Genomic DNA, 56096 nt, shown 5'->3' with positions numbered 1-56096 from the left:
CGACCCGGCGCTCGTGCACTACGCGTCCAAGGCGTTCCTGTCCATCGAGATCGCCCGCTGGGTGGCCGAGCAGGGGCTGAGCCTGGATGTCTGCAGCGGCGGCGAACTCGCCGTGGCGCAGCGCGCGAATTTCCCGGCCGGACGGATCACCTTCCACGGCAACAACAAATCGCTGTCCGAGCTGGAAGCCGCCGTCGAAGCGGGCGTCGGCACGGTCGTGGTCGACTCCTACTACGAGATCGCGCGGCTGGCCGACGTCGCCGCCCGGCACGACGTCGTCCAGAACGTGCTGATCCGGGTCACCGTCGGCGTCGAGGCGCACACGCACGAGTTCATCGCGACCGCGCACGAGGACCAGAAGTTCGGTTTCTCGCTGGCGTCCGGTGACGCGGCCGAGGCCGTGCGCCGCGTGCTCAACGCGCCGTCGCTCAAGCTGATCGGCCTGCACAGCCACATCGGTTCGCAGATCTTCGACGCCGACGGCTTCGAGGTCGCGGCCCGCCGCGTGGTCGGCCTGCTGGCCGAACTCGCCAAGGAACACGGCACCGATCTGCTCGACCAGCTGTCGATCGTCGACCTCGGCGGCGGTTTCGGTATCGCCTACACCGACAAGGACAATCCGCCGCCGCCCGCGCAGATGATCACGCAGATCCGCGAGATCGTCCGCAAGGAATGCGAGTACGCGGGTCTTCCGGTGCCGAAGATCGCCGGCGAGCCGGGTCGTGCGATCGCCGGTCCCGGCACGATCACGCTGTACGAGGTCGGCACCATCAAGGACGTCTCGCTCGGCGACAAGGCCGCCCGCCGCTACGTCAGCGTCGACGGCGGGATGAGCGACAACATCCGCACCGCGCTCTACGACGCGGTGTACGACTGCCGTCTCGTCTCCCGGTCCGCGGACGACGACGGGGACGGCAAGGCCGCCGCCGCGCTGTCCCGGGTCGTGGGAAAACACTGTGAGTCCGGCGACATCGTCGTCCGTGACTGCTGGCTCCCCGACACCCTTGCTCCCGGCGACCTGCTCGCCGTGGCGGCCACCGGGGCGTACTGCTACTCGATGGCCAGCGGGTACAACCGGCAGCCGCGGCCCGCGGTGGTGGCCGTGCGCAACGGCAGCGCCCGCGTGCTGCTGCGGCGGGAGACGACGGACGACATGCTGCGCCTGGAGGTCTAGCAAGTGTCTACTGTGGATCCACGTGTGATCAGGGTCGCCCTGCTGGGCTGCGGGACGGTCGGCGGCGAGGTCGTCCGGCTGCTCACCGAGCAGGCCGGGGAGCTCGCCGCCAGGGCGGGCGCCAGGGTGGAGCTGGCGGGGATCGCGGTGCGGCGCCCCGACAAGCACCCCGAGCTGCCGCCGGAACTGGTGACCTCCGACGTCACGAAGCTCGTCACCTCCGAAGACGTCGACGTGGTCGTCGAACTGGTCGGTGGCATCGAGCCGGTGCGGCAATGGCTGCTCGACGCGCTCAAGGCCGGGAAATCCGTTGTCACGGCGAACAAAGCGCTGCTGGCCGAGCATTCCGCGGAGCTGTTCGAGGCCGCCGACGCGGCGGGCGCCGACCTGTACTTCGAGGCGGCCGTGGCCGGGGCGATCCCGTTGCTGCGCCCGCTGCGCGAATCGCTGGCCGGTGACCGCATCACCCGGGTGATGGGCATCGTCAACGGCACCACCAACTACATCCTGTCCGCGATGGACTCCACCGGCGCGGGCTACGCGGAAACGCTGGAAGAGGCCAGCAGGCTCGGATACGCCGAGGCGGACCCGACGGCCGACGTCGACGGCTACGACGCGGCGTCCAAGGCCGCGATCCTCGCCTCGCTCGCGTTCCACACCCGGGTGACCGCGTCCGACGTGCACCGTGAAGGCATCGCCGACGTCACCGCGTCGGACCTCGCCGCGGCGAACGTGCTGGGCCGCACGGTGAAACTGCTCGCCATCTGCGAGCGCGTCACCGCCGACGACGGCACCGAATCCGTTTCGGCGCGCGTGCATCCGGTGATGATCCCGCGCGGCCACCAGCTCGCGGGCGTCGGCGGCGCGTACAACGCCGTCTACGTCGAGGCCGACGCCGCCGGTGAGCTCATGTTCTACGGTCAGGGCGCCGGTGGCGCGCCGACCGCGAGTGCCGTGCTCGGCGACCTCGTCGCGGTGGCTCGAAACCGGGTCGTCGGCGGCCGTGGCCCGCGCGAATCCGCGCACGCCGCGCTCCCGGTCAGGCCGATGGGCCAGACGCCGACGCGGTACCACGTCAGTCTCGACGTGGCCGATCGAGCGGGCGTCCTCGCCCAGGTGGCCCAGGCGTTCGCCGGGCACGGTGTCAGCATCGCCGCCGTGCGGCAGCGCGACGCCGACGACACGGCCAGCCTGGTCGTGGTCACCCACCTGGCGCCGGACGCGGCATTGCGGTCCACTGTGGACGACATTGCCGAACTCGATGTGGTGAACCAGGTCGTCAGTGTGATGCGTGTGGAAGGCGAAGACCAGTGATTCCCCAACCGTGGCCAGGGATCATCCAGGCTTACCCCGACCGGATCCCGGTCCCGTCCGGTGCGAAGGTGATCACGCTCGGCGAGGGCAACACACCGTTGCTGCCCGCGCCGCACCTCTCGGAACTGACCGGGTGCGAGGTCCACCTCAAGGTCGAGGGCGCGAACCCGACCGGGTCGTTCAAGGACCGCGGGATGACCGTGGCCATCACGCACGCGCTCGCCAGCGGGCTCAAGGCGGTCATCTGCGCCTCCACCGGCAACACCTCGGCGTCGGCCGCGGCCTACGCGGCGCGTGCCGGGCTCACCTGCGCGGTGCTCGTCCCGCAGGGCAAGATCGCGATGGGCAAACTCGCCCAGGCCGTGCTGCACGGCGCGCGGATCCTGCAGGTGGACGGCAACTTCGACGACTGCCTCGAACTGGCGCAGAAGACCGCGATCGACTACCCGGTGACCTTGGTCAATTCGGTCAACCCGGTGCGCATCGCCGGCCAGAAGTCGGCCGCGTTCGAAATCTGCGACGTGCTCGGCCGGGCGCCGGACATCCACTGCCTGCCGGTCGGCAACGCGGGCAACATCACCGCCTACTGGGCCGGATATTCCGAGTACGCCGGTGACGGTGTGGTGAAGAACACCCCGCGGATGTTCGGTTTCCAGGCGGCAGGCGCCGCGCCGCTGGTGCACGGCGAGCCGGTGGCCGATCCGGACACCATCGCGACCGCCATCCGCATCGGCAGCCCCGCGTCCTGGGACGGCGCGATGAAGGCGAAGAACGCTTCCGCGGGCCTGTTCGAGGCGATCACCGACGAGAAGATCCTCGAGGCGTACCGGCTGCTCGCCCGCAAGGAGGGCGTGTTCGTCGAGCCCGCTTCGGCGACCAGCGTCGCGGGCCTACTCGCCACGGTCGCCGACGGGCGCCTGCCGAAGGGCTCGACCGTTGTGTGCACCGTCACCGGACACGGTCTGAAGGACCCGGCCACGGCGCTGGAGGGCAACGTCGAGGTCGAGCCGCTCGCGGTAGACCCGACCGCCGTCGCCACCGCGCTGGACCTGCGATGACGCTGCTCAAGATCAAGGTCCCGGCGTCTTCGGCGAACCTCGGACCGGGATTCGACGCGCTCGGCCTGGCGCTGGCGCTGTACGACCGGGTGGAACTCCAGATCACCGACGCCGGGCTCAAGATTGAGGTGATCGATGTCGGCGCGGGCGGGGTGGACGACGTCCCGACCGACGAATCGCATCTGGTCGTCCGGGCCTTCCGGCGCGGCTGCGAGCACCTCGGCCTCCGGCCGCCCGGCCTGCATCTGCGCTGCTTCAACGCCATCCCGCACGCCCGCGGCCTCGGCTCGTCCGCGTCCGCCGTCGTGACCGGTGTCGCGGCGGCGTACGCGCTGGCTGAGAAGGCCCTGGACGACGACGCGCTGCAGCTGGCCGCCGGGTTCGAGGGACACGCGGACAACGCCGCGGCGAGCCTGCTGGGCGGCTTCGTGGTCGCCTGGAACGAGGGCGAGCGGTTCCGCGCCGAGCGGCTCCAGCCGCATCACGACATCCGGCCCGTGGTCGCGGTCCCGGCGCTGCGATCCTCGACCGACGCCACCCGCGGACTGCTTCCCGCCCAGGTCCCGCACGCCGACGCGGCGTTCACGGCCGGTCGCGCGGCGCTCGCGGTCCACGCGCTCACCGCGCGCCCCGACCTGTTGCTCTCCGCGACCGAAGACCGGCTTCACCAGCATTACCGGGCGCCCGCGTACCCGGCGAGCAGCGAACTGGTGCGTGCACTGAGAGCCGAAGGAGTGGCCGCGGCCATCTCCGGAGCCGGTCCGACCGTGCTCGCGCTGACCACCGGGGGAATACTCCCGGCAGGTGTCGACGTTACGTCTTTCGACGTCACCGAGCTGCCGATCGATCCGGGCGGCGTTCAGGTTGCGGCTCAGTAAAGCCTCGGTCACATGCCGGAGCCCCGCCCCGCCACGCGGGGGGTGGTTGTTGCACCCGGCCGTGGCGCGGTCTACCCTCGGGGGCGTTCGATCACCGTGCGTTTCCGCACCCGGTGCCGGTCCAGGTGACCAGTGTCATCCTTGGCCCGCATCCTTCGTTGATCCGCCAGTTCCGCACAGAGTCCGGCAACAGCACAGCCTGGCAAGCGGGGCTGGCAGGTCGACACAGGCGGGTTCCCGGTTCCGGCGGTGCCGAATTCCGCTTCCTCCGTATGGAGGACGCAAATCCCTGTGCTGGAGGCCTTCTAGCTGTGTTCAACACGGCCGAGGAGTTGCTCGCCCGTATCGGGGACCGACTACGCCGTTTCGCAATCGGACGCGAGCGGCGGTCCGCTGATCCACCTGGAGGCGTGGATCGGTCAGGAAGGACATTTGTGAGCAACACCGATCTTTTGAGCGACGTCGAAGGTGGCGCCGCCGAGTCGAACGGCGCCGTCGCTCCCAAGCGCACGGTCGGCGGATTGACCGGCAAGACCGTCGCCGAACTGCGCTCGATCGCTGGGGACCTTGGCATCGGCGAGACCACGGGCATGCGCAAGGGCGATCTGATCGCGGCCATCCGCGAGCGCCAGGGCAAGACCAAGCGCAAGACCCCCGCCGCGGCGAGCGAAACGCTTCCGCTCGAGGGGATCGATGCACCGCGCAAGGCCCCCAAGGCCGAAGCGCCCAAGACGGAGGCCCCGAAGCAGGAGGCCCCGAAGGCCGAAGCGCCGAAGGCGGAAGCCGCCCCGGCCGAGGCCCCGCGCGCCGAGAAGGTCTCGGAGAACGGCTCCGCGCCTGCCGCCGAGCGGCCGGCGCAGCAGGAGAACCAGCAGGACGGCCAGTCGCAGCAGGAAGAGGGCGGCCGCAGCCGTCGTCGCCGCGGCTCCAACCGTGCCGCGGGTTCGCCCGAGCAGGGTGGCCAGCAGCGTGACCGTGGCGAGCGCGGTGACCGTGGCGAACGCGGTGACCGAGGCGAGCGTGGTGACCGGGGTGACCGCAACGAACGCGGCGACCGCGGTGAGCAGGGCGGCAACCGTCAGGGCAACCGCGACGGCCGTGGCCAGGACAACCGCCAGCGCAACCAGCAGGGCGGCGGTCAGGACAACAGCCAGCGTCAGGGCCAGGGCCAGCAGGGTGACGACGACGAGGAAGGCGGCCGTCGCGGCCGTCGCTTCCGCGACCGTCGCCGCCGGGGTTCCGGCGGTGGCCGTGAACAGGGCGGTTCGCCCGACACCGAGATCCGCGAGGACGACGTCCTGCTGCCCGTCGCGGGCATCCTGGACGTGCTCGACAACTACGCGTTCGTGCGTACCTCGGGCTACCTCGCCGGGCCGAACGACGTGTACGTCTCGCTTTCGCTGGTCCGCAAGTACGGCCTGCGCCGCGGTGACGCCATCACCGGTGTCGTGCGCCAGCCGCGTGACGGCGAGCAGCAGCGGCAGAAGTTCAACCCGCTGGTGCGCGTCGACTCGATCAACGGCCTGGAGCCGGACGAGTCCAAGCGCCGTCCCGAGTTCACCAAGCTGACCCCGCTGTACCCGAACGAGCGGCTGCGCCTCGAGACCGAGCCGCACAAGCTCACCACCCGCGTCATTGACCTGGTGATGCCGGTCGGCAAGGGGCAGCGTGCCCTGATCGTGTCGCCGCCGAAGGCCGGCAAGACGACGATCATGCAGGACATCGCGAACGCGATCTCGACGAACAACCCCGAGTGCCACCTGATGGTCGTGCTCGTGGACGAGCGTCCGGAAGAGGTCACCGACATGCAGCGGTCGGTGAAGGGTGAGGTCATCGCCTCGACCTTCGACCGCCCGCCGTCCGACCACACCTCGGTCGCGGAGCTCGCCATCGAGCGGGCGAAGCGTCTGGTCGAGATGGGCCACGACGTCGTCGTGCTGCTCGACTCGATCACCCGCCTCGGCCGTGCGTACAACCTGGCGGCCCCCGCGTCCGGCCGGATCCTCTCCGGTGGTGTCGACTCGACGGCGCTGTTCCCGCCGAAGCGGTTCCTCGGCGCGGCGCGCAACATCGAGAACGGCGGCTCGCTGACGATCTTCGCCACGACGATGGTCGAGACCGGATCCACCGGTGACACGGTCATCTTCGAAGAGTTCAAGGGCACCGCGAACGCGGACCTCAAGCTCGACCGGAAGATCGCCGAGCGGCGTGTGTTCCCCGCGGTGGACATCAACCCGTCCGGTACCCGCAAGGAAGATCTGCTGCTTTCGCCGGACGAGCTCGCGGTCACCCACAAGCTGCACCGGGTGCTGCACGCGCTGGACTCGCAGCAGGCCATCGACCTGCTGATCTCGCGACTGCGCAAGACGAAGACCAACATCGAGTTCCTCATGCAGGTCTCGAAGACGGCCCTCGGTTCGAACGACGACGACTGAGTTTCCGGTCTGTAAGTAAGTGAAGGCCTCCTTCCCTACTCTCAAAGTAGGGAAGGAGGCCTTCACGTAGTCATGGGTTCGTTACCAGGGCGGATCGTCGTGTACGGGGTCACCGGTTCGGGCAAGTCGACGCTGGCCCGGAAGCTCGCCGAGCGGACAGGGCTGCCGTGTCATTCGGTCGACGACGATCTCGCCTGGCAGCCAGGCTGGCTGCCAGGCGCCGACGACGAGCAGCGACGCCGCGTCGCCGAGTTGGTCGCGGGAGATCGCTGGATCATCGACGGGATGTTCGCCAAATGGCGCGACATCGCGTTGCCCCGCGCCGAACTGGTCGTGGCGCTGGACTATCCGCGCTGGGTTTCACTGAGCCGTCTGGTGCGCCGGACCGTGGTGCGCTGCGTCACGCGTCGCCGGATCTGCAACGGCAACGTCGAAACGCTGCGGGGGATGTTCTCCGGCGACTCGATTGACCTCGCCGCGCGCGACCAGGCTTTGGCTGGGTCTCGTGAGTGGTGAGGACGGTTAGAACCGTCCTCACCACTCACGAGACCCGAGGGCTCAGCGGTGCGGAACCGCCGCGGGGGTCCAGCCGCGGTAGTTGTTGAAGTAGTTCACGCTCGAAGCGTGGCCGATCTTGCCGCCGATGCTGGAGGCGTAGATCCCGCCGGAACCGTCGGCGATGCCGACGTGGCCCCACTGGCTGATGTTCCAGTAGACGAAGGAGCCCTTCGGCGGCGTCCCGGTCGTGTGCTTCGGGCTCGCGCCGTTCCAGTGCGCGTTGGCCGAGGCCCAGACGCCGGTGGTCCCGTACGCGTTCTCGACGGCCTTCTCGCAGAGGCCCTGGTACGCGGTGGAGCCCATGTGGTTCTTGAACCACTGGACGGCGCCGGCGGGCGTGCCGTCGCCGGCGCCCTGGATGGCCAGCTCACTGTCGGACACTGTGGTGAACGTCCCCGCCGCCGGGTTGATGTCGGCGGCGGTGATGGTGGCGCCCGCTTCGGGGGCGGCCGGAGCTGCCCCGGCGACCGGAGCCACGGCGAGAGCCGCGATGGCCAGCGCGGCGACGGACGCCGGCTTCGCCACCTTGGCGAGGATGGTGCGCATGATCAGTACCTCCTGTTGAGGAATTACCAACAGGGAGGACGGTCTCGTGATCAAGTACAAATTTCGTACAACTCGGTGTCGATAGTTGATAACTCAACGTGCTGGAATATGCCGGGGGAGGGGTGCGTTGACGCCACTGCCAGCACATCTGGCAAAATCATCCGCTGAAGTCCGGCACCGGTTCACCCCGCACGGGGACCCGGGGCCAACGAGAGAGGACACCATGAAGAGCGGTATTCACCCCGAGTACGTTGTCACGCACGTGAACTGTGACTGCGGCAACGAATTCACCACGCGCAGCACCAAGACCTCCGGCAACCTCCACGTCGAGATCTGCTCGAACTGCCACCCGTTCTACACCGGCAAGCAGAAGCTCATGGACACCGGCGGCCGCGTCGCGCGCTTCGAGGCTCGCTACGGTAAGCGCAAGAAGGCCGAAGACGCCAAGTAGCTTGAACGACGGCGCCTACCCGCATGTCCGGGTAGGCGCCGTTTTTCATGGTTTTGTCCAGGCCGTTGAAAGGTGGAGTGGTGGATTCGAGTTCGCTGAAGGGTCTGCTCGAAGAGCACGCCCAGCTGGAAGAGCAGCTGGCCGACCCGTCCGTGCATGCCGACCAGGCGCGCGCACGCAAGCTCGGCCGCCGGTACGCGGAGCTGAGCCCGGTCGTCAAGACGATCCGCGAGCTCGACACCGCCCGCGACGACCTCGAGACGGCGAAGGAACTGGCGGCGGAAGACGCGGCCTTCGCGGCCGAGGCCGAGGAGATCTCCGCCAAGATCCCCGTGCTCGAGGCCAAGCTCACCGAACTGCTCCTGCCGCGCGACCCGTACGACGGCTCCGACGTGGTCATGGAGATCAAATCGGGTGAAGGCGGCGAGGAGTCGGCGCTGTTCGCCGGCGACCTGCTGCGCATGTACCTGCGCTACGCCGAGCGTCACGGATGGAAGGCCGAGGTGCTCGACTCGGTCGACTCGGACCTCGGCGGCTTCAAGGACGTCACCGTGTCCATCAAGAGTCGTTCGGCCGACGTCGACGGTGTCTGGGCGCGGCTGAAGTTCGAAGGCGGGGTGCACCGCGTGCAGCGCGTGCCCGCCACCGAATCGCAGGGCCGTATCCACACCTCCGCGTCCGGCGTGCTCATCTACCCCGAACCCGAGGACGTCGAGGTCGAGATCGACCCGAACGACCTGCGGATCGACGTCTACCGTTCGTCCGGCCCCGGCGGCCAGAGCGTGAACACGACCGACTCGGCGGTGCGGATCACGCACATTCCGACCGGCGTGGTGGTCTCGTGCCAGAACGAGAAGTCGCAGATCCAAAACCGTGCCCGCGCCCTGCAGGTGCTGCAGGCTCGCCTCCAGGCGATCGCCGAGGAGGAGGCCGCCGCGAAGGCCTCGGACGCGCGTCGCTCGCAGGTCCGCACCGTCGACCGCTCCGAGCGGGTCCGCACCTACAACTTCGCCGAGAACCGCATCGCCGACCACCGGGTGAACTACAAGGCGTACAACCTGGACCAGGTCCTCGACGGCGACCTCGACGGCGTGCTGGACGCGCTCATCACCGCGGACCGTGAGGAACGGCTCGCCGCCCACGCGGGATGAGTGTCACGTATCCGGAAATGCGGGCGATGGTCATCGACGCCGTCCGCGCGTTCTCGGACGTCGACTACCAGTGGTGAGAGTGGATCCGGCGAGAGAGCAGCCCGACGCGCCAGGACAGCTTCACGATGCAGTTCAACGCATTGGAAGATGTGCGAATGCTCGAAGCGCCGGAAGACGCCCTCGGCGACATCTTGCGTGACGACCGCGAGGTAGCGGCCTTCGGGCCGATGAGCGACGCCTTGGCGAACCTGTTCGGCAAGCTGGGCACAGAACTTTCGGACGAGGAGTACCTGGACGCCACCGAATGGCTCCCGGTGGTGGCCGCAGCCAAGGAGGCGCTGGCGGTTCTCCTGGACGACCGTCAGCCGGGTTCGGTGTAGAACGGATCATCGTCCAGCCCGGTATGAATTGCCCGGACGGACATGTTCACCCGCGAAAGCCGGTCGGTCACCTCGGTTGTGACCCGGCTGAGTGCTTCTTCGCCGCTTTCCCCGGCGAGAGCGGGGAAGGCTGACAGCAGCACCGCTTCGCAAGGACCCGCGTCCGTGCTGATCCGGAGCAGTGACGCCGAGAGGTCGGCCGCGGGACGGCCGCACAGGTTGACGGCCAGCCGCAGGTCACCGGTGGGGACGTAGAGATGCACCCGTGAAATGACATCGGTTTCCGCGCGCGGGGTGAAATCGTGCCTGGTGACGTACGCGGGCTCGCGTGGATCGGTGCCGCCGACGGCCGCCATCAGTGAATAGAGCGTGAACCCGTCCGCTCGGGTGTCGTAAGCGTCGTAGCTTCCGTATTGGCCGGTCTCCGGCGTGCCGTGGATCTCGAAGAATTCCGCATTCAGGCCGAAGTGAAAGAGCGCGGGTACCGCGGCCCGGTGCAGTGTTTCGGCCGGATCTTCGCCGTCGGCCGGTGGCGTGCGATAGCCGACGGAGACCAGGTACCCCGTCCAGCCGCCTTCGGGGTCCGCCCGGTAGATCTCCAGCTCGGTTGCCTCGAACTCGCCGATGAGGCGTTCGCTCAGCGCGGCGGCCGCGGCGAAATCCTCGGTTTCGATATTCGCGGATATCCGCGTGACGACGTCCGTTTCCCGGAGATCCATGACTTTTCGGTGAGCCCTTCGGCGACGACAGATGCGCCTCAGCCTACGTGTCGCCCGCGTGGCGGGCTGTCGCGGGCCGCCGGGAGTCCCTCGGCGCACAATCAATCACCGCCGTGCGGCTGATTCGCGATGGACTCGTGGAAAAGCAACTCCTTTTCCGCCCCTTGCCGAGAATTCCTTGTTATCCGGACCCGCGACGCCACTACGAATCCCTCTGCCTCGGGGCTGCTCAGTTCGAACAGCAGATCCGGTGACTTGAGTGCTTCGGGGTACGGGCTGTGGCTATCCACTGTCTTCAGAGAGAAAGGAGCCCGATAGAATCGGCTGACCTCCAATCGGTCGACGTTCTCGAAGTATACCCTTATCACCTCGTCGTCACCGCTCGTGCTCTGCAGCACCAGCTGAGAATGGCTGACGGTGTACTGCCAAAGCTGAAAGGCTTTGTCGCTGTTCCAGACTGAGTTCTTCATCGACTCATTTCAATGGGTTGCAGGTCGACTTCTTGCCGTCTCTGTGGAATATTACTCCACTTCATTCGGCAGGTTGATTTGAATCTGGTGCAGCTCCTAGGCCGTTGCGTGCCTGATTTCAGGGCCGGCCGTCGCGCCGACCTTTGCCACCTCTTGGAATTGGGGATGTCGTCCAGGTTTCTTGTCGTGCAAATGGTCGAGAAATTTCCGGTACCTTATCTTGTTGCCTGGACAATGCTTGTGATAGGCGGCGCCCGTTTGAAGCGTGAATTCGAAGAGCGTCGCTTGACTCTTGACCTGACGCTGGAAATTTTCGCAGGTCGCCCCGCTGTGTTCAGGACGTGCTGGGTCCCGTACCGATGCCACGTAGCTTAAGCTGAATATGAAAACCAGCTCCATGTCGCCGTTGTTCTGGCCCCCTCGGTCAACGCCCCACGTATCCCTGTCGTCACACCAGCAACTGGCCACAATGGAGAAACTTGCCCGAGGTCGCACCGACAATCGCCGCCGACAAGAAAACGCAGGTCAAAGGTCGACCAACTTAAGCTACGTGGCATTGGGTCCCGTACCCCCTCGCGGCGAACGACCGCGACGTGCTCACCTACTTCAACATCGGCGGTCCTGGAACGCTGCTTCCGCTCGACGTGTGGGTGCACGACTCGATCGGGCTGGTCAACCCGGTGGCAGTACACAGCACCACCGTGCCGGGGCTGCGGTACGACCGGAACACCGAGAAGGCACAGACCTGCGGATGACCCCTGGGCTCCCGCGCGCTGAAGATCAGCCGGAGACGGACGCCGTTTCCGGCTCACGTTCCTCGACCGACGGCGATTCCTCCTCGCGCCGAGGCAGGAACGAGAGCGCGGCGAACGCGGCGGCGAGCAGGGTCGGGTAGATCGTCAGCTGCTGGTGCTTGACGTTCTCGATGCCTTCCGCGAGCCCGGAGACCAGGATCTGGCCCATCGCGAAGAGCAGGAACATGAGCACCACGATGCCCACGTCACGGCGTCCGGTGCGGTTCCGGAAGGCGCGGAGCCCCGCCCAGCCGATGAGCAGCCAGATCGGCAGCAGGGCGAACAGTCCCAGCGGGGCGATCCAGCCGGTGATCCCGGACAGGACCGGGATCCGGTACTCCTTGGCGAGCGGCGGCTGCCCGGCGTGCTCGCCGAAGCTGCCGAGGTTCGGCACCCGCGCGGTCAATGTCTCCTGTGCGGACCGGTGCAGCATCTGGACCACGCGCCCCGGGTGCTCGAGGTAGTACTGGGCGACGTTGCGGCGGCTGATCTTGTCGCGGTACTGGGCGTACTCGGGGTCGTGCCAGGCCGCGTTCGCGCTCCACCAGCCGGTGCCGATGTACTTCGCGAACTCGGGCGGGAGTCCCAGCGCGGCGAGATCGCCGGTGGTGTCGTGCTTCCCGTCCACGATCCCGTTGAACACGACGTGGTACATGTTGGCCTCGCGGTACTCCGCGTTGGCCGAGTCGCCCGCCCCCTGCACCAGCGCGGTACCCGTGCCGACGACGGCGAGCACGGCCAGCGGCAGCGCCCACCGGGCCAGGCCGCGGCTGCCCGTCGGCCGGACGAACAGCAGCGCGAGCGCGAACAGCGGGATCAGCAGCAGCGTCTGCGACTTCGCGTTGATCCCGATCATCGCGCCGAGCACGGTGACCGCGGCCCCGGTGTAGCGCCACGGCCCGGTGCGGTGCATGAGCAGGAGCCCGCCGGCGAGCAGGAGCATCCCGACGAAGGCGGCGCCCTCGCTCAGCACCGAGGCGAAGTATCCGAAGAAGGCCGAGTCCGCCGCGACCAGCAGCAGCGCGGCCGTGGCGATGACGCTGTTCCGGACCGAAAGACGCAGGCCCACGACGATCGCGGCGATCCCGCCGGCGACCAGCAGACAGCCCAGCACGCCCAGGACCAGCAGGTTCAGGATCGCGGACGAGCCGAGCAGCTGCCCGATCCCGCCGGCGATCTTGTCGATCCAGCTCTGGCTGGAGATGTACTCGCTGTTGCAGGCCGGGGCGGGGCCGTACGAGAAACGGACGAAGTATTCCGATGGCCTGTCGAGCTCGCGGGCGCCGAGCCGGCACAAGATGCGCCAGCCGTCGCCGTTGTCCGCCATGCCGATCGGGCGCGGAACCAGGAATCGGACGAGTAGCACCCCGAGCGCGGCGAAAAACACGCCCAGGGTCAGTCGGATTTCCCGGATCTTCACCCGCGTCACCTTAGAAGATTCCGCAGGGTGATCAGTTCGTACCCTCTCCAACACTTGCGGAGAGGAACTTTTGGATCACGCCGAGCCATTCGTCGCGGGCTTCGACGCCGATACCGTGCCCGGCCTCGATCTCGACCAGTTCGGCGCCGGGGATCCCGGCCGCGAGTTCGCGGGAGTGGACGGGCGGGGCGAGGCCGTCCAGCGTGGTGGCGATGACGAGGGTGGGGACCGAGATCCCGGCCAGCTCGGCCCGGGTGTCGACGTTCGCGACGAGGCCCACGTGTTCGGGACTGCCCTCCGGGATGAATCCGGCGAGTCCTTCGACGGCGGCTTCGAGCTCCGAGGGCGACAGCGCGTTCAGATGCTTCTCGCCGGTGGCGGCGAAGGTGAGGAACTTCGCCAGCAGCTTCCGGTCGCCGCCCAGCAGTTCGCGCCAGATGTCGACGGCCAGCAGGAGCCGGTTGTCCGGTTTCGTGAATCCGGCGGTCAGGATGAGACCGGTGACCCGATCGGGGTGCCGGGTCGCGGCGCGGACGGCGACCCCGGTGCCGAGCGAGTAGCCGAGGATCGCGAAGCGTTCGAGGCCGGCGTCGACGGCGATGGAGACCAGTTCGTCCGCGACGATGTCGAGGTCCAGCGGTCCGGTGCTGCGCGGTGTGGCCCCGGCGCCTGGGTAGTCGGGGCCGACGACGGTGTGGGTGCGGGCGAGGTCGTCGAGGATGCTCCCGAAGTTGCCCTCGACGCTGCCGCCACCGCCGTGGGCGAGCAGCAGGCCGGGGCCGGAACCGCGGACGACGTGCGCGAAATGATTCGTCATGCCGGCGACGTTAGGTACTGACATCGATGTGAAGGTCAAACTCGGATGACGGGGGTCACATGCTGATCGGCGAGCTGTCCCGGCGGACCGGCGTGAGCCACCGGCTGCTGCGCTACTACGAGGAGCAGGGACTGCTGGTCTCGCGGCGCGACTTCAACGGCTACCGCACCTTCGACGACGACGCGGTCACCACGGTGCGGCAGATCCGCGCGCTCCTCGCGGCCGGGCTGACCACACAGGTCATCGCGAAGCTGCTGCCGTGCGCGAACGGCGAACTGCCGGAACTCGACCTGTGCCCCACGGTCGTGGCGGAGATCCGGCGCGAACTGACCGAAATGGACGACCGCATCGACACGCTCCGGCAGCGGCGCGGGACACTGGCCGGATATCTCACCGCCGACGTGTAGGAGAACTGTGGAAGCCCTGGCCAGATTCGGGTTCGAACTGGGTGTGCTCAAGCGGATCCGGCGGGCGGGCTGGTGGCAGGCGGGAGTCCGCGATCCCGAATCGGTCGCCGAGCACACCACACGGGTCGCGCAACTGGCCGGCCTGCTGGCGGCCGAGGGCGGCGCGGACCCGGCGAGGGCGGCGTACCTCGCGCTCTGGCACGACACACAGGAGACGCGGACCGGCGACCTCCCGCACACGATCAAGGGTTTCGTCGAGAAGCCGGACCCGCGGGCGATCACCGCCGCGCAGACTTCGGCGCTACCCGGCGCCGCGCGTGACTCGGTGCGCGACGCCGTCGACGAGTACGAAAGCGCGGAAAGCCTGGAGGCGCTGTACGCGCGCGACGCGGACAAGCTCGAGATGCTGCTTCAGGCCGTCGAGTACCGCGATGTCGGTGTACGGAACGTGGACGAGTGGATCGCTTCGGCTACGAAGAGCCTCCAGACCGACCTCGCGCGGCGTGTGGCCGAAGCGGCGCTGACGTTGTCCTCGCTCTCGTGGCGGGTGCGCTGAAAGGAATCGATACCCTGAGCCCGCGTGTATCGACCCCGGCACGCGTGCCTCGTGTGTCAGGCTTGACTCTGTGAAGGAACACCAGTGAACCGGCAGCCGTTGCGCCTCGCCATCATGGAAGCGACCCGCATCCTCACCGAGGCCGGTGTGGCGTCACCGCGCTCGGACGCGGAACTGATCGCCTCCCATGTCCTCGGCGTCGAACGCGGCCGCCTGCCGATGGTGCCGCTGGTGGACCCGCCGGTCATCGACGCGATCGGCCAGCTCGTGAACCAGCGGGCCAAACGGATCCCGCTGCAGTACCTCACCGGCTGGGCCGCGCTCGGCGACATCACGGTCAATGTCGGCGCCGGGGTGTTCGTCCCGCGTCCGGAGACCGAACTGCTGCTGGAATGGGGCCTCAAACTGCTGCACGGGCGCGAGTACCCCGTGGTGGTCGATCTGTGCACCGGCTCGGGTGCGCTGGCGCTGGCCGTGCAGCACGCGCGGCCGGACGCCGTCGTCTACGCCGTCGACATCGACGCCCAGGCGCTCGCCTGGGCCCGGCACAACGCCGACGTCCACGCCGACGCGGGGGACACGCCCATCCGGCTGTACTCCGGCGACGTCGCGGACAGCACGATGTTCGCCGAACTCGACGGGCTCGTCGACCTGGTCCTGTGCAACCCGCCGTACGTCCCGGAAGGCACGCCGGTGCCGGCGGAGGTCGCCGAGCACGACCCGCCGCGGGCGGTGTTCGCGGAGGAGAGCGGGCTGGCGGTGATCCGGCACGCGATCGCGGCCGCCGCGCGCCTGCTGCGGCCCACCGGCGGGATGGCGATCGAGCACGACGACACGCACGGCTCCGCCGTCCCGGCGCTCGTGCGGGCGCGGCGGGTGCTGACGGACGTGCAGGGTCACCTCGACCTCGCCGGGCGGCCGCGTTTCGTCACCGCCTTGCGTGTCTCCTGAGCTTCCCCACCGCAATTCGGCACCTAATCGCGGTGGGTAGGTGGTCCGTGAAGGCCTCCTTGAGGGACTCTGGGTCCCTCAAGGAGGCCTTCACGGACCTCGCGACCAGGCGAAACCCGTGCGCAGGGGTGATCCCCGCACGCCACGCGACCTTTCCATCGCAAGCAGTCGCCTGGTCGCAGTAGGCGTCGGGCCGGATAGTTAGCGAGACTCACGACTTCCGGCGGTGCCCAGGGCAAAGCCCACCTCCTAACGTCGATCACGGCCGCCTATCGGCGGTCCGACTGGGAGGTGTACCCCGATGCGATCGTCTCTCCGACGAGCCCCACTCAGAACACTCGCCGTCCTCGCCACCGTCGCGCTACTGCCGGGTCTGGTCGACCAGCCCGCGTCCGCCGCGGCTCCGGTGAAGGGCTGGCCCGCCCCGATCGACGGGTCGATCTGGGAGAACCAGGACCACATGACGTGGGACGACTACCGCAAACCGCCCGGGACCAACTGGGCCGACCCGGCGCTGAAGCCGACCAAGCGGATGTTCAAGGGCGCCGTGGTGCTCGCGGACTACCCGGATCAGGAATTCGCCGTCACGCAGCCCCCGCGTTCGACGGTGTTCGGCAACCCCGGCCCCGCCGCGAGCGGCATCCCCCGCGCGGAGGTCGCGAAGTTCTACCAGGACTTCCTCAACAAGCCGCAGGCGCTCAACCAGGGTCACACGATCAACGAGTACTGGATGGAGGACTCCGGCGGCAGGCTGGGTGTCGAACTGACCGCGTTCGGGCCGTATCGCCTGCCCGGCAAGTCCTTCGAATACGGCATGGAGTTCCAGCCCGACGCCTGTCCGCCGGACGCGAACTGCCAACGCGACCTGCGCGCCGACGCGGGCGCGGCCTGGCGGGCGGACGTGGGTGACATCTCCAAGCAGTTCGACTTCGTCTTCTATCTTTCCGCCGGACAGGACGAAAGTTCGACCTGGCAGGAATTCGGCGTGATGAAGTTCGGCGAACGCGAGAACGTGCCCGACGAATTCGGGCCCGGTGTCGCGGGAATGCCGAACGCCGCGTCCACCCGCTATGTCCCGTGGACGTCGTGGAAATCCGCGGCGAGCATCTGGCCGAACGCGGTCACCGGTTCCTCGACCCAGGCGGAAAGCTCGGGCCAGGGGGTCTACGCGCACGAATTCAGCCACATTCTCGGCATCGGCGACAACTACAACAACCCGTTCGGGAATCCGCCGTCCCGTACCTACACCGGACCGTGGGAGATGATGTCCCGCGGCAGCTTCAACGGCCCCGGTGGGCCGCACACGCGCTGGCAGATCCCGGCGACACAGGGCGGATCGATGGGTTCGCACCACATGCTGCGCACCAAGATGAAGCTCGACATCATCGATCCCGAAGACGTGCTGAAGCTCGACCGGAACCAGCTCGCCGAGACCGGCCCGGTTTCGGCGAGGATCACGGCGCGTTCGGTCCTTCCCGGACAGGGCGCCTACAGCGGCATCAACATCGCGCTCACCGGCGGGGACCTTTCGCCGAAATGTGATCGTTCGAAGGATCCGTTCTGCGACGGCGGTGGGTACAACAATTACACCGTCGAGGTCGTCGACCGGATGGGCAGCGATTCCTTCGCCCCCGATTCCGGCGTGATCATCGCGAAGACGAAGAACCAGGACAACGCGCCGTTCGAATGGATCGTCGACGCGAACCCGGCCGACATCGGCATGACCGACTACAAGAAGCCCGACGGCACCCCGGTCCCGATCCCGATCGGCGACTACCGCCAGCTCAACGACGCCGCGTTCAAGGCGGGCACCGGTTCCGCGAGCAAGTACGAGTACACCGACGAGGCGAACAGGCTCAAGTTCCTCGTCTCGGACGTCGAGCGCGACCGCAAGGGCGTGCTGTCCTACGTCGTCACGGTGGCTTCGCTCGACGGCGCGGGTTCGCAGGCCAGGGGCGTTTCGCTGTGGCCGTCGGCCCCGGCGTTCGCCACGCAGGGGCTCGCGAGCTGCTCGTTCCCGGTGCTCAACACTAGCGACGCGAAGGGCGCGGCGGCGCCTTACAACACCGACACCTACCGCCTGAGCGCGTCCACCGGCGCGAAGGGCTGGGAGGTGCGGCTGCCGAACGAGCTGTCGACCGTCCCGTTCGGCGGGCGGTCTTCGGCGACGGTGCACGCCAAACGGGCCGCGGGTGGTGACCACGTCGCGCACATCAAGCTGACCGCGACGTCGATCGCGGACCCGGCGAAGACGGCGACATCTGTCTGTACCGCTTTCGCCTTCTGACGGTTGCTGAAGGGGCCTTTCGCCGCATGCAACGCGGCGAAGGGCCCCTTCGGTGCATCGTATGCGGGGAAAGGGCCCTTCAGCCCCAGCGCTACGCTCACCTGTCATGAGCGCGGTGTACGACTGCAGCAAGCGTGAAACGCGGGCCGACGGGCTCGCCGCGGCGGCGAGCGCGGTGCGCTCCAGCCGTCTCGTCGTCCTCCCGACCGACACGGTCTACGGCATCGGCGCGGACGCCTTCGACGGCGGCGCCGTCCAGTCCCTCCTGCGGGCCAAGAACCGCGGTCCGGACATGCCGGTCGGTGTCCTGGTCGGCTCCTGGTCCACTGTGGACGGACTCGTGCTCGGCACGCCGCCGCAGGCTCGCGCGCTCATCGAGGCCTTCTGGCCCGGCGACCTCTCCATCATCCTTCCGCACGCGCCGAGCCTGCAGTGGGATCTGGGCCAGTCACGCGGAACGGTGATGCTGCGGATGCCGCTTCACCCGGTCGCGCTGGAACTGCTGCGAGATGTCGGCCCGATGGCGGTCTCCAGCGCGAACGTGTCGGGCCGTCCGCCCGCCACCACCGCGCAGGAGGCGGTCGATCAGCTCGGTGACAGCGTCGCGGTGTACCTCGACGGTGGCTCCTCCGGCGAGCCCGTTCCGTCCACGATGGTCGATCTCACCGGCGACGACCCGGTCATCCTGCGGGAGGGCGCGGTCAGCCGCGCCGCCGTCGCGGAAGTACTGGGCGTGCCCGCGGAGTCACTCGCCTAGCGCGGCGTGTCAACCCGTCACACCCGTGTGTCAACCCGTCACACGTGTGTGCCGGCCCGTCACGCACGTGTGCGGTTTCCACGCACGGGTGTGCGGAGACCCGACACGTATGTGCGGTCTTTCCGCACGCGCGAAGCAGGACCAAGCGACATTAGGACCGTCGGCCGCCGTATCCCCCTCACGCGGTAGCGTGTTCGAGTGACTTGGACCTCGGCGGCGTAACGCGATCATGCCTCCCACGCAAGGCCTCCCGATCCGGGAGTACCTCCTCGTCGCCCTCACCGCGGCGGCCGTGACCTTCCTGCTCACCGGCGTCGTGCGCCGGGTCGCGATCCGGATCGGCGCGATCGCCAACCCGCGCGCCCGCGACGTCCACGTCACCCCGATCCCGCGCATGGGCGGCATCGGCATCTTCCTCGGTGTCGCCGCCGCGATGGGGCTCGCGCACCAGCTGCCCGCGCTGAGCCGCGGCTTCGACTTCTCCTTCGACTCGCTGGGTGTCCTGCTCGCCGCGGGTGTGATCTCCCTGATCGGCGCGCTCGACGACCGGTTCGAGCTGGACGCCTGGACCAAACTGGCCGGTCAGGTCATGTGCGCCGGGATCCTGGTGATCTTCGGTGTGCAGTGGGTGTCGTTCTGGGTGCCGTGGGGCGGCGGTGGCGAGTCCTTCGGCCAGGTGCTGGTGCTGGACAAGAACCAGGGCGCGCTGCTGACCGTCGTGCTGGTGGTCGTCATGGTCAACGCGATGAACTTCGTCGACGGCCTCGACGGGCTCGCCGGCGGCCTCGGCTTCATCGCCGCCGCTGCGACGTGCTCCTTTTCGCTCGGCCTGCTCGATTCCTCGGGTGGCGACGTCGGCGCGTACCCGCCCGCCCTCATCGCCGCCACGCTCGCCGGCGCCTGTCTGGGCTTCCTGCCGTACAACTTCCAGCCCGCGAAGATCTTCATGGGCGATTCGGGCTCGATGATGATCGGTCTCATGCTGGCCGGCGCGACGACGTCCGCGTCGGGCCGCGTGCCGTACCCGCAGTTCAGCGGCAAGGACGCGCTGGCGCTGCTCTCGCCGCTCGTCGTGGTCGCCGCGGTGCTGTTCGTGCCGATGCTCGACCTGATCATGGCGGTCATCCGCCGCACCCGTCGCGGTGAGAGCCCGTTCGCCGCGGACAAGATGCACCTGCATCACCGTTTGCTGGAGATCGGCCATTCCCAGCGTCGCGCGGTGCTGCTCATCTACTTGTGGGCGGGCCTGCTCGCGTTCGGCGCCGTTTCGGTCACGCTCTTCGACAGTGTCGCGGTTTTCTGGATTGTCGGATTCGGCTTCCTGCTGGCGACCCTGGTGTCGATCGTGCCCAGGCTGCGGTCGCGGAACCGGACCGCCTGAACGGCACAACTCAGACTGCCTGAACGTCCACATCGGTACGGGCCTACACTGGCGGGCTGAGACAACCAGGGAGTTTTCTGTGAGCGAGACCGAGAAGACCGTCGAGGCGGAGGAGAACCCTCACGCCAAGGTGGTTCTGCAGGCGGCCAACGCGATGATGAAGGCCTCCCTGAAGCTGGTTCCGCCCGCGGTGCTGATCTGCATCGTGGTGTTCACCATCCTCAATGGACTCCCGGGCCTGCTCGGCTCGGTCATCGGCGGCGTGCTCGCCATCGTGTCCGCTCTCGCGACGCTGGGCCTGATGCGCTTCAGCGCGGGCATGGATCCGATGTTCGTGATGGTGATCGCTCTCGGTGGTTACGTGCTCAAGATCGTCGTCCTTTTCGCGGCGCTGAGCCTGCTGCGCGGGGTGACCTCGATCCACCCGATGGCCTTGGGAGTCACCATGATCGTCGCGATTCTCGTGGCCGCCGCGGTGGAGTTCGCGGCCTTCCGCAAGACCAAGATCCCGACGATCATCCCCGCTTCCCGCTGATCCCGGGACCGAGGTCCTGACCTGGGACGGGACCTAGGTCCTGGGCCGATCGGGGGCAATGTAGTACGCCTGTACGGCCCGTCGGAACCTGCTGATATGGTCCGCGTATGGGCGGCGGCCTCGGCTGCCGGCTCCTGATGACGAACCCCGAACAGCAGTGTGGCGACGGTGTTGAATCGTCCCTCATTACCCGCTGGTAGGCGTCTGTCTCCCGGGAGCACTGCATCGAGAATCCTCGTGTGCGGAACGTGAAACCGTGTTCAGCACATCGTGGGGTGGCCGCCTCCGACGGCCCGATACGTGTCGGGTACGTTAAGTCCAGATCGTGACGATTCCCCCGGCGGAGTGAACGCCGGCCGGGAGAACCGGAAGGAGCCCAGTGGGCGCGCTGGTACTAGCCGAGGGTGCGGAGTTCACGCCGCCTGGCGTCAAAGACTTCAACCTACCGCCGTTGTTCGGCTCCGGCTATTGGTTGAGCTTCACCAAGCCGATGTTGCTGGTGGTCATCTCCCTGATCATCCTCGTCACCTACTTCATGGTGTCGTCGCGCCGGCTGAAGGTCGTCCCGGGTAAGGGACAGTTCATCGCCGAGTCGATTTACAACTTCGGCCGCAACAACATCGCGCGGGAACAGATCGGCTCGGCCGACTTCAAGCCGTTCATCCCGCTCGTGCTCGGCCTCTTCAGCTTCGTGCTGGTGAACAACATCTTCGGGATCATCCCGTTCTTCCAGTTCCCGACCATGGCGCGAATCGGCTTCCCGGTCGCTCTCGCGTTCCTTGTCGTTTACCCGGTGTACCACTACGTCGGGTTCAAACGCCACGGTTTCAAGGGTTACCTGAAGAAGGAACTGGCGCCGGCCGGTATTCCCGGGTTCGTTCTGCCGCTGTACTCCACCATCGAGTTCGCGCAGAAGTTCTTCATCGCGCCGGCCACCCTGGCCATCCGGGTGTTCGCCGCGATGTTCGCCGGTCACCTCATCATCATGGTCTTCACGCTCGGCGGGAGCTTCCTGCTGACCGACGGTGAAGGCATCGTCAAGGCCGCGTCGCCGGTGGCATTCCTGTTCGCCATCGCGATGACGTTCCTGGAGGCATTCATCCAGGTCCTGCAGGCATACATTTTCGCTCTGCTGTCCGCAGGCTACATCGGCGCCGCTCTGGCGTCGGAGCACTGAGAAACACCAAAAGCCCCCGATCCGCGTGAGTCGCGCGGACCGAGTTTGAAGGGAAACGCACGTGAGCAACATCGTTCTTGCGCAGGCTGCCGAGGCCGCTACCAACATCAACCCGGGTCTCGCCGCCATCGGTTACGGCCTCGGCGCGATCGGCCCCGGCATCGGTGTGGGTCTGATCTTCGCCGCGGTCATCAACGGCACCGCCCGTCAGCCGGAGGCCCAGGGCAAGCTGCAGAGCATCGCCTTCTCGACCTTCGTGCTGACCGAGGTGCTCGCGCTGATCGGTATCGTCATCTACTTCCTCGCCTCCGTCTAAGACTGAGTTCCGCTCATCGCTTAAGGAGACGTTGTGCTGAAGACCGAATTGGTGTTGGCCTCGGAAGCGGCGCCCAACCCGATCGTGCCGCACATTCCCGAGCTCATCCTCGGTTTCGTCGCCTTCCTTCTGCTGCTGTTCGTTCTGAAGAAGTACGTCGTTCCCCGTTTCGAGGCGACCTACGAAGAGCGGACCAAGCTGATCGAGGGTGGCATCGAGCGAGCCGAGAAGGCGCAGGCCGAAGCCGAAGAAAACCTTGCGCAGTACAAGGCGCAGCTGGCGGAAGCCCGTTCCGAGGCCGCGAAGATCCGCGACGACGCCCGGCTCGAAGCCGAGCAGATCAAGGCGGAGCTGCGGGCCGAGGCGGAGTCCGAGTCCCAGCGCATCGTCGCCCAGGGCCAGGCTCAGCTGCAGGCCCAGAAGGCGCAGATCATCGCCGAGCTGCGCGCCGAACTCGGCCGTAACTCCGTCGAGCTGGCCAGCCGCATCGTCGGCGAGTCGCTCGCGGACGACGCGCGCCGTCACGGCACCGTGGACCGGTTCCTGGCCGAATTGGAGACCGCAGGTGCCAACGGTGCTGGTCTCGGAGCGGGAAAGTAGACCAGAATGACGCTGCATGCTGCGAGCCGTGAAGCGCTCGACCTCGCCGAGAATCGTCTCGGCGAGGTTCTGGCCGCCGCGGGCACTGACCCGGCGACGGTCGGCGACGAGCTGCTTTCGGTCGTCGCCCTGCTGGACCGGGAGATCGGCCTGCGCCGGGCCGTCGCCGACGGTTCGGCCTCGTCCGAAGCCCGGGTCGGCCTCGCCCGCGGGATCCTCGCGGGCAAGGTTTCCGAACCGGCCCTGCAGGTGCTCGACTCCGTGGCGGGCAGCCGCTGGTCGAGCCCGCGCGAACTGACCGACGGGCTCGAGGCCCTCGGCCGCTCGGCGCTGCTCACCAGTGCGGAGAAGTCCGGGAACATCGACGCTGTCGAAGACCAGCTGTTCCGGGTCAGCCGTATCGTCGCGGGGGAGCCGGAGCTCGAACGGGCACTGTCCGACCTGACCGCCCCCGCGGAGGCGAAGCGGACCCTCGTCCGCACCCTGTTCGCCGACAAGGTGGACGTGGTCACCAAGACCCTCGTCGAGCAGGTCGTCCTGCGCGCCAAGGGCCGTGGGGTCGGCAACGCCCTCGAGGAGCTGGTCCAGCTGGCCGCGGAACGCCGTGAACGCTCGGTCGCCCGGGTGACCAGCGCGAGCGCGCTTTCCGACGAACAGCAGGCTCGGCTGAGCGAGAAGCTCAACGCCCTTTACGGGCGGCAGCTCGCGCTGCACGTCGAGGTCGACCCGTCACTCGGCGGCGGACTGGTCGTCCGCGTCGGCGACGAGGTCATCGACGGCAGCACCGCGGGGCGGATCGACGCCCTGCGTCGCCGGTTGGCCGGCTGAACCCACAACAACGACTTTGCACACTGGCACGAACGAAGCGAGAGCGGGAACGAAATGGCGGAGCTGACGATCTCCTCGGATGAGATCCGTAGCGCGATCGAGAACTACGTCTCGAGTTACGCCCCGGACGTGAGCCGGGAAGAGGTTGGCGTCGTCGTCGACGCCGGTGACGGTATCGCCCACATCGAGGGTCTTCCCTCGGCGATGGCCAACGAGCTGCTCGAGTTCCCCGGCGGGGTCCTCGGCGTGGCGCTGAACCTGGACGCGCGCTCCATCGGTGCCGCGATCCTCGGTGACTTCGAGACCGTCGTCGAAGGCCAGGAAGTCAAGCGGACCGGTCAGGTCCTCTCGGTTCCGGTCGGCGAGGGCTACCTCGGCCGGGTCGTGAACCCGCTGGGCGCCCCGATCGACGGCCTCGGCGAGATCGAGACCACCGACCGCCGCCCGCTGGAGGTCAAGGCCGCTTCGGTGGTCGAGCGCCAGCCGGTGTCGGAGCCGCTGCAGACCGGTATCACCGCGATCGACGCGATGACCCCGATCGGCCGTGGCCAGCGTCAGCTGATCATCGGTGACCGCAAGACCGGTAAGACGGCCGTCGCGGTGGACACGATCATCAACCAGAAGGCCAACTGGGAGACCGGCGACCCGAAGAAGCAGGTTCGCTGCATCTACGTCGCGGTCGGCCAGAAGGGCTCCACGATCGCCGCGGTGAAGAAGTCCCTCGAGGACGCCGGCGCGATGGAGTACACCACCATCGTCGCGGCCCCCGCGTCGGACTCCGCCGGCTTCAAGTGGATCGCGCCGTACACCGGCTCGGCCATCGGCCAGCACTGGATGTACGAGGGCAAGCACGTCCTCATCGTGTTCGACGACCTGACCAAGCAGGCCGACGCCTACCGCGCGATCTCGCTGCTGCTGCGTCGCCCGCCGGGCCGTGAAGCCTTCCCCGGCGACGTCTTCTACTTGCACTCCCGTCTTCTCGAGCGTTGCGCGAAGCTCTCGGACGAGCTGGGCGCGGGCTCGCTGACCGGTCTCCCGATCATCGAGACCAAGGCGAACGACGTGTCGGCGTACATCCCGACCAACGTCATCTCGATCACCGACGGTCAGTGCTTCTTCCAGTCGGACCTGTTCAACGCCGGTCAGCGCCCGGCCATCGACGTGGGTATCTCGGTTTCCCGCGTGGGTGGTGCCGCGCAGGTGAAGGCGATGAAGTCCGTTTCGGGTTCGCTCCGTATCGACCTGTCGCAGTACCGCGAGCTGGAGGCCTTCGCGGCCTTCGCCTCGGACCTCGACGACGCGTCGAAGGCGCAGCTCGAGCGTGGCGCCCGCCTGTACGAGGTGCTCAAGCAGCCGCAGTACTCCCCGATCCCGGTTGAGGAGCAGGTCGTCACGGTGTACCTCGGCACCAACGGGCACTACGACTCGGTCCCGACCGAGGACGTGCGCCGCTTCAACCACGAGTTCATCGAGTCCGCGCGCCGCAAGCACGGCGAGCTCCTCAAGGACATCCGCGAGTCGGGCAAGTTCTCCGACGAGACCGCTTCCGGGCTGGTCGACGCGGTGAACGAGTTCAAGAAGGAGTTCACCACCGCCGAGGGCAAGAGCCTCGTCGAGGTCTCCGACGCGATGGACGCCGAGAAGGTCGGGCAGGAGACCGTCAAGGTCAACAAGCCCGCCCCGAAGAAGTGAGCTGATAGCTCATGGCCGCACAACTCCGAGAACTCCGGTCGCGTATCAAGGCGACCAAGTCCATCGGCAAGATCACCAAGGCGATGGAGCTCATCGCCACCGCGCGCATCACCAAGGCGCGGGCGAAGGTCGCGGCGTCCCGGCCCTACTCGGACGAGATCACGAACGTGCTCTCGGCCCTGGCCGGCGCCTCGGCCAACCTCGACCACCCGCTGCTGGTCGAGCGCCCCAACCCGAAGCGCGCGGCGGTCCTCGTGATCACCAGCGACAAGGGTCAGTGCGGTGGATACAACTCCAACGTGCTGAAGGCGACCGAGGAGCTCCTCACGCTGCTGCGTGAACAGGGCAAGGAGCCGGTGCTGTACGTGACCGGCAACAAGGGCCTGAGCTACTACCGGTTCCGCGGCCGCGAGGTGACCGAAAGCTGGACGGGCTTCTCCGACCAGCCCGGTTACGTCAACGCCGCGGAGGCCGGTGAGCTCATCGTCGAGTCGTTCCTGAACGGCGCCGACGACGAGGCGGGTAACGCCGACGGCATCCTGGGTGTCGACGAGATCCACGTCGTCTACACCGAGTTCGTCTCGATGCTGACCCAGCGTCCGACCGCCAAGCGTGTCGCGCCGCTCGAGGTCGAGTACACCGAGGGCGAAGAGGAGAAGCCGGAAAGCCTGCTCCCGAGCTACGAGTTCGAGCCCAGCGCCGAAAAGCTGCTCGCCGCGTTGCTGCCGAAGTACATCAACACGCGGATCTTCGCGGCGATGCTCGAGTCGGCCGCGTCCGAACTCGCCGCCCGCCGTACCGCGATGAAGGCGGCGTCGGACAACGCGAACGAACTGGTGAACACGCTGACGCGGGAGGCGAACCAGGCCCGCCAGGCGCAGATCACCCAGGAGATCTCCGAAATCGTCGGTGGGGCGAACGCTCTCACCGCAGCAGGAAGTGATGACTGATGACCAGTACTGAAGCCCGTGCCAAGGGGCGCATCGTCTCGGTGACCGGCCCGGTCGTCGACGTCGAATTCCCGCGCGGTTCCGTCCCCGACCAGTTCAACGCGCTCAAGGTCGAAATCGAGTTCGAGCAGCTGCGCAAGACGGTGACCCTCGAGGTCGCCAGCCACCTCGGTGACAACCTCGTCCGCACCATTTCGCTCCAGCCGCAGGACGGCCTCGTCCGTGGCGCCGAGGTCACCGACACCGGCGGCCCCATCACGGTCCCGGTCGGCGACAAGGTCAAGGGCCACGTCTACAACGCGCTCGGCGAGTGCCTGGACGAGCCCGGCTACGGCGACGACCTCGAGCGCTGGGGCATCCACCGCAACCCGCCGTCCTTCGACCAGCTCGAGGGCAAGACGGAGATGCTGGAGACCGGCCTCAAGGTCGTCGACCTGCTGACCCCGTACGTGCAGGGTGGCAAGATCGGCCTGTTCGGCGGTGCCGGCGTCGGCAAGACGGTGCTCATCAAGGAGATGATCACCCGTGTCGCCCGGAACTTCGGTGGTACCTCGGTGTTCGCCGGTGTCGGCGAGCGCACCCGTGAGGGCAACGACCTCTTCCTGGAGATGTCCGAGGACGGCGTCATCAACGACACCGCCCTCGTCTTCGGTCAGATGGACGAGCCGCCGGGCACCCGTATGCGGGTCGCGCTGTCCGCGCTGACCATGGCGGAGTACTTCCGCGATGTGCAGAACCAGGACGTGCTGCTCTTCATCGACAACATCTTCCGGTTCACCCAGGCCGGTTCCGAGGTGTCGACCCTGCTGGGCCGCATGCCTTCGGCCGTGGGTTACCAGCCGACGCTGGCCGACGAGATGGGTCAGCTCCAGGAGCGGATCACCTCGACCCGTGGTCGTTCGATCACCTCGATGCAGGCGATCTACGTCCCCGCGGACGACTACACCGACCCGGCCCCGGCGACGACGTTCGCCCACCTGGACGCCACCACCGAGCTTTCGCGGTCGGTGTTCCAGAAGGGCATCTTCCCGGCGGTGGATCCGCTGGCGTCGACGTCGACCATTCTCGACCCGGCCATCGTCGGTGAGGACCACTACCGCGTGGCCTCCGAGGTCATCCGGATCCTGCAGAAGTACAAGGAGCTGCAGGACATCATCGCGATCCTCGGTATGGACGAGCTGTCGGAAGAGGACAAGCTGACCGTTCAGCGCGCGCGCCGCATCGAGCGGTTCCTGTCGCAGAACATGCTGGTCGCCGAGGCGTTCACGCAGATCCCGGGCTCGACCGTGCCGCTGTCGGAGACCATCGAGTCCTTCGACCGCATCACCAAGGGCGACTTCGACCACTACCCGGAGCAGGCGTTCCTGGGTATCGGTGGCCTCGAAGACCTCGAGAAGAAGTACAAGGAAATCACCAAGAAGTGATGTTCCGATGAGCGGCGGGATCAGTGTCTACTGTGGACGCTGGTCCCGTCGTTCGCTTACTGGGATCGTTGACTATTACACTCGGTGCCAGCACCTGAGGTGAAGGGAAGCTACGTGGCTGAGATTTCTGTCGAGCTGGTAGCCGTCGAGCGCCGTCTCTGGTCCGGTACCGCCACGTTCGTGGTGGCGCAGACCACCGAGGGCGAGATCGGCATCATGGCCGGTCACGAGCCGGTTCTGGGCCAGCTCGTCGAGGGTGGCGTCGTGAAGGTGACGACCACGGACGGCGAGACCGTGACCGCCGCGGTGCACGGCGGTTTCCTGTCGGTCACCGCGACCGGCGTGAGCATCCTCGCCGAGAGCGCGGAGCTTTCGCACGAGATCGACGTCGATGCGGCCAAGAAGGCGTTGAGCGGCGAAGACGAGCAAGAGCGGGCTAGGGCGACCGCCCAGCTTCGCGCGGCCGGTCAGTCGGTCTGACCGGGCGACGGGCAGGGGCCGGGCCGTGGAAATCGCCGTGGGTGTTCTCGGGGCCCTGATCGTCCTGGCCGTCGTCGTGGCCTGGTATTCGTTGCGGTGGGTCCGGATGCGCCGCGGTGGTGGCGTGAGTGTCGCCCTGCGGTGGCGTCCGGACGAGGCGCGGTCCAGCTGGCATCTGGGGCTGGGCCGCTACGAGGGCGAGCGGTTCGTCTGGTTCCGGGTGTGGAGCCTGCGGACGGGCCCGGATCGCGTGTTCGAGCGCGAAAGCATGGAGATCGCGGATCGGCGGGATCCCTCCGGCACGGAGGCGTACGCCGTCCCCGAAGGTTCGATCGTCCTGCGGTGTGAGTCCGCCACGCAGGAGGCGATCGAGATCGCGATGGGTCCCGGTGCCCTCACCGGCTTCCTCTCCTGGCTGGAGTCGGCCCCGCCGGGCCGCCGCCTCCCGCGCGCTTCCTGAGTCACGCCTTCGATTACGCGAGTCCCGCTTCTGATCACGTGAGTTCGCTGTTCCGGCACGCCGTATGCTCACGCCGTGACCATCGTCGACATCCCCGGTTCGAAGTCGATCACCGCCCGAGGCCTGTTCCTCGCGGCCGTCGCCCACGGGACGACCGTGCTGAGCAGGCCGCTGCGTTCGGATGACTCCGAGGGCTTCGCCGAAGGCCTCCTCAAGCTCGGCTATCAGGTTTCCCGCGCCGACGGTGAGTGGACCATTTCCGGGCGTCCCGAAGGTCCCGGCGTCGACAGTGCCGACGTCTTCTGCCGCGACGGCGCCACCACCGCCCGCTTTCTTCCCGCCCTGGCCGCCGCCGGGCACGGCATCTTCCGCTTCGACGCCTCCGAGCAGATGCGCGCCCGGCCGCTGGGGCCGCTCACCGACGCGCTGCTGGAACTGGGCGTCGACCTGGCTTTCGAAGGCTCGCCGGGCCACCATCCGCTGGTGGTGCGGGCCGCCGGGATCAAGGGCGGGGAACTGACGCTGGACGCGGGGCTGTCTTCGCAGTTCCTGACCGCTTTGCTGCTGGTCGGGCCGCTGACGTCCGAGGGGTTGCGGATCACCGTGACGGACCTCGTTTCGGTGCCCTACGTCGAGATCACCATCGCGATGATGCGGCGCTTCGGCGTCGAGGTCGTCCGGGACGGTGACACGTTCGTCGTGCCGCCCACGCCGTACCGGGCTTGCCGCTACGAGATCGAGCCCGACGCCTCGACGTCCAGCTACTTCTTCGCGGCGGCGGCTTTGACCGGGCGTTCGGTGACCGTGCCGGGTCTGGGGGCCGGCGCCCTGCAAGGGGATCTGGCCTTCGTGGAGGTCCTGCGGCAGATGGGCGCGGAGGTCGAGGTGGGCCCGGACGCCGTGACCGTGACCGGGACGGGCGGGCTGCGCGGCGTCACCGTGAACATGCGCGACATCTCCGACACCGTGCCGACGCTCGCGGCCATCGCGCCGTTCGCGGACGGGCCGGTGCGGATCGAGGACGTCTACAACACGCGGATCAAGGAATGCGACCGGCTGGCGGCGTGCGAGGAGAACCTGCGCGCGATGGGTGTTCCGGTGGAGACCGGGCGGGACTGGATCGAGATCCGGCCGGGCGCGCCGACGGGGACGTCGGTGAAGTGCCGTCGGGATCACCGGATCGCGATGGCGTTCAGCGTCACGGGGCTGCGGACGCCGGGGATCACGCTGGACGACCCGGGTTGCGTGAAGAAGACCTTTCCGGGGTTCCATGACGCCCTCGCTTCACTGCGGGCCTCCTGGGGTCTCTGACCCCCTCCGCAATCAGTCACCTACTTGCGGCCGCGGAAACATGGGATCATCACGAAGCGGCATTTCTACCGGGCTCGGAACGTGATCCACGTCTATTCTCGGTCCATGACTCAGAGCGAGGACGCGAACCGCTGGAGCCACCTTCCCGAGTCCGTGTCCCTGGAGGACACGATCACGATGAAGGCGATCGACCCGGGCAAGGACGGCACGCCCGAAGTCGACCTCGAGCGCTATTGGGCGGCACAGGAACAAGGCTGAGCTCCACCCCGTCACACGATTCGGCACCTGCTTGCGGTACTTGCCCACGCAACGACCGCAACCAGGTGCCGAATTGCGTCGTCAGGAGGCCCCGCCGGGCTGCCACAGGATGTCGCCGTCCGGGTTCGCCAGCCGCGACAGGATGAACAGCAGGTCCGAGAGCCGGTTCAGGTACTTGATCGCCAGCTGATTCGTCGTGTCCTGCTCGGCCTCGAAAAGCGCCCAACCGGAACGCTCGGCCCGCCGCGTGACCGTGCGGGCCTGGTGCAGGAACGCCGCCCCCGGGGTACCACCCGGCAGGATGAACGACGTCAGCTTCGGCACGCGCTCGTTGAACTCGTCGCACCAGCCTTCGAGCCGCTCGATGTACCGCTCGGTGATCCGCAACGGCTCGTACGGCGGGTTTTCCACGATCGGCGCGCACAGATCCGCGCCGACGTCGAAGAGATCGTTCTGCACCCCACGCAGCACCTGCGTGATTTCCTCGGAGAGACCGCCCATCGCGAGCGCGAGCCCGATGACCGAGTTGGCTTCGTCGACGTCGGCGTACGCGGACAGCCGCGGCGAAGTCTTCGGCACGCGTGAACCGTCGCCGAGCGCCGTGGTGCCGTTGTCGCCGACCTTCGTGTACACGCGGTTGATGCGAACGACCATGAAGCCGACTCTACCGGCCCGGCGTAAGGCAAATCCGGGTGAGAGGGCATGATTGGCGCCCATGAGCGAGCACTTCGACGTGCACGGCGGAGCACGGCTGGTCGGCGAGGTCGACGTGGTCGGGGCCAAGAACAGCGTCCTGAAACTGATGGCCGCGGCCCTGCTGGCCGAGGGTACGACGACCATCACGAACTGCCCCCAGATCCTGGACGTTCCCCTGATGGGCGACGTCCTGCGCAGTGTCGGTTGCGACGTCCTCATCGACGGCGACACCGCCAAGATCACCACTCCGGCCGAGCTGTCGCACCGGGCCGATTCGGCCGCGATGGGCAAGCTGCGTGCGTCGGTGTGCGTGCTGGGTCCGCTGGTCGGACGGCTCAAGCAGGCCGTCGTGGCGCTGCCGGGCGGTGACGCCATCGGTTCCCGGCCGCTCGACATGCACCAGAACGGCCTGCGCAAGCTGGGCGCCACCAGCACCATCGAGCACGGCTGTGTCGTGGCGAAGGCCGACGGTCTGCGCGGCGCGCAGATCTGGCTCGACTTCCCGAGCGTCGGCGCCACCGAGAACATCCTGATGGCCGCCGTGCTCGCCGAGGGCACCACGGTCATCGACAACGCCGCGCGCGAGCCCGAGATCGTCGACATCTGCACGATGCTGACCGAGATGGGCGCGAAGGTCGAAGGGGCGGGCACCTCGACCCTCACCGTCGAGGGTGTCGAGAAGCTGCACCCCACCGAGCACCGCGTGATCGGAGACCGGATCGTAGGCGCGACCTGGGCGTTCGCCGCCGCGATGACCCGAGGCGACCTGACCGTCCGCGGCGTCAACCCGCACTACCTCGACCTGGTCCTCGACAAGCTCCGCCTGGCGGGTGCCGAGGTCGAGACGTTCGACGACAAGGGTTTCCGCATCGTCCAGAACGAGCGCCCGAAGGCTGTGGACTGGGTGACGCTGCCGTACCCCGGGTTCGCGACCGACCTGCAGCCGTTCGCGGTGGCGCTGTCGGCGGTCTCCGAAGGCACCTCGATGATCACGGAGAACATCTACGAGGCCCGGTTCCGGTTCATCGAAGAGATGATGCGGCTTTCCGGTGACGCGCGCACTGACGGCCACCACGCCGTCGTGCGTGGCGTGGAGAAGCTCTCGAGCGCTCCGGTGTGGGCCGCGGACATCCGCGCCGGCGCCGGGCTGGTGCTGGCCGGGCTGTGCGCGGACGGCGTCACCGAGGTCTGGGACGTCTTCCACATCGACCGCGGTTACCCGCATTTCGTGGAGAACCTGAACCGGCTCGGCGCCCGGATCGAGCGTGTCGCGGGGGAACCCGACCGGGCATGACGGCACACACGTGAAGGCCCTGTTCTGGACTGGCAGACGAGGCCGGCTGTACATCGAGTGTCCACATGGGACACTTTCTGGTGGAAATATCCGATTGACGCCCATATGTCCAGTTCTGCGCGGGGGGTCGTGAGTGGCAAAGAGCGTTAGAACGCTCTTTGCCACTCACGACCCCTTCGCAAAATGCCCGAATCGGGCACGGTCACCTGGAAAGTGTCCCCTGTGGACAGTCGAAAAGGTGTCGGGCCACTGTGACGAGCCCCCTCCATCAGCCAATTGACCAGCGGATAGACGACTTTGCCGTGACCCTGGCGCTAGGTGCGTGAAGGGGGCCTTCACGTGTGATCAGGGCAGAGCGACGAACGGCGCGAGGAAGTCCCGCGACGTCGGCGAGTCCAGCCGGTAGGTGACATTGGTGGCGTAGCAGGGTCCGTCACCGGTGATGGTCGTCGACACCAGGACGCGCTCGCCGTCGATGGTGGCGAAGTTCGGTCCGCCGGAGTCGCCGTAACAGGCGCCGCCGTTGCCCTGGGGCGCCGTCATCGCCAGCCGTACCCACGTGTTGTTCAGCGCGTCGAAGGTGACCGGTGCCTTCATGCGCACCCCGCCACCCGGATGCGTGTGCCCGCCCGGCCCGTTCACGGCTTCCTGCGTGCCGTAGCCGGCGACCACGAACGGCGTCGAGTTCAGCGCTTGCGGGCCGAGCGCGTCGAGCCTGCCGGCGCTGGGCAGCTTGGCGGGGGTGAAGGTCCAGCGCGCGGCGACCTGCTTCGCGGGCAGCTGGACGACGGCGATGTCGTGCGAGTCGGCCGAGTTGCCGGGGTAGCCGGGCTCGCTGTGCGCGGCCCCCTCCACGGCGACGGCCTTGGCGATCGCCGCCGGGTCGCCGGGGTATTTCTTCGCCGCCGTGTCGAGACCCGCTTGCACGTCCTGGTCGAGGGAGACGAAGAACCGCACGTTGGCGGGCCAGCCGGTGGTGCAGTGCGCGGCGGTGAGGAAGGTGTCGGTGTCCACCATGGTGCCGGAGCACACCCAGTCGACCCGGTCCGGCGTGGCCGGATCGCCGTCGTTGTCCCAGGTGGCGACGAGGGCGCCGACCTCGGTGCGCTCCGGCGCGGGGGTGGCGTTGTAGGAGTTGATCGCGGGCGCGGCGGTGGCGCCGCCCAGCAGCAGGGCGGCGGCCAGCGCCGCGACGGTGGCGGCGGGGATGAACCTCACGAACGGCCTCCTCGGCTAGATGCTTCCGGAGACGGGATTCAACGTGGTGGACGCCGGAAAGTCACCCGCCGAAAGTAGTCATGCCTCCCTGCGCCGCCGGGCTCCCGCGTACAGCGCGGCACCGCCCGCCGCCAGTGAACCCAGCCCGGTCAACAGCACGGGTTCCAGATCGAAACCGGTCTTGGCCAGCGAGGGGGAACTCTCGACGGGGACGTCGGCACGAGGTGCGACGGCCGCGGCGTGGGCCGCCACCGGTACGACCGCGGGAGGCGCGATCTCGCCCCGCGGTCCCCCGGGAGGGGGAGTCTCGACCGGCGGATTCGTGGCGGGCGGGGTCCGATCCGGTACGCAGGCGGTGTGCGCGGGGTTGCCGCGCCCGACCCCGTGGTTGCGGTCGCATTCGTAGCCCGCGTTCGCGTCGGAGCCCCCGGGCAGCTGACCGGGCGGGTTCTTGTTGTCGGCCTTGCCGACGCACCCGGCACAGGGCTTTCCGGCGGCTTCGCCGCCGCCGTTGCCGTTGGCCGACGGCGAACCGTCCCGTGTGGAGTCGTACGGCCCGTGCTTGTTCGCGCCGTGCCCGGAGAAGTCCGCTTTGGACGGTGGCTGCGGCTTGGCGGTGTCCTGGGCGTGGCCGGGCGGAGCGCCGGCGTTGCCGCGCTCACCGGCGTCGGCGGGGCCGGCGCCGAGGAGTATGAGGGAGAAGGCGGCTCCGGCGAGAACGCCGTAGGTCTTCTTGTTCATCGAAGCCTCCTTGAGGTCGCGCCATTGCGACATCCGGAGTATCGCGTAAACGACCGAGAGGGTTACTCGAGCGCGAGAGCGGCGCCGAAACCGACCAGCGCGGTCCCGGTGACGCCGTCGAGTGCGCGGCGGACCTTGCGGCGTTCCAGCCAGGTCCGTACGCGATGCACGAAGAACAGGAGCGTCATCAGCCAGATCGCGCCCAGCACCGCGACCGTGTAGGCGAGCAGCAGCGCGTCCCAGGCCGAGGTCGTCACCGGGTCGAGGAACTGCGGAAGCACCGACAGGTACAGCACGAGCACCTTCGGGTTGGTGATGTTGGAAAGGAAGCCCTCGCGGAAGCGGCGGAACCCGCTCGACCGTTGCTGCTTCACCGCCGTGACGCCGGAGTAGTCACCCCGCCACGCGCCGCGCAACGCCTGGAAACCGAGGAAGACCAGGTAAGCGGCACCGACCCATTTGAGCGTCACGAACACCGGCTGCGACTGCGCGATCACGACACCGAGGCCGAGCGCGGCGGCCGTGCCCTGCACGGCGTTGGCCACGAAGATCCCGGCTGTGGTGAGGAAGCCGCCGCGGGTGCCGCCGGACAGCGAGTTCTTGAGCATCACCATCGTGTCCGGTCCCGGGGCGAGGACGATCAGGACGACGATGACCAGATAGCTGCTGTAGGAACTCCACGTCACGGTCACTCACGCTAGACGCCGGGCGCGGGCGAGTCTCGTGGATTTCGGTCACAGTCACGATTCCGGTAAAGCCCTGGCCAGTGGAACGAAGCGGGGCTTATCGTCCGCCCATGCATGTGGGGGAGACGGCGTTGCTGCCCGGCGAGCGCCTGCTCTGGGAAGGCGCGCCGCGGCGCGTTCCGCTCGTCGAGGTGAGTGATCTGGCCGCCGTGCCGGGAGTGCTGTTCCTCGGCTTCCTGCTCTATCCGTCGACGCGGGATCCGGTGTCGAGGATCGTCTACGTGGTGCCGGTGGTGATCGTGCTGCTCTGGATCGGCCGGGGGATCAAGCGACACCTCAAGACGCGGACGAGTTCGTTCGTCGTGACCGATCGACGTGTCGTCGTCCGGCGCAAGGGAGCCGACGTCGTGTCGCACTACCTGAGCGACCTGGGCCCGCCGCGGCTGACCGAGCACGCGGACGGAACCGGCACCATCAGCTTCGGTGACGGCATGTCGCCGGGTTTCCTGTCGGGCCCGGGAAACCGGGATGCCGACTCGTCGCTTCCCCGCCTCGCCGGGACCGAGGCCCGCCGTGTCCGGGATCTGATCGCGACGGCTCGCTAGGTACGGGGAGGGCCGGTCACGATTCCGGCAAAGCCCTGTTCAGCGGGAGGAAGCGGGCTTATCGTCCGCGTATGTATCTGGGGGATACGGGGTTGCTGCCCGGAGAGCGCATGATCTGGGAAGGTGCGCCGAAGCGCATCTCGATATTCGCGAAGAGCGATCTGATGGTCGTGCCGGCACTGGCGGTCTTGGGTGCCTGGTACTACTTCGCCGAGCGAGACGGCAAGGAGCTCTCGGTCATCTGGTACGCCGTGCTGGCCCTGACCGTGCTGGGCGGGATCTAGCAGCCGATCCAGCGCTCCCTGAAGGTGAAGTCCACTTCGTACGCCCTGACCGACCAGCGGGTGGTTGTGTGGGTAAGGGGCAAGGAGAGCACGTCGTGCTACCTGGAGGCGTTGGGGCCGCCGCAGGTGGTGGAGCACGGTGACGGGACCGGGACGGTCACCTTCGGCAGAGGCGTGGGATTCCTCGTAGGTCTCTTCCAGGACAACGACGACGCACAGATCGAGCTGAGCGGGATCGAGGACGCCCGGCGCGTCCGCGACCTCATCGCGACGGCTCAGCGGCCGCCCCGCTAGGTCCGTTCGGACCGAAAGGCAACCGACGAACGGACACTGTCGCCCGTCCCCCGGACGGGTAGTGTGCCGTGGCATGCATGAGGGGCGGATCGACCTCCTTCCAGGCGAACGGGTCATCTGGGCCGGGCAGCCGGTGCGCAGGCCCCTCTTCAATCCCGGCGACTACTTCAACGTCCCTGTCGGCCTGCTCTGGCTCGGCGCCGTCACGCTGTTCTTCACCGGCAACCACGACACCGCGTTCCACCGGGCCGCGTGGGTCGCGCTCACCGCCGCGGGCGTTTTCCATCTCGCCGGCAGGCCGCTGATCCGCTACCTCAGGCTCGCCTCGACCACGTACGCCGTGACGGACGGCCGGGTCATCGCGACCAGCGCGCTCGTCCGCCGCAAGGAGGAGTCCGCGGCGCTGGCCGGACTGGCGGATCCCGTGGTCACTCCCGGGCCGGGCAAGACCGGGACGATCACGTTCGGCAGGCTCGGGGTGCTGGCGTGGGCATCGGCGAACTTCGGCGCGGGTACCGGGAAGGACCGCAAGCCGCCGGTCATCCTCGTGGGTGTCAGCGAGGTCGCCAAGGTGCGGGAAAAGCTCGCGAAAGCCGTCGAAGAAGCACGACAGCGCCGGCAGCCGCCGGAGACCCAGGCCGCCGGAGAATGACCCGACTGTGTTCGATTCAACTGCGCACCCGATGTTACCGGCCGGTACACTCAGGCGATCGTCCAGCGCCGGAGGTGCACCGTGCCCTATCCCACGGACCGTGAACGGGACCGCCCCTGGGTGATGCGGACCTACGCGGGTCACTCGTCCGCGGCCGCGTCGAACGAGCTGTACCGCCGTAATCTCGCGAAGGGGCAGACCGGTCTCTCGGTCGCCTTCGATCTGCCGACGCAGACCGGCTACGACCCGGATCACCAGCTGTCCAAGGGCGAGGTCGGCAAGGTCGGCGTCCCGGTCTCGCACATCGGCGACATGCGGCGCCTCTTCGACGGCATCCCGCTCGCCGAGGCCAACACGTCGATGACGATCAACGCGCCCGCCATGTGGCTGCTGGCGCTCTACGTCTCCGTGGCGCGCGAGCAGGCCGAAGCCGAGGGCCGCGATGTCGACGAAGTGCTGGCCAAACTCACCGGCACCACGCAGAACGACATCATCAAGGAATACCTCTCCCGCGGCACCTACATCTTCCCGCCGGGCCCGAGCCTCCGCCTGATCACCGACATGATCGCGTGGACCGTGCACCACGTGCCGAAGTGGAACCCGATCAACATCTGCAGTTACCACCTGCAGGAAGCGGGCGCGACGCCGACACAAGAGGTCGCGTACGCGTTGTGCACCGCCATCGCAGTCCTCGACGCGGTCCGGGATTCCGGGCAGGTCGAGGACGCCGACATGGCCAAGGTGGTCGCGCGGATCTCGTTCTTCGTCAACGCCGGGGTGCGGTTCGTCGAGGAGATGTCGAAGATGCGCGCGTTCACCGCGCTCTGGGACGAGATCACCCGGGACCGTTACGGCGTCACGGATCCCAAGGCGCGGCGGCTGCGTTACGGCGTGCAGGTCAACTCGCTGGGCCTGACCGAGGCTCAGCCGGAGAACAACGTCCAGCGCATCGTGCTGGAGATGCTCGCGGTCTCGCTTTCCCGTGGTGCCAGGGCCCGCGCGATCCAGCTGCCCGCGTGGAACGAGGCGCTCGGCCTGCCCCGGCCGTGGGACCAGCAGTGGGCGCTGCGGATGCAGCAGGTGCTGGCGTTCGAGACCGATCTGCTGGAGTACGAGGACATCTTCGACGGGTCGCACGTCATCCAGGCCAAGGTCGACGAGATCATGGCGGGCGCGCGCGAGGAGATCGCGCGGGTGCAGGATCTCGGCGGCGCGGTCGCGGCCGTCGAGAGCGGCTACATGAAGTCGCAGCTCGTCGCCTCGCTCGCGGAGTATCGGCGCGGCATGGAGAACGGCGAGCGGATCCTGGTCGGCGTCAACAAATTCGAGACCACCGAACCTTCCCCGCTGCAAGCCGAAGGCGCCAAGGCGATCGAAACGATCGACCCGGCCGTCGAGAAGCAGGCCGTCACCGCGATCGAGGAATGGCGGACGCGTCGCGACAACGCGGCCGCCGAGTCGGCGCTGGAAAAGCTGAAGGCCGTCGCGAAGACCTCGCGGAACCTGTTCGAGGCGACGATCGAGTGCGCCCGCGCCGGCGTCACCACCGGTGAGTGGTCGGGGGCGCTGCGCGAGGTGTTCGGCGAATACCGCGCTCCCACCGGGGTTTCCGCGTCGGCGGCCGCGGGCGAGGGCAACGAGGAGATCCGCCGCGTCCGCGACCGGGTCAAGGCGACGAACACCGAGCTCGGCGAGCGACTGCGGATCCTGGTCGGCAAACCCGGTCTCGACGGGCATTCCAACGGTGCCGAGCAGGTGGCCGTGCGGGCGCGCGACGTCGGTTTCGAGGTGGTGTACCAAGGCATCCGGCTCACCCCGGAACAGATCGTCGCGGCCGCGGTCCAGGAGGGCGTGCACGTGGTCGGGCTTTCGGTGCTCTCGGGTTCGCATCTCGAGGTCGTGCCGCAGGTCGTGGACGGATTGCGGGCCGCGGGCGCGGGTGACATCCCGGTCATCGTCGGCGGCATCATCCCGCCCGATGACGAGAAGCTCTTGCTGGAGCGGGGAATCGCGAAGGTGTTCACGCCGAAGGACTACGAACTCACCGACATCATGGACGGAATTGTCGGATTGGTGCGGGAGCGCCACGGTCTGAGCACCTAAAGTCACCGTAAATCTCGGTACCGTAACAGCGGGTTGTTCGTCACCCGCTCACACTGCCCGCGCCAAGGTACCCACCTACGTTTCGATTAAACCGATTAATCGAAAAGAGGTGCCGCTATGGTGCACGGCGAGTGGTCGAGGCGGGAGTTCTTCCGGCGGTCAGCTGTTCTGGGGGCGGTGACGATCGGCGGCCCGGTGCTGTTGTCCGCGTGCACGTCGACCTCTTCCGGGGACGCGTTGCAGGCGGCCAAGGAAGCGAAGAAGATCAAGATCGGAATCGCGAACGAAGCGCCGTACGGCTTCACGGACCAGAGCGGCAAGGTCACCGGCGAGGCGCCCGAAGTCGCCCGCGCCGTCTTCAAGGCGATGGGCATCGACGACGTGGAAGCCGAAGCGGTCTCCTTCGACCAGTTGATCCCCGCGCTCAACGCCAGGAAGTACGACATCGTCGCGGCCGGGATGAACATCAAGAAAGAACGGTGCGACGCGGCGGCGTTCTCGATCCCCGACTACTCGGCACTGACCGCTTTGCTGGTACCCAAGGGAAATCCACAGCAGGTGCTGAAGTTCGAGGACATCGCGGCCAAGAAGGTCAAGGTCGCCGTGCTCTCAGCGGCCGTGGAAAAGGGGTACGCCACCGACTCCGGCGTCGCCGAGGATCAGATCGTCACCCTCGATTCGCAGGACAACATGCTCCGCGCGGTCACCGACGGCCGGGTCTACTGCGCCGCGCTCACCGACATCTCCCTCAAGGACGTCCTGGCGAAGAGCCCGGGCGCCGCGGCGGAAGTGACCCCGGGTTTCGACCCGATCAAGAACGGGCAGCCGGTCGTGTCCGCCGGCGCCTTCGTCTTCCGCAAGGACGACAACCCCCTGCGCGAGGCGTTCAACGCCGAACTCAAGAAGCTGCACGACAGCGGTGAATGGACCAAGATCGTGACACCGTTCGGCTTTTCGGCGGACAACCTGCCGAAGGCCGACGTCACCACCGAGAAACTCTGCGCGGTGTAGCGAGGCTGACCCATGTCGTCGTCGGTATCGCACATCATCACGACCGTCCTCAGTGGACTGGGCGCGACCTTGACCGCCGCGCTCGGCGGGATCGCGCTCACCGTGGTGCTCTCCCTGGCCGCCGGACTGGCGCTGAGATCACCGTCCCGGGTGGTGCGGGGGACTTCCCGTGTCTACGTCGAGATCTTCCGCGGCACCTCGGAGGTCGTCCAGTTGTTCTGGCTGTACTTCGTGCTTCCGGTGCTGGTCGGCTTCCAGCTGGTGCCGATGTTCGCCGGGATCCTGGTGCTGGGGCTCAACCACGGGGCCTACGGCGCGGAAATCGTCCGCGGCGCGGTGAACTCGGTTCCTCGCGCACAGTTCGAAGGCGCCGTCGCGCTCAACCTGACACCCGCTCAGCGGATGCGGCGGGTGATCCTGCCGCAGGCTTTCGCGGAAATGCTGCCACCGTTCAACAATCTCTTCATCCAGTTGCTGAAGAGCACCGCCCTGCTGTCGTTCATCGCCGTCCCCGAGATGGCGCGCCAAGGTGAACTGCTGCGGCCGGTGTTCGGCGCCGAACTCGGCTGGATCTACGGCACCGAACTCGTGCTCTATCTCCTGCTCGCGTTGCTGATCACGAGTGGGATGCGGCTGCTGGAACGGTTCGCCGCGCGGCGCCTCGGCCGGGCCCCGGTCAAGATGTCGGTCACCGCGGGAGGTGTGTGATGGACTGGAGCTGGGAAGCGGCCTTCGATTCGATTCCCCTGTTGCTGGAAGGGCTTCTCGTCACCGTCGAGATCACCCTCCTCGCCTCGGTGGTCGGGTATGTGCTCGGCCTGGTGTTCGCGCTGATCCGCCGGACCGGGATTCCTGTGCTGTCCCAGGCGGTCCGGCTGTTCATCGAGTTCGTCCGCAGTACGCCGCTGCTGATCCAGGTGTTCGCGATCTTCTACGTCGTGCCCCCGTTGACGGGGTTCACGATGTCACCGTTCGTCACCGGTGTGGTGGCGCTCGGCGTGCACTACGCGACCTATGCCGCCGAGGTCTACCGTGCCGGGATCGAAGCCGTCCCGAAAGGACAGTGGGAGGCCGCGACCGCGCTGAACCTGCCGAGGTCGCGGGTGTGGACCGCGGTGGTCCTGCCGCAAGCGGTGCCGCGGGTGCTGCCCGCGCTCGGCAACTACACGATCTCGATGTTCAAGGAAACCCCGTTGCTGCTGGCGATCGGCGTCGTCGACGTCCTGGCCAGGGCGAAGGAGGTCGGCGCCGACACGTTCCGCGTCATCGAGCCGTACACCCTGGCCGGGGTGCTGTTCCTGCTGGTGAGCCTGCCGGCTTCGATTCTGGTGAGAAGGTTGGAGCGACGTGCCGCCCACAGTTGATTCCCCCATGATCCGGTTCTCGCGGGTGGTCAAGTCCTACGGGGACCACGTCGTGCTGCGGGATCTCGATTTCACCGTCGCGCCAGGGGAATTCGTCTCGCTGATCGGGCCGAGCGGGTCCGGGAAGACGACGATCCTGCGGTTGCTGATGACACTGGAGAAGGTCGACGGCGGCACCATCGAGGTCGGCGGTGACTACCTGAGTCATATGAAGCGCGGCGAAAAACTGGTGCCCGCGGACGAGAAGTACCTGCGGGAAGCGCGCAAGCGGATCGGCATGGTGTTCCAGCAGTTCAACCTGTTCCCCAACATGAACGTGCTGCGCAACATCACCGAAGCGCCCATCCACTCGCTCGGCGTCTCCCGGGACGAGGCCGAGGCGCGGGCGGTCGAACTGCTGGAAATGGTGGGGCTCTCGGACAAGAAGGACGCGCACCCCACCCGGCTTTCCGGCGGCCAGCAGCAGCGCGTCGCGATCGCCCGCGCGCTCGCGATGCGGCCGGACGTGCTGCTGCTGGACGAGGTGACTTCGGCGCTCGACCCGGAACTGGTCGCCGACGTCCTGCGCGTGCTGCGCGAGATCGCGACGTCCACCGACATCACGATCCTCTGTGTCACGCACGAAATGCAGTTCGCGCGGGACGTCTCGGACCGGGTGATGATGTTCGACCAGGGACAGGTGCTGGAGGACGCCACGCCCGGGAAACTGTTCAACGATCCGGAGCACGACCGGACGCGGCGGTTCCTCAAGGCGGTCATCGACCGGGCGTGAGGCGTCGGTACAGGGCCTCGTGAGTGGTAAGGACGGTTAGAACCGTCCTTACCACTCACGAGGCCCGCCACCAGGAGGTCTCAAAGGGTCTCGAGGATCTCCTTCGTCGAAGTGACCGTGGCGAAACCGCCCCCGTGCAGGTTCGTCGCGGTCGCTTTGTAGAGCTCGTCCGCGGTCAAGACGCTGCCGTCCGGCCCGGCGAGGTCGAAGGTGAAGGTGGCGTCGAGCGCGAAGGTCACGTCGTAGCCGAGATTCCCGCCGACACGCGCGGTGGTCTCGCAGCAGAAGTTCGTCTGGATGCCGGCGAGCACGAACGAGGTGATGCCGCGCGTCTTCAGCCAGCCGTCGAGGTCGATGTCGCCGTGGAAGGCCGAGTTGACCTTCTTGCCGAACACCAGATCCGCGCGCACACCGTCGAGTTCGGGCTTGAAGTGGTTGCCCTCCTGCCCGGGCCGCAGCGACGAGCCGGGCTTCACGGAGTCGTGGTGCACCAGCACGATCGGCAGCCCGCGCTCCTGGTAGGCGTCGACGAGCGCCTTGATGTTGGCCTCCGCGCCGGGGTTGTTGCGAGGGCCCCAGACGGGCTTGTCGAAGCCGCGCTGGACGTCGATCACGAGCAAGGCCTTGTTTTCAGTGGTCATGGCTTCGAGTTTCGTTCTTCTCGCGGTCGCGGAGGGAGTGGCAGAAGACGCGCGATGCGGTACTTTTCTGCCATGCGAACCGTGGGTGTGCTCCTCCTGCCGGGCAACCGGTCCTTCGACCTGGGCGTGATCGGTGAGGTCTGGGGCGTCGACCGGACCGACAGCGGCATCGGCCCCTTCGAAGTCCGGCTCTGCGCGTCCGGCCGCGGCCGGGTCGCCATCCACCCGTTCGGCCAGGTAAAGGCGACCCATGGGCTGAGCGGGCTGGCGGGCTGCGACCTCGTCCTCGTGCCCGGCAGGGTCGATCCGCACGCCGAGGTGCCCGCGGCCGCCGTCGCCGCGCTGCGCAAGGCGCACCGGGCCGGGATCACCGTGGCGTCGCTGTGTTCCGGGGCCTTCACCCTCGCCGCGGCCGGACTGCTCGACGGCAGATCCGTCACCACGCACTGGCGGCTGCTGGACGACCTCGAAACCGCCGCTCGCGACGCCGTCGTCCAGCGGGACGTCCTGTTCACCGACGAGGGTGACGTCCTGACGTCCGCCGGGGTGGTCGGCGGGCTGGATCTCTGCCTGCACCTGGTGCGACGCGATCACGGCGCCGAGGTCGCGGCCGCCCTCGCCCGGCGGCTGGTGATGCCGCCCGCGCGGGAAGGCGGTCAGCGGCAGTATGTCGACAACCCGTTGCCGCCCAAACCGTCGCGGCCGAGTGTTTCGTCCACAATGGACTGGGCGCTGGAGCGCATCGCCGACGACATCGGCGTCGACGACCTCGTCGATCACGCCGGACTGAGCGAGCGGACCTTCCACCGTGAATTCGCGGCGGCCACCGGTGTGACGCCGGGGCGATGGCTGCGCGCGCAGCGGGTGCGGCTCGCGCGGCGGCTGCTGGAGACCACCGAGCTCCCGGTCGAGCGGGTGGCGCGGCGTTCCGGGCTCGGCACCGCCGCCAACCTGCGGCGACGGCTCCGGGCCGACGTCGGTGTCGGGCCCGATTCGTATCGCCGGACGTTCCGGTCGGTTACCGTCGAAGCATGGCCGAGTACGAGCACATCCTCGTGAAGCGGGACGGCGACACCGTCACGATCACCATGAACCGCGCCGCACGGCGGAACTCGCTGTCGGCGGACCACCTCGCCGAGCTGCTCGCGGCGTTCCGCGAGGCCGGGGACACCGACGCCGCCGGGATCGTCCTGGCGGGCGCCGGACCGGTGTTCTCGGCGGGACACGACTTCGGCGACGTCGCCGCGCGCGACCTGATGGGCGTGCGCGAACTGCTGCGGCTGTGCACGGACCTGATGGGCACGATGCAGTCCGTTCCGCAGATCGTCATCGCGCGGGTGCACGGGCTCGCGACCGCGGCGGGCTGCCAGCTGGTGGCCTCATGCGACCTCGCCGTCGCCGCGGAGTCCGCCGGGTTCGCCCTGCCCGGTGGCAAAGGCGGCTGGTTCTGCCACACGCCCGCGGTGCCGGTGGCCCGCGCGATCGGACGGAAACGCCTGATGGAACTGGCGCTCACCGGCGACGTCGTCGACGCCGCGACCGCATTGGACTGGGGCCTGGTGAACCGCGTGGTCCCGGACGACTCGCTGGACGAGGCCGTCGCTTCACTGCTGGGGCGCGCGACACGGGGAAGTCGGGCGAGCAAGGCGATGGGCAAGCAGACCCTTTACGCGCAGCTGGACCGGCCCGAGGCCGACGCCTACGCGCTGGCGCTGGAGGTGATGGCTTCGGCGTCGCGGCTGCCCGGGGCGCGTGAGGGGATGGCGGCCTTCCTGGAGAAGCGTTCCCCGGTGTGGCCCGACTGAGCGGCTGCTTTCACGACACTCGTTCGCGCATGAGCAGAAGCGTGTAGGCGGCCAGCGTCTGCGCGTCGGTGATGTCACCCGAGGCGATCATCTTCTCGAACTCGTCGAGGTCGAACCACGTCGTCCGCATGTCCTGCTCCTCGACCTCGCGCTGGGCTTCGCTCTGCGTGAGATCGGTGGCCAGGAACACGCGCCCGCGCTGGCTCGACATCCCGGCCGCGACGTCGGTCACGCCGAGGTCGGTCATCGAGCCCGCGATCAGCCCGGTCTCCTCCTGCAGTTCACGGGCGGCGAGTTCGAGCGGCGGCACGTCGGCCAGTTCGGGCGCGGTACCCATGGGGAATTCCCAGCGCCGCATCCCGAGCGGGTAGCGGAACTGCTCGACCAGGTGAAGCCTGGCTCCGTCGAAGGGGATCACGACGGCGCAGGTGGGTTTGTCGACGACCGCGTAGATCCCTTCGGAACCATCGAGCCGCCGGACGGAGTCCTCGCGCACGGTCATCCAGTTGTTCCGGTACACCTCACGCGAGCTGACACGCTGAACGGGGTCCATGCGCACAGTATCGCCATGCTTGTCCTACCCTCGCGGGGTGCGCCTTGTGATCGCTCGCTGCCAGGTCGACTACGCCGGCCGTCTGACCGCCCATCTGCCGATGGCCACCCGGCTGCTGCTCGTGAAGGCCGACGGCTCGGTGTCCGTGCACTCCGACGACCGCGCCTACAAGCCGCTGAACTGGATGAGCCCGCCGTGCTGGCTGATCGAGGACGGCAAGCTGTGGATCGTCGAGAACAAGCAGGGTGAGAAGCTCGTCATCACGATCGACGAGATCTTCCAGGACCACGCCCAGGAACTCGGGGCGGAACCGGGACTGCGGAAGGACGGCGTCGAGGCGCATCTGCAGGAACTGCTCGCCGAGCACATCAAGACCCTCGGCGAGGGCTACACCCTGGTGCGGCGGGAATTCCCGACCGCGATCGGGCCGGTCGACATCATGGCCCGCGACGCCGACGGTGCGAGTGTCGCCGTCGAGATCAAGCGACGCGGCGAGATCGACGGCGTCGAGCAGTTGACGCGGTACCTCGAACTGCTGAACCGCGACCCGCTGCTGGCGCCGGTGCAAGGCGTCTTCGCGGCGCAGGTCATCAAGCCGCAGGCGCGGGTGCTGGCCGAGGACCGGGGGATCCGGTGCCTCACGCTGGACTACGACGCGCTGCGCGGCATCGAGTCGGACGAGTTCCGCCTCTTCTGAGCCTTCCGGCCTCGTGAGTGGTAAGGACGGTTAGAACCGTCCTTACCACTCACGAGACGTGACTCGATTTCCGCGAGGGGTGCCGCCGACATACGGCGGTCGCGGGTGCAGAGGTGATGTGCCATGGCTGATTCTCGGAAGCACGTCGATCCGGTACTGGAAGGCGGAAGCTTTCCGGGGAACCCGTGTGCGGCAGGGACGAACCGGTGAAGAGCGCGTTGCGGATCGCCATCGGTTCGCTCGAAACCCTGCTGCCGGACTGGAATCGTTACCGGTTGCGCGAGGAAGGTGTGAACCGGCGGACGGTGTACGTCGACACGACCGGGGTTTCCGCCGGCGGCTTCGGGCTCGGTGAAGAGGAGAAGAAGCGCCTCTTCGAAAGCGGGCGTGAGGCCGCACAGCGGTTTCCGGAAAAGATCGTGCCGCAGTGAACTCGCCGGCGGTATTCCGGTGGGACGAGGGACAGGAGGATCCCCATGCGTTATCGCCCGATCGGCAGTGACCCGGCGGACGGCCGCCTCGGCCGGTTCGTCCCGGACGACTGGCACCACGTCGAGCGCTATCCGCTGACCGCGCTGGCCACCGAGGACCGGCCCACCCGGTCGCCGGTCGTCATCGGCGTCAACTGGTACAAGGAATTCGACGTACCGGAGAAGGACGAGAAGTCCGGCGAGTTCTTCGTCGCGAAGGGCGGCGCGAAATCGCTCACCAGGATCCGCGGCGGGCACTGCGTCTGTCTCGAACCCGGTGAATCGACCGACGGTGACACCCAGTACGCCTTCTACGACCAGGGCAAGGAAGGCGCCTGCGTCGGTTTCGGCTGGTCGCGCTGCATGACGATGTTCAACGGCGACCTCTACGCCGCGCGGTGGCTGTGGGACCAGTCGAAGCTGCGTGACGAATGGGACGAGACGAACCCCGGTGACAACAACGGGACGTCCGTCCGCGCGGCGGCCGAGGTCCTGCTCGAACTGGGGCACGTCCCGTGGTCGGAGGCCTACGCCGACGACGACCACGTCAAGCGGGCCGCCTACACGCCCGACGTCAAGAACGGCATCCGAGCCTATCGCTGGGCGAAGACGGTCGACGAGGTGCACGAGGTCCTCGGCAATCCGCGTGCCGACGAACTCGGCGCCGTGCCGTTCCTCAACTCGTGGGGACAGGGCTACCCGCACCGCACGTACATGCCGGACGACGTCCTCGCCCGGTTGATCGAGGAGGACGGCGAAGTGGGCCTGCCCACGGACCGGTAAACCCCCGCCGGTCGCGGGAAAGGGCCGTTCCCGGCGAACAGCCGGAGCGGCCCTTCTCCCACTGTCCTAACGGTCGAACGTGATCCCGGTCCGCACGCGCACCTCGGTCTTGGGGCAGCCCGAGTCGGCGGGACGTTCCGCCGTGAACGTGTACTCCTGGTCGCTCGCCACCGGAAACTCGACCCGCACCAGGATGTCGCGGGACACGGCCTCGGCGGCCACCGCGCCGCCGACCGAGACGTGCCACCGCACCTCCGCCTCGCAATCGGGCAGTTCGACGGAAAGGGCGCCCGTACCTCGTTCCGCCGGCCGGTGGCCCCCCGTGAACCGGGTCTCCACCTTCCCGCCGGGAGCCAGTTCGTATATGTGCATCGGCGTGCATAACGACACTTCACCCGCGTTCGCGCACTCCTGGACCGTCCGGGGGACGTCGCCACCCGCGACCGTGGTTGGCACGTGATCCGGAATGGCGGCCAGCAGCAGCGCGATCAGGCTGGATGCGGCGAGGAACGCCGTCGCCGTCGCCGTCGCGGCCAGTACGTCGCGCACACGCCGCCTGATGGTCTCGACCCGCTCCCGTGCGGCGGCTTCCACTCGCTCCAGCACTTCGGGTTTGTCCGTGGCCGCGGAGATGAGCAGCGCGAGATCGCGCGTCGTCCTCTTGGTGGCCCGGTACGCCATCCAAGCCGCGATGACCGCCAGCAACGCGCTGACGATGCCCGCGATCCAGGACGCGCGCTCGACAAGGGTCCAGTCCATCGAAGCAGCCAACCGGACGTGATGCGGCAATGGGACGGCAGTTCTGCCGGTAACCGGACAAGAATTGTCAAGAATCGCACCGAAACAGACACTTCGGGGCGGTCGTGGCCCGCCCGCACTGCCGTTCCTGAATCCATGCAGTATGGTCCGCGATTGACGCGATACCGGCGTTTCTCGTGGACATTTTCACTATGGAGGTGGGTCGGTTGCACGTGCTGGCCGATGCGAATCTGCGGCTCGACGCAAGTCCGATCGACTACGTCCTGCTCGCGTTCTATTTCGCGCTGGTGCTCGGCATCGGGTACATGGCGCGAAGGTCGGTCTCGAGCAGCCTCGACTTCTTCCTCTCCGGCCGCTCGCTGCCCGCCTGGGTCACCGGTCTCGCCTTCATCTCGGCGAACCTCGGCGCGGTCGAGATCATGGGCATGTCGGCCAACGGCGTGCTCTACGGCCTGCCGACGGTCCATTACTTCTGGATCGGCGCGATCCCGGCGATGCTGTTCCTCGGCATCGTGATGATGCCGTTCTACTACGGCTCGAAGGTCCGCAGCGTCCCGGAGTTCATGCTCCGCCGGTTCGGCAAACCCGCCCACCTGGTCAACGGCATCAGCTTCGCGAGCGCGCAGATCCTGATCGCGGGCGCGAACCTGTTCCTGCTAGCCAGCGTGGTGAACCTCCTGCTCGGCTGGCCGCTGTGGGTGTCGATCATCGTCGCGGCGGCGGTCGTGCTCTCCTACACGGCCCTCGGCGGCCTCTCCGCCGCGATCTACAACGAGGTCCTGCAGTTCTTCGTGATCGTCGCGGCGCTGCTGCCGCTGACCATCGTCGGCCTGGTGAAGGTCGGCGGCTGGCAGGGCCTGGTCGACAAGGTCACCGCGAGCCCCGGCGGCGACGCGCAGCTGCATTCGTGGCCGGGTGACAACCTCACCGGCTTCGGCAACAGCTTCCTGTCGATCCTCGGTCTCGTCTTCGGTCTGGGTTTCGTGCTGTCGTTCGGTTACTGGACCACGAACTTCGTCGAGGTCCAGCGCGCGATGGCGTCGAAGAGCATGTCGGCCGCGCGGCGGACACCGATCATCGGCGCCTTTCCGAAGATGCTGATCCCGTTCATCGTGATCATCCCCGGCATGATCGCCGCGGTCACCGTCTCCGAGTACGTCCAGGACAAGCAGGTCCTGCTCGACGGCGGCGACGCGCCCAGCGGCGTGACCGCGAACAACGCGATCCTGCTGCTGATGCGCGACCTGCTGCCGAACGGCATGCTCGGGGTCGCGCTCGCCGGTCTGCTCGCCTCGTTCATGGCCGGGATGGCCGCGAACCTGAGCTCGTTCAACACCGTGTTCACCTACGACATCTGGCAGTCGTACGTGAAGAAGAACGAGTCGGACGGCTACTACCTCCGGCTCGGCCGCCTGGTCACCGCGATCGGCACGGTGCTCGCGATCGGTACCGCGTTCATCGCGTCGAACTCCGGGAACATCCTGACCTACCTGCAGGACCTGTTCTCCTTCTTCAACGCGCCGCTGTTCGCCACCTTCATCCTCGGCATGTTCTGGAAGCGGATGACGCCGACGGCCGGCTGGGTCGGCCTGGTGTCCGGTACCGCCTCCGCGATCACCGTGTGGCTGCTGTCGCAGGCCGGGGTCCTCGGGCTCACCGGGCAGGGCATCAGCTTCGTGGCCGCCGGTACCGCGTTCGTCGTCGACATCGCGGTCAGCGTCGGGGTCTCGCTCGCCACCGCGCCGAAGCCGGAGGCCCAGCTGGTCGGCCTCGTCTACTCCCTCACCCCGAAGGAGTCGCTGAAGCACGACGAGACCGGCGACGACGCGGGCTGGTACCGCAAGCCGGGCCTGCTCGCGGGCATCGTGCTGATCCTGACCATCGTGCTCAACATCATCTTCTAGGAGGCCGGAGATGGCTGCTTCGCAAGCTCCCAAGAAGGCCGGCGTCTTCGACATCCGGCTGATCATCGCCCTGCTCATCGGCGGTTACGGGCTGGTGCTCACGATCATGGGCATCGGCTTCACCTCCGAGAAGGAGCTGGCCAAGGCCGCCGACGTCAACATCAACCTGTGGGCGGGCATCGGCATGCTGGTGTTCTCGGCGTTGTTCGTGCTGTGGGCGAAGCTGCGGCCCATCGTGGTGCCACCGAGCGCCGACGGCGAGGGCGGCGAATAGCCGGGTTGTCCGGACAGCGGCGAGGAGCTCCGGCTACCGTGCACGTCGTGCTGCTCAACGCTCGACGTCGCCGGATCGCGTCCGTGCTGGCCCTGGTCGCCGCACTCGGCGTGCTGTCGGCCTGCGGTCAGAACCTCGGCAAGTCCAATTTCGCCCGTACCACCGTCGCCGCCGAAGCCGGCTCCGGTGCCGGCTCGGTGCCCGACGGGGACATCAACGACCCGGCGGTCACCCCCGCGGTGATGCGCACGATCGACCCGTGCCCGCTGGTGGGCAAGGACGTGCTGAGCGGCCTCGGCACGCCGGAGAACGACCCGCGGCCGTCGCTCACCTCGTTCGGCACCTGCACCGGGAAGGCCACCGACGCCGGTGGCAAGAAGTTCACGGTCAGTGTCGAAATCGGCGCGTCGACGTACGTCTCGACCAGTGGCGTGACCATTTCGGCGGTCGAGGGGCTGCCGCAGATCGAGCGGAAGAGCAAGGACGGCAAGAGCTGCGAAGTCGGCATCATGACGCTGCGCAAGCCCGAGCGTGGAGTGAGCTTCTCGGTCACCTATGACGGTGGAGACCCCTGCGCGACCGGTCGCGCGGTCGCGGCCAAGGCCGTGAAGAGCCTGCACGCGTCGCCGGCGAAGTTCCCCGCCACCGCGGGCACGCTGACCGCCGTCGACCCGTGCACCGCCGCGGACACCGCCGTGCTCACCGAGGTCGTGCCGCACGGGGCGACCACGTTGACCACGTTCCACTCCTGCGACTGGACCCCGGGCTCCAACCCGCGGATCTCCATCGGCTTCCGCCACGGCCTGCCGCCCGAGGAACGCGACGGGACCAAGAAGATCGACATCGACGGTGTCACGGCCTATCAGAAGGTCGGCAGCGGCAACGACGCCGAATGCAAGATCGAGTGGCAGCACAAGCCGTGGGCCGACGACGGTGTCGAGATCGCCGGCGTGATCTACAAGAACTACGACGAGAAGAAGGATGAAGCGGCGTCGTGCGGGAAGGCGGCCAAGATCGCCAAATCGGTGATCTCCAAGCTGCCGAAGCCCTGACGCTGGCGGCATCCGGCCGGGCGAGGTAGGAAGGGGACACCCCACCCGCCGACGTGCCGGAGGCCACCCTTGAAGAAGATCATCAACGACCCGAAGACGGTGGTCGCGGAATCCTTGCGCGGACTCGCCGCGGCGCACGCGGATGTCCTGCGCGTGGAGGACGACCCGGCGATCGTGGTGCGCGCGGACGCGCCACTGGCGGGCAAGGTCGCGGTGATCTCCGGCGGCGGCTCCGGCCACGAACCGCTGCACGGTGGCTTCGTCGGGCAGGGCATGCTCGCCGCCGCCGTCCCGGGCGCGGTGTTCACCTCGCCGACGCCGGACGCCGTGGAAGCCGCGGTCAAGGCCACCGCCGGGGACGCGGGCGCGTTGCTGATCGTGAAGAACTACACCGGCGACGTGCTCAACTTCGAGACCGCCGCGGAACTCGCCGCCGCCGAAGGGCTGGACGTGCGCAGCGTGGTCATCGACGACGACGTCGCGGTCAAGGACTCCACCTACACAGCCGGCCGTCGCGGTGTCGGCGGCACCGTACTGCTGGAGAAGATCGCCGGTGCCGCCGCCGAACGAGGCGACGCGCTCGACGCGGTGGAAGCCTTGGCACGCAAGGTGATCGGGCAGGTCCGGTCGATCGGCGTCGCGCTCACCGCGCCGACCGTGCCGCACGCGGGCGAGCCGAGTTTCGACCTCGCCGACGACGAGATCGAGTTCGGCATCGGCATCCACGGCGAACCGGGTATCGAGCGGACCGCGGTGATGACGGCCGACGAACTCGTCGCGCGCATGGTCGAAGCGGTGGTCACGGACCTGCCCTTCGCCGAGGGCGACAAGGTCCTGCTGTTCACGAACTCGATGGGCGGGACCCCGCTGGTCGAGCTGTACCTGGCCCACGGGATCGCCGAGCGGCTGCTGGCCGAGCGTGGGATCGTGGTCGAACGGCGGCTGGTGGGGCCGTACATCACCAGCCTCGAGATGCAGGGGATGAGCCTGACGTTGCTGAAACTGGACGACGAGCTGACCGAGTTGTGGGACGCGCCGGTGAACACCCCGGCCTTGAGGTGGGGAGTTTGATGGCCTGCACCGCCGAGACGCTCGCCGCCGCCTTGCGGGCGGCGGCCGCGGTGATCGCCGGACATCGCGCCGAACTGATCGAACTCGACCGCGCGATCGGCGACGCCGACCACGGCGAGAACATGGACCGGGGGTTCACCGCCATCGTGTCCGCTTTGGACACCGCCATCCCCGAAACCCCCGCCGCGGTCGTGAAGCTCGCCGCCACGACGTTGATCTCGAAGGTCGGCGGCGCGGCGGGCCCGTTGTACGGCACGGCTTTCCTGCGCGCCTCGGGCAAACTGGGCGACGCCGCCGAAGTGGACGGCCCGCTGCTCGTCGAGGCCCTGCGCGCGGCCCTCGAAGGAGTGCAGGCGCGTGGCAAGGCCGTCGGGGGAGACGCGACCATGGTCGACGCCCTGATCCCCGCCGTCTCCGCCGCCGAGGAAGCCTCCGGCTCCGGCATCGCGGCGATCCTGTCCGCGGCGGCGGACGCCGCGGACAAGGGCGCCGAGTCCACTGTGGACCTCGTGCCGCGCAAGGGCCGGGCGTCGTACCTCGGCGAGCGCGCCAAGGGGCATATGGATCCCGGCGCCCGTTCGACGGCGCTGCTGCTGCGCGCGTTCGCGGAGGCCGCCAAGTGAGCGTCGGAATCGTGCTCGTCTCCCACAGCGCCAAACTCGCCGAAGGGCTCGCGGAACTCGCCGCGCAGATGGCGCCGGACGTCACCATCGCGGCGGCGGGCGGGCTGGCCGGCGGCGGGATCGGAACGGATTACGACGAGGTCGTCGCCGCGACGCAGCGCGCCGATTCGGGAGCGGGCGTCGTCCTGCTGTACGACCTGGGCAGCGCGCAGATGACCGCGGAACTGGCCGTCGAATCGCTCGCCGACCCGTCGGCCGCGGTCGTCGTGGACGCGCCGCTGGTCGAAGGCGCGATCGCGGCCGCCGTCGCGGCGCAGGGCGGGGCGGATCGCAAGGCCGTCGCCGAAGCGGCCGCCTCGGCGGGCGCACCGCCGGACCTGACGTTCGACGAAGGTGCGCAGGACGGCGAGAGCAGTGTCGAACTCACGCTGCGGAACGACGTCGGGTTGCACGCGCGGCCCGCCGCGGTCCTGGTCCGGAGCATCGCGGGGCTGGACGCGGAGGTCACCGTGCGGCTCGGTGACGAGACCGCGGACGCCAACAGCGTGCTCGCGCTGATGGCGCTCGGCGCGCGTCAGGGCGATCGGATCGAGGTCCGCGCGAAGGGTGCGCAGGCCGAAGAAGCGCTCACCAAGGTCAAGGACCTCGTCGACCAGAACTTCGGTGAGTGAGCCGAAGGAACTTTCCCCTCGGCTCACGCGGTGAAGGGCGCTCTCCCTGCATCGCACGCGGGGAAAGTCCCCTTCGGCTCTCGTCCGCGAGTGACACTTACTCGATTCGGAGGGTGACAGCCGCTGCTTTCCGCGCCCCGGCATGGCACGATTCGGAGAAACTACCAGCGAGTAACCTCCGGAGGCCGGTTGTGGCGCGGGAAATCTCGAGTGTGGGAGTCATCGGTCTCGGCACCATGGGCGCCGGGATCGCCGAGGTGCTCGCGCGGAGCGGCGTGTCCGTGGTCGCGGTGGAGATCGACGACGACGGCGTCCACCGCGGCCGGGGTCACCTGCAGCATTCGACCGAACGGGCGGTGTTCGGCGGCAAACTCGACGCCGGCGGCCGGAGCGCGCTCCTGGACCGGATCCGGTACACCACGTCGCTGGCCGAACTGTCCGATGTGGACCTGGTGATCGAGGCGATCCCGGAGAACCTCGACGCGAAATCCGACGTGTTCGCGCAGCTGGACAAGATCACCGGCCCGGACACGATCTTCGTCTCGAACACCTCCTCGCTGTCGATCACCGAGATCGGCGTGCACACCGCGCGGCCGGGCAAGGTCGTCGGGATGCACTTCTTCAACCCGGCGCCGATCCTCAAGCTGGTCGAAGTCGTGCGCACCGTCGTCACCGAACCCGGCGTGATCACCGACGTCGTCGCTTTCGCCGAGCGCCTCGGCAAGATCCCGGTGGTGATCGGCGACCGCGCCGGGTTCATCGCCAACGCTCTGCTCTTCGGGTACCTCAACCACGCCGTGCGGATGTACGAGCAGCGCTACGCCACGCGTGAGGATCTCGACGCGGCGATGCGGTTCGGCTGCGGATATCCCATGGGGCCCTTGGCTTTGCTCGACCTCATCGGGCTGGACACCGCCTACGAGATCCTCGACACGATGTACCACCAGTCGCGAAACCGGCTGCACGCCCCGGCGCCACTGCTGAAGCAGATGATCACCGCCGGGCTGCTCGGCCGGAAGACGGGCAGGGGTTTCTACACCTACGACGAGCCCGATTCGCCGACGGTGACCGACGCCGTCTCGGCGTCCACAGTGGACACCGTGGCGCCGCGCGAAGTGCGCAAGGTCGGCGTCGTCGGGACCGGGACCATGGCGACAGGCATCGTCGAGGTGTTCGCGAAACGCGGCTACGAGGTCATCCTTCGGGCACGGAGCGCGGAGAAGGCCGCGGCGTCGGTCGCGCGGGTGAAGAAGTCGCTGGACAAGGCCGTCGTCAAGGGCAAGCTGTCCGAAGAGGATGCCGCCGCCGCGCTCGGCCGGATCTCGCCGGCGGTGGAGTTCGACGAACTGGCCGACGTCGACCTCGTCGTCGAGGCGGTGGCCGAAGACCTGGCCGTCAAGCAGGCCGTTTTCGCCGCGCTCGACGACGTCGTGAAGCCGGGCGCGGTCCTGGCGACGACCACGTCCTCGCTGCCGGTCATCGAATGCGCGGCCGCCAGCTCGCGGCCTTCGGACGTGGTCGGCGTGCACTTCTTCAACCCGGCGCCGGTGATGAAACTCGTCGAGATCGTCTCGACCATCGCCACCGCGCCCGACGTGATCGCGACCGTCGACGCCGTCTGCGCGGCGGTCGGCAAGCACCCCGTGCACTGTGGTGACCGTGCCGGGTTCATCGTCAACGCGCTGCTGTTCCCGTACCTGAACGACGCGGTGAAGATGCTCGAGGCGCACTACGCGGAGGCCGACGACATCGACACCGCGATGAAGGTGGGCTGCGGACTGCCGATGGGCCCGTTCGAACTGCTCGACGTCGTCGGGCTGGACGTTTCGCTGGCGATCCAGCGGACCCTGTACAACGAGTTCCGGGAAGAGGGCTTCGCGCCCGCGCCGCTGCTGGAGCACCTCGTGACCGCCGGACGGCTCGGCCGGAAGACGGGGAAGGGATTCAAGGACTACTCGGCCCGCTGAATCGGTATTCTGGAGGACATGCCGGTTTCCTCGGGGGTCAGGAAGCGGATCAGGGAGTTCCTCGATCCGGACGACGAGATCCACTACGCGTTCCCGGCCGACGTCTTCGGCAGTACCAATCCCGGTGTGTTCTTCGCGGTGACCCGCAAGACGATCACGATCCTGACGACCGGGTATCTGAGCCGGAAGTCGCCGAAACGCGTCGTCTCGGTGACGCCGCGAAACCATCGGATCGGACCGGTCGACACGTCGACCGTCCCGTGGTTCAAGTTCAACGGCGTCGACTACGAGATCGACGACGAGTACATCCCGGTCGTGCACGCCGCCGACGCGGAGATCATGCGGGACGTGGCAAAACCTGAAGATCCGCTGCCGGACCTCTAAGCTCCCGGGAGTGCGTCAGCTCACTTACGACGGGGTGCCCATCCCCGGTCTGAACGACCTGGTCCGGACGGCCATCCGGCTGCACCCCGCGCCGGGAGTGCCCCGTCCGGACGAAAGCCACTTCGGCGGCCCGCTGCTCTGGCCGTCGGACGAGCCGTGGCCGGAGTGCCCGGTGACCTGGCCGCCC

The 56096-nt window shown here is 67.9% G+C and carries 65 protein-coding genes (2 of these 65 running past the window's edge); 52 read left to right on the top strand and 13 right to left on the bottom strand.

Features of this window, described 5'->3' with window-relative positions; all coding sequences use genetic code 11:
* The 6 genes from lysA to H074_RS02025 form a co-directional block, all read left to right on the top strand.
* Positions 1-1174 carry the 3' portion of a diaminopimelate decarboxylase gene (gene lysA, locus H074_RS02050; protein WP_007028352.1) on the top strand. 260 nt of this gene lie to the left of the window's left edge, so the window shows 1174 of its 1434 coding nt (coding positions 261-1434); its start codon lies off the left edge, out of view; it ends in the stop codon at positions 1172-1174.
* A gap of 3 nt (positions 1175-1177) precedes the next feature.
* Positions 1178-2488, top strand: a complete 1311-nt coding sequence (locus H074_RS02045; protein ID WP_039921223.1) for a homoserine dehydrogenase — start codon at positions 1178-1180, stop codon at positions 2486-2488.
* Entirely contained in the window at positions 2485-3546 is a 1062-nt protein-coding gene (gene thrC, locus H074_RS02040) for a threonine synthase (RefSeq protein WP_007028350.1), read from the top strand. The genes H074_RS02045 and thrC overlap by 4 nt, the downstream gene beginning before the upstream one ends.
* Entirely contained in the window at positions 3543-4424 is an 882-nt protein-coding gene (thrB, locus tag H074_RS02035) for a homoserine kinase (RefSeq protein WP_007028349.1), read from the top strand. Before thrC ends, thrB begins: the two co-directional genes overlap by 4 nt.
* A gap of 434 nt (positions 4425-4858) precedes the next feature.
* Positions 4859-6859, top strand: coding sequence for a transcription termination factor Rho (gene rho / locus H074_RS02030; RefSeq protein WP_007028348.1), 2001 nt, complete (start codon positions 4859-4861; stop codon positions 6857-6859).
* 72 nt (positions 6860-6931) lie between these two features.
* Entirely contained in the window at positions 6932-7375 is a 444-nt protein-coding gene (locus H074_RS02025; RefSeq protein WP_007028347.1) for an AAA family ATPase, read from the top strand.
* Positions 7376-7417: 42 nt separating this feature from the next.
* On the opposite strand, the gene H074_RS02020 is transcribed toward H074_RS02025, so the two are convergent.
* Positions 7418-7963, bottom strand: coding sequence for a hypothetical protein (locus H074_RS02020; RefSeq protein ID WP_007028346.1), 546 nt, complete (start codon positions 7961-7963; stop codon positions 7418-7420).
* Positions 7964-8186: 223 nt separating this feature from the next.
* Between H074_RS02020 and rpmE the strand changes: the two genes are divergently transcribed.
* The 3 genes from rpmE (at position 8187) to H074_RS02005 (ending at position 9945) form a co-directional block, all read left to right on the top strand.
* On the top strand, positions 8187-8414 hold the full coding sequence (gene rpmE / locus H074_RS02015) for a 50S ribosomal protein L31 (RefSeq protein ID WP_007028345.1): 228 nt from the start codon (positions 8187-8189) through the stop codon (positions 8412-8414).
* Between the two features lie 80 nt (positions 8415-8494).
* A complete protein-coding gene (gene prfA, locus H074_RS02010; protein WP_039921221.1) occupies positions 8495-9565 on the top strand; it encodes a peptide chain release factor 1 in 1071 nt (356 codons plus the stop codon).
* Positions 9566-9648: 83 nt separating this feature from the next.
* Positions 9649-9945, top strand: a complete 297-nt coding sequence (locus tag H074_RS02005) for an SCO4402 family protein (protein WP_420805359.1) — start codon at positions 9649-9651, stop codon at positions 9943-9945.
* Here the strand turns inward: H074_RS02005 and H074_RS02000 are convergent.
* The 3 genes from H074_RS02000 to H074_RS40090 form a co-directional block, all read right to left on the bottom strand.
* On the bottom strand, positions 9927-10664 hold the full coding sequence (locus tag H074_RS02000) for a hypothetical protein (RefSeq protein ID WP_007028342.1): 738 nt from the start codon (positions 10662-10664) through the stop codon (positions 9927-9929). The genes H074_RS02005 and H074_RS02000 overlap by 19 nt on opposite strands.
* Before the next feature lie 101 nt (positions 10665-10765).
* Entirely contained in the window at positions 10766-11134 is a 369-nt protein-coding gene (locus H074_RS01995) for a hypothetical protein (protein WP_007028341.1), read from the bottom strand.
* Positions 11135-11230: 96 nt separating this feature from the next.
* On the bottom strand, positions 11231-11533 hold the full coding sequence (locus H074_RS40090) for a hypothetical protein (RefSeq protein WP_152521331.1): 303 nt from the start codon (positions 11531-11533) through the stop codon (positions 11231-11233).
* A 194-nt stretch (positions 11534-11727) separates the two neighbouring features.
* Between H074_RS40090 and H074_RS40900 the strand changes: the two genes are divergently transcribed.
* A complete protein-coding gene (locus H074_RS40900; RefSeq protein WP_167333156.1) occupies positions 11728-11889 on the top strand; it encodes a hypothetical protein in 162 nt (53 codons plus the stop codon).
* A 25-nt stretch (positions 11890-11914) separates the two neighbouring features.
* Here H074_RS40900 and wsfD read toward each other — a convergent pair whose 3' ends face one another.
* Both wsfD and H074_RS01985 read right to left on the bottom strand, forming a co-directional pair.
* The gene (gene wsfD / locus H074_RS01990; RefSeq protein ID WP_007028340.1) at positions 11915-13348 is read right to left on the bottom strand and encodes a glycan biosynthesis hexose transferase WsfD; all 1434 of its coding nucleotides are present in this window, start codon (positions 13346-13348) and stop codon (positions 11915-11917) included.
* Positions 13349-13379: 31 nt separating this feature from the next.
* Positions 13380-14165 (bottom strand): alpha/beta fold hydrolase, encoded by a 786-nt coding sequence (locus H074_RS01985; protein ID WP_007028339.1) that lies wholly within the window; start codon positions 14163-14165, stop codon positions 13380-13382.
* A gap of 59 nt (positions 14166-14224) precedes the next feature.
* Between H074_RS01985 and H074_RS01980 the strand changes: the two genes are divergently transcribed.
* The 18 genes from H074_RS01980 to H074_RS01895 all read left to right on the top strand — a co-directional run bounded on the left by H074_RS01980 (position 14225) and on the right by H074_RS01895 (position 30535).
* Positions 14225-14572 (top strand): MerR family transcriptional regulator, encoded by a 348-nt coding sequence (locus H074_RS01980; RefSeq protein ID WP_007028338.1) that lies wholly within the window; start codon positions 14225-14227, stop codon positions 14570-14572.
* Positions 14573-14579: 7 nt separating this feature from the next.
* Positions 14580-15128 carry an HD domain-containing protein gene (locus H074_RS01975; protein WP_007028337.1) on the top strand — a complete coding sequence of 183 codons (549 nt, stop codon included), beginning with the start codon at positions 14580-14582 and terminating at the stop codon, positions 15126-15128.
* A gap of 84 nt (positions 15129-15212) precedes the next feature.
* Positions 15213-16079, top strand: coding sequence for a peptide chain release factor N(5)-glutamine methyltransferase (prmC, locus tag H074_RS01970; protein ID WP_007028336.1), 867 nt, complete (start codon positions 15213-15215; stop codon positions 16077-16079).
* A gap of 301 nt (positions 16080-16380) precedes the next feature.
* Positions 16381-18366 (top strand): M6 family metalloprotease domain-containing protein, encoded by a 1986-nt coding sequence (locus tag H074_RS01965; RefSeq protein ID WP_007028335.1) that lies wholly within the window; start codon positions 16381-16383, stop codon positions 18364-18366.
* A gap of 106 nt (positions 18367-18472) precedes the next feature.
* Positions 18473-19123, top strand: coding sequence for an L-threonylcarbamoyladenylate synthase (locus H074_RS01960; RefSeq protein WP_007028334.1), 651 nt, complete (start codon positions 18473-18475; stop codon positions 19121-19123).
* 229 nt (positions 19124-19352) lie between these two features.
* Positions 19353-20504 carry a glycosyltransferase family 4 protein gene (locus tag H074_RS01955; protein ID WP_007028333.1) on the top strand — a complete coding sequence of 384 codons (1152 nt, stop codon included), beginning with the start codon at positions 19353-19355 and terminating at the stop codon, positions 20502-20504.
* 79 nt (positions 20505-20583) lie between these two features.
* On the top strand, positions 20584-21039 hold the full coding sequence (locus H074_RS01950) for a Cg1360 family ATP-synthase-associated protein (protein WP_007028332.1): 456 nt from the start codon (positions 20584-20586) through the stop codon (positions 21037-21039).
* A gap of 379 nt (positions 21040-21418) precedes the next feature.
* Positions 21419-22216 carry a F0F1 ATP synthase subunit A gene (gene atpB, locus H074_RS01945; RefSeq protein ID WP_007028331.1) on the top strand — a complete coding sequence of 266 codons (798 nt, stop codon included), beginning with the start codon at positions 21419-21421 and terminating at the stop codon, positions 22214-22216.
* Between the two features lie 61 nt (positions 22217-22277).
* Positions 22278-22532, top strand: coding sequence for an ATP synthase subunit c family protein (locus tag H074_RS01940; protein WP_007028330.1), 255 nt, complete (start codon positions 22278-22280; stop codon positions 22530-22532).
* Between the two features lie 33 nt (positions 22533-22565).
* Positions 22566-23132: a F0F1 ATP synthase subunit B gene (locus tag H074_RS01935; protein WP_007028329.1), complete on the top strand. Its 567-nt coding sequence runs from the start codon at positions 22566-22568 to the stop codon at positions 23130-23132.
* Positions 23133-23138: 6 nt separating this feature from the next.
* The gene (locus tag H074_RS01930; RefSeq protein ID WP_007028328.1) at positions 23139-23960 is read left to right on the top strand and encodes a F0F1 ATP synthase subunit delta; all 822 of its coding nucleotides are present in this window, start codon (positions 23139-23141) and stop codon (positions 23958-23960) included.
* Positions 23961-24014: 54 nt separating this feature from the next.
* On the top strand, positions 24015-25652 hold the full coding sequence (gene atpA / locus H074_RS01925) for a F0F1 ATP synthase subunit alpha (RefSeq protein ID WP_007028327.1): 1638 nt from the start codon (positions 24015-24017) through the stop codon (positions 25650-25652).
* 11 nt (positions 25653-25663) lie between these two features.
* Positions 25664-26602, top strand: a complete 939-nt coding sequence (locus H074_RS01920; protein WP_007028326.1) for a F0F1 ATP synthase subunit gamma — start codon at positions 25664-25666, stop codon at positions 26600-26602.
* Positions 26602-28026, top strand: coding sequence for a F0F1 ATP synthase subunit beta (gene atpD / locus H074_RS01915; protein WP_007028325.1), 1425 nt, complete (start codon positions 26602-26604; stop codon positions 28024-28026). Before H074_RS01920 ends, atpD begins: the two co-directional genes overlap by 1 nt.
* 114 nt (positions 28027-28140) lie before the next feature.
* Positions 28141-28506 (top strand): F0F1 ATP synthase subunit epsilon, encoded by a 366-nt coding sequence (locus H074_RS01910; protein ID WP_007028324.1) that lies wholly within the window; start codon positions 28141-28143, stop codon positions 28504-28506.
* A gap of 25 nt (positions 28507-28531) precedes the next feature.
* A complete protein-coding gene (locus H074_RS01905; RefSeq protein ID WP_039921219.1) occupies positions 28532-28966 on the top strand; it encodes a DUF2550 domain-containing protein in 435 nt (144 codons plus the stop codon).
* 75 nt (positions 28967-29041) lie between these two features.
* A complete protein-coding gene (gene aroA / locus H074_RS01900; protein ID WP_007028322.1) occupies positions 29042-30277 on the top strand; it encodes a 3-phosphoshikimate 1-carboxyvinyltransferase in 1236 nt (411 codons plus the stop codon).
* Positions 30278-30382: 105 nt separating this feature from the next.
* Positions 30383-30535, top strand: coding sequence for a hypothetical protein (locus H074_RS01895; RefSeq protein WP_233598867.1), 153 nt, complete (start codon positions 30383-30385; stop codon positions 30533-30535).
* Positions 30536-30616: 81 nt separating this feature from the next.
* Here H074_RS01895 and H074_RS01890 read toward each other — a convergent pair whose 3' ends face one another.
* Positions 30617-31189 (bottom strand): cob(I)yrinic acid a,c-diamide adenosyltransferase, encoded by a 573-nt coding sequence (locus H074_RS01890; protein ID WP_007028320.1) that lies wholly within the window; start codon positions 31187-31189, stop codon positions 30617-30619.
* A 61-nt stretch (positions 31190-31250) separates the two neighbouring features.
* Here H074_RS01890 and murA point away from each other — a divergent pair, with 61 nt between their 5' ends.
* Positions 31251-32525 (top strand): UDP-N-acetylglucosamine 1-carboxyvinyltransferase, encoded by a 1275-nt coding sequence (murA, locus tag H074_RS01885; RefSeq protein ID WP_007028319.1) that lies wholly within the window; start codon positions 31251-31253, stop codon positions 32523-32525.
* Positions 32526-32870: 345 nt separating this feature from the next.
* Here murA and H074_RS01880 read toward each other — a convergent pair whose 3' ends face one another.
* From H074_RS01880 to H074_RS01870, 3 genes are all read right to left on the bottom strand, one after another.
* Positions 32871-33743 (bottom strand): trypsin-like serine protease, encoded by an 873-nt coding sequence (locus H074_RS01880; protein ID WP_007028318.1) that lies wholly within the window; start codon positions 33741-33743, stop codon positions 32871-32873.
* 78 nt (positions 33744-33821) lie between these two features.
* Positions 33822-34484, bottom strand: coding sequence for a hypothetical protein (locus tag H074_RS01875; protein WP_235096637.1), 663 nt, complete (start codon positions 34482-34484; stop codon positions 33822-33824).
* Positions 34485-34546: 62 nt separating this feature from the next.
* A complete protein-coding gene (locus H074_RS01870) occupies positions 34547-35176 on the bottom strand; it encodes a LysE family translocator (protein WP_007028316.1) in 630 nt (209 codons plus the stop codon).
* A 104-nt stretch (positions 35177-35280) separates the two neighbouring features.
* Here H074_RS01870 and H074_RS01865 point away from each other — a divergent pair, with 104 nt between their 5' ends.
* The 9 genes from H074_RS01865 (at position 35281) to ehuA (ending at position 42255) form a co-directional block, all read left to right on the top strand.
* Positions 35281-35775, top strand: coding sequence for a hypothetical protein (locus H074_RS01865; RefSeq protein WP_007028315.1), 495 nt, complete (start codon positions 35281-35283; stop codon positions 35773-35775).
* Between the two features lie 71 nt (positions 35776-35846).
* Positions 35847-36059 carry a hypothetical protein gene (locus tag H074_RS40085; RefSeq protein ID WP_007028314.1) on the top strand — a complete coding sequence of 71 codons (213 nt, stop codon included), beginning with the start codon at positions 35847-35849 and terminating at the stop codon, positions 36057-36059.
* A gap of 60 nt (positions 36060-36119) precedes the next feature.
* A complete protein-coding gene (locus H074_RS01860) occupies positions 36120-36353 on the top strand; it encodes a hypothetical protein (protein ID WP_152521330.1) in 234 nt (77 codons plus the stop codon).
* A gap of 73 nt (positions 36354-36426) precedes the next feature.
* Entirely contained in the window at positions 36427-37005 is a 579-nt protein-coding gene (locus H074_RS01855) for a YdbT family protein (RefSeq protein ID WP_007028312.1), read from the top strand.
* Between the two features lie 81 nt (positions 37006-37086).
* Entirely contained in the window at positions 37087-39108 is a 2022-nt protein-coding gene (locus H074_RS01850; RefSeq protein ID WP_007028311.1) for a protein meaA, read from the top strand.
* A 117-nt stretch (positions 39109-39225) separates the two neighbouring features.
* A complete protein-coding gene (gene ehuB, locus H074_RS01845) occupies positions 39226-40119 on the top strand; it encodes an ectoine/hydroxyectoine ABC transporter substrate-binding protein EhuB (protein WP_007028310.1) in 894 nt (297 codons plus the stop codon).
* Between the two features lie 12 nt (positions 40120-40131).
* Entirely contained in the window at positions 40132-40827 is a 696-nt protein-coding gene (gene ehuC, locus H074_RS01840) for an ectoine/hydroxyectoine ABC transporter permease subunit EhuC (RefSeq protein ID WP_007028309.1), read from the top strand.
* Positions 40827-41483 (top strand): ectoine/hydroxyectoine ABC transporter permease subunit EhuD, encoded by a 657-nt coding sequence (gene ehuD / locus H074_RS01835; protein WP_007028308.1) that lies wholly within the window; start codon positions 40827-40829, stop codon positions 41481-41483. The genes ehuC and ehuD overlap by 1 nt, the downstream gene beginning before the upstream one ends.
* Positions 41484-41490: 7 nt before the next feature.
* Positions 41491-42255 (top strand): ectoine/hydroxyectoine ABC transporter ATP-binding protein EhuA, encoded by a 765-nt coding sequence (gene ehuA / locus H074_RS01830; protein WP_007028307.1) that lies wholly within the window; start codon positions 41491-41493, stop codon positions 42253-42255.
* Positions 42256-42335: 80 nt separating this feature from the next.
* On the opposite strand, the gene H074_RS01825 is transcribed toward ehuA, so the two are convergent.
* Positions 42336-42896 carry a cysteine hydrolase family protein gene (locus tag H074_RS01825; protein ID WP_007028306.1) on the bottom strand — a complete coding sequence of 187 codons (561 nt, stop codon included), beginning with the start codon at positions 42894-42896 and terminating at the stop codon, positions 42336-42338.
* A 72-nt stretch (positions 42897-42968) separates the two neighbouring features.
* Between H074_RS01825 and H074_RS01820 the strand changes: the two genes are divergently transcribed.
* Complete coding sequence (locus tag H074_RS01820; RefSeq protein WP_039921214.1) at positions 42969-43955, top strand: GlxA family transcriptional regulator; 987 nt, start codon at positions 42969-42971, stop codon at positions 43953-43955.
* Positions 43928-44701 (top strand): enoyl-CoA hydratase-related protein, encoded by a 774-nt coding sequence (locus H074_RS01815; protein WP_007028304.1) that lies wholly within the window; start codon positions 43928-43930, stop codon positions 44699-44701. The genes H074_RS01820 and H074_RS01815 overlap by 28 nt, the downstream gene beginning before the upstream one ends.
* Positions 44702-44711: 10 nt before the next feature.
* Here the strand turns inward: H074_RS01815 and H074_RS01810 are convergent, their stop codons facing one another.
* Entirely contained in the window at positions 44712-45254 is a 543-nt protein-coding gene (locus tag H074_RS01810) for an NUDIX domain-containing protein (RefSeq protein ID WP_007028303.1), read from the bottom strand.
* Between the two features lie 37 nt (positions 45255-45291).
* On the opposite strand from H074_RS01810, the gene nucS reads away from it, so the two are divergent.
* The 3 genes from nucS (at position 45292) to H074_RS01795 (ending at position 47204) form a co-directional block, all read left to right on the top strand.
* Positions 45292-45951: an endonuclease NucS gene (gene nucS, locus H074_RS01805; RefSeq protein ID WP_007028302.1), complete on the top strand. Its 660-nt coding sequence runs from the start codon at positions 45292-45294 to the stop codon at positions 45949-45951.
* 206 nt (positions 45952-46157) lie between these two features.
* The gene (locus H074_RS01800) at positions 46158-46382 is read left to right on the top strand and encodes a hypothetical protein (RefSeq protein ID WP_235096636.1); all 225 of its coding nucleotides are present in this window, start codon (positions 46158-46160) and stop codon (positions 46380-46382) included.
* A 45-nt stretch (positions 46383-46427) separates the two neighbouring features.
* Positions 46428-47204 carry a hypothetical protein gene (locus H074_RS01795; RefSeq protein ID WP_007028300.1) on the top strand — a complete coding sequence of 259 codons (777 nt, stop codon included), beginning with the start codon at positions 46428-46430 and terminating at the stop codon, positions 47202-47204.
* A 66-nt stretch (positions 47205-47270) separates the two neighbouring features.
* Here H074_RS01795 and H074_RS01790 read toward each other — a convergent pair whose 3' ends face one another.
* Positions 47271-47963: a hypothetical protein gene (locus H074_RS01790; RefSeq protein WP_007028299.1), complete on the bottom strand. Its 693-nt coding sequence runs from the start codon at positions 47961-47963 to the stop codon at positions 47271-47273.
* A 206-nt stretch (positions 47964-48169) separates the two neighbouring features.
* On the opposite strand from H074_RS01790, the gene H074_RS01785 reads away from it, so the two are divergent.
* From H074_RS01785 to H074_RS01745, 9 genes are all read left to right on the top strand, one after another.
* Positions 48170-49867 (top strand): sodium:solute symporter family protein, encoded by a 1698-nt coding sequence (locus H074_RS01785; protein ID WP_039921264.1) that lies wholly within the window; start codon positions 48170-48172, stop codon positions 49865-49867.
* Positions 49868-49877: 10 nt separating this feature from the next.
* Positions 49878-50141 (top strand): hypothetical protein, encoded by a 264-nt coding sequence (locus H074_RS01780; RefSeq protein WP_007028297.1) that lies wholly within the window; start codon positions 49878-49880, stop codon positions 50139-50141.
* A 47-nt stretch (positions 50142-50188) separates the two neighbouring features.
* Entirely contained in the window at positions 50189-51193 is a 1005-nt protein-coding gene (locus tag H074_RS01775; RefSeq protein ID WP_235096635.1) for a DUF3558 domain-containing protein, read from the top strand.
* A gap of 69 nt (positions 51194-51262) precedes the next feature.
* Positions 51263-52264 (top strand): dihydroxyacetone kinase subunit DhaK, encoded by a 1002-nt coding sequence (gene dhaK, locus H074_RS01770; protein ID WP_007028295.1) that lies wholly within the window; start codon positions 51263-51265, stop codon positions 52262-52264.
* Positions 52264-52887, top strand: a complete 624-nt coding sequence (dhaL, locus tag H074_RS01765; RefSeq protein ID WP_007028294.1) for a dihydroxyacetone kinase subunit DhaL — start codon at positions 52264-52266, stop codon at positions 52885-52887. The genes dhaK and dhaL overlap by 1 nt, the downstream gene beginning before the upstream one ends.
* Positions 52884-53558, top strand: coding sequence for a dihydroxyacetone kinase phosphoryl donor subunit DhaM (gene dhaM / locus H074_RS01760; protein ID WP_007028293.1), 675 nt, complete (start codon positions 52884-52886; stop codon positions 53556-53558). Before dhaL ends, dhaM begins: the two co-directional genes overlap by 4 nt.
* A 191-nt stretch (positions 53559-53749) precedes the next feature.
* Positions 53750-55525, top strand: coding sequence for a 3-hydroxyacyl-CoA dehydrogenase family protein (locus H074_RS01755; RefSeq protein WP_007028292.1), 1776 nt, complete (start codon positions 53750-53752; stop codon positions 55523-55525).
* An 18-nt stretch (positions 55526-55543) separates the two neighbouring features.
* On the top strand, positions 55544-55909 hold the full coding sequence (locus H074_RS01750; RefSeq protein WP_007028291.1) for a hypothetical protein: 366 nt from the start codon (positions 55544-55546) through the stop codon (positions 55907-55909).
* Positions 55910-55919: 10 nt separating this feature from the next.
* Positions 55920-56096, top strand: the 5' portion of a protein-coding gene (locus H074_RS01745) for a YwqG family protein (RefSeq protein ID WP_007028290.1). The gene runs 657 nt beyond the window's last position; 177 of the gene's 834 nt are visible here — the first part of the coding sequence; the start codon lies at positions 55920-55922; its stop codon lies off the right edge, out of view.

This window comes from Amycolatopsis decaplanina DSM 44594, assembly GCF_000342005.1.
Classification (GTDB): domain Bacteria; phylum Actinomycetota; class Actinomycetes; order Mycobacteriales; family Pseudonocardiaceae; genus Amycolatopsis; species Amycolatopsis decaplanina.
This window is presented reverse-complemented; position numbering and strand designations above follow the sequence as displayed.

What these genes read in the sequence shown, in the direction of transcription:
- H074_RS01790 (WP_007028299.1), bottom strand. Translation starts at nt 47,963, where the DNA reads ATGGACTGGACCCTTGTCGAGCGCGCGTCCTGGATCGCGGGCATCGTC.
- ehuB (WP_007028310.1), top strand. Translation starts at nt 39,226, where the DNA reads ATGGTGCACGGCGAGTGGTCGAGGCGGGAGTTCTTCCGGCGGTCAGCT.
- H074_RS01980 (WP_007028338.1), top strand. Translation starts at nt 14,225, where the DNA reads ATGCTGATCGGCGAGCTGTCCCGGCGGACCGGCGTGAGCCACCGGCTG.
- H074_RS01780 (WP_007028297.1), top strand. Translation starts at nt 49,878, where the DNA reads ATGGCTGCTTCGCAAGCTCCCAAGAAGGCCGGCGTCTTCGACATCCGG.
- H074_RS02000 (WP_007028342.1), bottom strand. Translation starts at nt 10,664, where the DNA reads ATGGATCTCCGGGAAACGGACGTCGTCACGCGGATATCCGCGAATATC.
- rpmE (WP_007028345.1), top strand. Translation starts at nt 8,187, where the DNA reads ATGAAGAGCGGTATTCACCCCGAGTACGTTGTCACGCACGTGAACTGT.
- H074_RS01965 (WP_007028335.1), top strand. Translation starts at nt 16,381, where the DNA reads ATGCGATCGTCTCTCCGACGAGCCCCACTCAGAACACTCGCCGTCCTC.
- H074_RS40090 (WP_152521331.1), bottom strand. Translation starts at nt 11,533, where the DNA reads ATGGAGCTGGTTTTCATATTCAGCTTAAGCTACGTGGCATCGGTACGG.
- H074_RS01960 (WP_007028334.1), top strand. Translation starts at nt 18,473, where the DNA reads ATGAGCGCGGTGTACGACTGCAGCAAGCGTGAAACGCGGGCCGACGGG.
- H074_RS01795 (WP_007028300.1), top strand. Translation starts at nt 46,428, where the DNA reads ATGCGTTATCGCCCGATCGGCAGTGACCCGGCGGACGGCCGCCTCGGC.
- H074_RS01920 (WP_007028326.1), top strand. Translation starts at nt 25,664, where the DNA reads ATGGCCGCACAACTCCGAGAACTCCGGTCGCGTATCAAGGCGACCAAG.
- murA (WP_007028319.1), top strand. Translation starts at nt 31,251, where the DNA reads ATGAGCGAGCACTTCGACGTGCACGGCGGAGCACGGCTGGTCGGCGAG.
- H074_RS01825 (WP_007028306.1), bottom strand. Translation starts at nt 42,896, where the DNA reads ATGACCACTGAAAACAAGGCCTTGCTCGTGATCGACGTCCAGCGCGGC.
- H074_RS01995 (WP_007028341.1), bottom strand. Translation starts at nt 11,134, where the DNA reads ATGAAGAACTCAGTCTGGAACAGCGACAAAGCCTTTCAGCTTTGGCAG.
- H074_RS01955 (WP_007028333.1), top strand. Translation starts at nt 19,353, where the DNA reads ATGCCTCCCACGCAAGGCCTCCCGATCCGGGAGTACCTCCTCGTCGCC.
- thrB (WP_007028349.1), top strand. Translation starts at nt 3,543, where the DNA reads ATGACGCTGCTCAAGATCAAGGTCCCGGCGTCTTCGGCGAACCTCGGA.
- H074_RS01865 (WP_007028315.1), top strand. Translation starts at nt 35,281, where the DNA reads ATGCATGTGGGGGAGACGGCGTTGCTGCCCGGCGAGCGCCTGCTCTGG.
- ehuD (WP_007028308.1), top strand. Translation starts at nt 40,827, where the DNA reads ATGGACTGGAGCTGGGAAGCGGCCTTCGATTCGATTCCCCTGTTGCTG.
- atpA (WP_007028327.1), top strand. Translation starts at nt 24,015, where the DNA reads ATGGCGGAGCTGACGATCTCCTCGGATGAGATCCGTAGCGCGATCGAG.
- dhaL (WP_007028294.1), top strand. Translation starts at nt 52,264, where the DNA reads ATGGCCTGCACCGCCGAGACGCTCGCCGCCGCCTTGCGGGCGGCGGCC.
- ehuC (WP_007028309.1), top strand. Translation starts at nt 40,132, where the DNA reads ATGTCGTCGTCGGTATCGCACATCATCACGACCGTCCTCAGTGGACTG.
- H074_RS02020 (WP_007028346.1), bottom strand. Translation starts at nt 7,963, where the DNA reads ATGCGCACCATCCTCGCCAAGGTGGCGAAGCCGGCGTCCGTCGCCGCG.
- H074_RS01855 (WP_007028312.1), top strand. Translation starts at nt 36,427, where the DNA reads ATGCATGAGGGGCGGATCGACCTCCTTCCAGGCGAACGGGTCATCTGG.
- H074_RS01890 (WP_007028320.1), bottom strand. Translation starts at nt 31,189, where the DNA reads ATGGTCGTTCGCATCAACCGCGTGTACACGAAGGTCGGCGACAACGGC.
- H074_RS01930 (WP_007028328.1), top strand. Translation starts at nt 23,139, where the DNA reads ATGACGCTGCATGCTGCGAGCCGTGAAGCGCTCGACCTCGCCGAGAAT.
- H074_RS01750 (WP_007028291.1), top strand. Translation starts at nt 55,544, where the DNA reads ATGCCGGTTTCCTCGGGGGTCAGGAAGCGGATCAGGGAGTTCCTCGAT.
- H074_RS02025 (WP_007028347.1), top strand. Translation starts at nt 6,932, where the DNA reads ATGGGTTCGTTACCAGGGCGGATCGTCGTGTACGGGGTCACCGGTTCG.
- H074_RS01985 (WP_007028339.1), bottom strand. Translation starts at nt 14,165, where the DNA reads ATGACGAATCATTTCGCGCACGTCGTCCGCGGTTCCGGCCCCGGCCTG.
- H074_RS01815 (WP_007028304.1), top strand. Translation starts at nt 43,928, where the DNA reads ATGGCCGAGTACGAGCACATCCTCGTGAAGCGGGACGGCGACACCGTC.
- H074_RS40085 (WP_007028314.1), top strand. Translation starts at nt 35,847, where the DNA reads ATGTATCTGGGGGATACGGGGTTGCTGCCCGGAGAGCGCATGATCTGG.
- H074_RS01810 (WP_007028303.1), bottom strand. Translation starts at nt 45,254, where the DNA reads ATGGACCCCGTTCAGCGTGTCAGCTCGCGTGAGGTGTACCGGAACAAC.
- H074_RS01820 (WP_039921214.1), top strand. Translation starts at nt 42,969, where the DNA reads ATGCGAACCGTGGGTGTGCTCCTCCTGCCGGGCAACCGGTCCTTCGAC.
- H074_RS01875 (WP_235096637.1), bottom strand. Translation starts at nt 34,484, where the DNA reads ATGAACAAGAAGACCTACGGCGTTCTCGCCGGAGCCGCCTTCTCCCTC.
- atpD (WP_007028325.1), top strand. Translation starts at nt 26,602, where the DNA reads ATGACCAGTACTGAAGCCCGTGCCAAGGGGCGCATCGTCTCGGTGACC.
- ehuA (WP_007028307.1), top strand. Translation starts at nt 41,491, where the DNA reads ATGATCCGGTTCTCGCGGGTGGTCAAGTCCTACGGGGACCACGTCGTG.
- H074_RS01895 (WP_233598867.1), top strand. Translation starts at nt 30,383, where the DNA reads ATGACTCAGAGCGAGGACGCGAACCGCTGGAGCCACCTTCCCGAGTCC.